The organism is Nostoc sp. DedQUE05 (assembly GCF_034530955.1).
Classification (GTDB): Bacteria; Cyanobacteriota; Cyanobacteriia; order Cyanobacteriales; family Nostocaceae; genus Nostoc.
This window is the reverse complement of record NZ_JAVRCB010000007.1, coordinates 115,343-173,013: the sequence shown is the minus strand read 5'-3', so window position 1 is coordinate 173,013 and position 57,671 is coordinate 115,343. Positions and strand designations below refer to the sequence as shown.

The following is a 57,671-nucleotide window of genomic DNA, read 5'->3' as shown; positions in this document are numbered from 1 at the left end:
ATATTGCTTTTTGGACTAAAAAGCCTCATCTTTCCAGTTAATACACTGAATAAATGAGGCTTTTAGCTAGCTTTTTATCAAAAACGTTACTGGAATCTGCGATCCTCTGATAGAAGGTGCAAAGTGGATTACAAAACACAACAGCAATCAAAAATACTGATTCAGTTGAGTTTCAGCTAATTAGCGGAATGCTCTGAGGGTAACAGACCGTTGTAACTGAGCTAAAGCGCGGTTGTAATCCAAAATTGCTGTAACTCGATTACCTTCAGCTTGTGTGAGGTCGTTTTCAGAGTTAATCACATCAGTTTGAGTACCTACACCAGCTTGGAATCGCAAACGCGCTAAACGTAGAGCTTCCCTGGCTTGTTCTAAAGCGGTATTAGCGGTTTGAACATTCTCCAAACTAGATTGCTGGGTAGAATAAGCTTGTTCTACCTGAAACCGAATTTGGTTGCGCTGTTCAGCAAATTGAGTTTCTGCGATCGCAATATTAGCTCTCTGTTGAGATGCTCTTGCTCTTGCTGCTCCGCCATCAAACAAACTTAGGGTTGCCCTAACTCCGAATGAATAACCATCAGTAACGCTGACATTATCATTGAACTGATCGAGCAGGTCGTAGCTGGCGACCAAACTAACTTGGGGGCCCAGTTCTGCAAGAGCCTGTCTACGCTGTTGCTCACTAGTATTGCGTTGTGCCAAAAACTGTTGCAGTTCCGGACGATTTTGATAAGCCAACACAATACTTTGTTCTAGGGTTGGGTTCCAAAGACCAGCTAATTGTACAGGGTCAGCGGCACTGATATTTATTCCTTGCGGCAAACTTATCCGAGTTGCTAATTGACGACGGGAAATCAACTGCTGGGATCTAGCATTAGTTAAATTTTGTTGGGCATTTGCTAAATTCACCTGCGATCGCAACACATCAAACCGCGTACCAACCCCAGCTCGCTCTAAAGCTTCTGCATCACGCAAACTAGCTTCAGAGTTCACCACAGCCGACTGACTAATGCGTACTTGTTCATCCGCTTGTTGCAAATTGTAGTAGTCAGTAGCAACATTCAAACGGATTGTCTCAGACTGAGTTTCTACAGCAAGCTCATAGTAACGTACCTGTTCTTCAGCCGCTCTGATGCTAGCTTGCACTCTCCCAGAACTATAAAGGTTATATGAAAGTTGTGCTTGACCAGAAAAAGATGTACTGGGTCGATCTTGGTTAGCGGCAAACGGTCCGCTTAATTCGTTCTGAAGTTGACCGCTAGAAGATTGACCACGAGTCAGATCCGTGCTAAGTCCCAGAGTGGGCAATAAAGCAGCTTGTGCCTCGCGTAGAACCGCTCGATTGCGTTCTAGCTCCAATAAGGACACCTGTAGATCGCGATTGTTACGCCGTGCCAACTCCAGAGCCTGTGCCAAAGTAATCGGCTGATTTCCTTGAAGTTGCACCTCCTCCGGTTTGGTGGGAAATTGCAGGGGATTTGAGTTAGGAATTAGGTTCTCTGGAACTTGCACCGACCCTGACGGCACAGGAGTTACGGTTCCTGGCACAGTAGAAGGTTGCACCGACCCTGACGGCACAGGAGTTACGGTTCCTGGCACAGTAGAAGGTTGCACTGAACCTCCTGGTGCAGGAGTTACAGTTCCTGGCGCAGTGATTGGCGTCGAACCTCCTGGTGCAGGAGTTACAGTTCCTGGCGCAGTGATTGGCGTCGAATCTGTCGGAATCGTGGTATTACTCTGAGCCAAGCGACCAATAGCATTTTGTTGTAAGCAGGTGCTTGAGGTTAGCAGCACAGTCAAGGAGTCAGTTTTGCTTTTGCTCAACTCTTGTGGACACCTCTGCGCTGACAACAGTTTTGCTGCTCCTGCACCTGTGGTTGAAGTTTGTAAAAATGTTTGCAACTGAGTAACAGTATTTTTCTTTTGAACCACTGGCTGCTGGAAAGAAGACAGGGACAAAATTTCTTTTTGGACAGATGGGGTTTTTGAAGTATAGTTGGGAACTAGTATCTTCTTTAATTTCTGCCCAGAAGCACTCGAATTACTCTGTTTTTGGTTCTTTTGAGCTTGGGAAGAATTAGAGGTAGGTGTCAAACTAAAAAATCTACCTTTATCTTTCTTAAGTAGTTGTTTTATTGGCACAACAGTATTTTCAGCCGTAAATACTGGAATACTGTTATTACTTAAAGGTTTCACACTAAGTTTAGTAAAACCCAAAGCAGGTACTAGGGTTGGAACACTAACATTTGCACTGTTAGGCAGTTGCCTATTTTTTATGGTATCCACAACCAAGCCTTGACCATAAGTAGAAGTCAAAACACTAGGAGAAGATGCCAGTTGTATCTTAGTTAGTTTCGCAGTACCAGCCCAAGCAGGCTGAGTTGTTAAAACTGCTGCCGTTACACCAGGTAAGAAGCTATAAAATAATTGCTGTCCTTTCACCGCATCCCTCACACGAAAATCAATCTAGCGGCAGAAAACCTTTCTTCACCACAGAATATAGCACGATACTAAACTTAGGAAAGAATATACTACGATACTAAATTTAGGGTTCGGAACTCTGTTTGTCTTCAAAACGTCTAACAATGCGAGAAAGTTCCGCCTTTTCATCGATATTAACGCGAGTAGGAGCACCGCTGATAATCCGTTCGTAGTTTCGGAAAGAATCTTTAATTTCGGGCCCATCAGCAGTAATATTATACTCACGAATGCCTTTATCATGCCAAGACCCGCGCATTTTGAATACGTTAATTGCCCGCGACATTTCTCCACGAATTTCTACGTACTGTAACATCAGAATTGTATCGGTAATCGTGGAAATGTGAGAGTCAGTAATCGAATGCGCTCCTAGAAATTGGTCGGTTGTGTTGGTAAAAAAACCAGTAATTTCTTCTTGTTTAGCATAACCTGTCACACCAATTACAAACTGCCGAAATGCATTATTCGTAACTCCTCTAGCTAGTGCTGATAAAGAATCAATGGCAATCCGAGCAGGTTTGAAAATAGCAATTTCTGATTTAATAATTTGTAAGTGGTCTTCTAAACCAGTTGATTCAGGATAGGTACAAATTATTTTGAGTAAACCTTGATCTTCTAATTCTTCAAAATCAATTCCCCAAGAGGAAGCATTACGAGATAGTTGGGCGCGTGACTCTTCATAAGCAAATAATATCGCCTGTTCTCCATTGAGACAGCCATCTTGAATAAATTTGCTTACTAACAGGGTTTTACCAGTACCTGTAGCTCCTGTCGCCAAAATAATTGAATCTTTAAAGAAACCCCCACCGCACATTTCATCTAAAGTTTTGACGCCAGAAGATACCCTGACATTAGAAGAACGTTGAGTCAAGCGCATTGCTCCGAGTGGGAAGATGTTAACTCCTTCATTAGTAATTGTGAAGGGATATTCGCCTTTCATGTGAGTTGTGCCGCGCAATTTGAGAATTTCAATTGTGCGGCGGCGGCGTTCTCCTTCTAAAGCGTTGCGAACAATTACTACATTATCGGAAACAAATTCTTCCACTCCAAAAGAGGCAACAGGCCCGTATTCTTCACTACGTTCAGTGGTGATTAGAGTGGTGACACTCAGTAGTTTGAGACGTGCTACCAAACGAAAAATTTCGCGTCGCACTACTCCCATCGCTTCATACTGCTGAAATACTGCTGTTATTGAGTCGATTGAAACTCGTTTAGCTTTATATTTGCGGATGGCATATTGCAAGCGTTCAATGAGTGCAGAAAGGTCAAAATTTCCCACGATATCTTGACCTTCTGGATCGGGAGATGCATCAAGAATAAACAACTTGCCTTCTTCAATTAAGCGGGGCAAGTTCCAACCAAAAATATTAGCATTTTTAATAATATCACTCGGTGATTCCTCAAAGGTTACAAATACTCCTGCTTCATCAAAGTAGGTGATACCGTTATAGAGAAACTGAAGAGAGAATAAGGTTTTGCCTGTGCCGGATGTACCACTAATCAAGGTAGTTCTACCAATTGGTAAACCACCATGACTAATATCGTCAAACCCTTCGATCATCGTCCGAATTTTTTCTACACCCCTAATTATCGGTGGTTGTTTTGGTTCTACTTGCTCTTTTTCACTCATTGCTCGATCACAAAAGGGGATTAAAACCTGTTTTTTTATTACTAAAATTTTGAATTAATTTTTTATGATGAAAAATTTACTCTTCAAAGTCTTCTTCACTCAGTTCTTCATAGAGCAAATCCAATCCAATCAACACTCTTTCTCTATCTGAAAGATCCCCAATAATTTTGCGAACGGGTGGAGGCAAAATTTTAGATAATGTTGGTGTGGCCAATATTTTATCTTCTTCCGCCAGTTGCGGGCTTTTCAGTACATCGATCACTTTTAAAGCATAAACCCCTTCAAACTCCTGTTCTAAAATCTCTTTAAGTGTTTTTAATGCCCGGACTGAATTAGGAGTATTACCTGCTACGTAAAGCTTGAGAACGTAGGTTTTTCTGGCTTTATTCATATACTTAATAACTAATCATTATCAGAGAAATACAATAAATATTTTTCTATGCATCGTTACTCACAGTTGTAGCTTGTTCCCAGTTGAACACAGAGCAATAAATTTCATTTATTTTATCTAGAAATCGAACTCCTATAGACTTCGCACAGGTGAGCCAAGATATCTATTAACGTTAGGCGGTAATCAAGTAAAGTTTCATTGCTCCTACCTTCTAATTTTAGCTGGTTAGAAAATTCTTCAATTATCTCCATGTGAATTTCGATTATTTGGGGCACAGGAATATTAGCATAAAATATAGTATTGATAAATTTATCAATTTTATCTTTGAGGGTTTTGTCTGTAGTAAAATAATCTATAAGAATTAGGCTATAATCTATTTTAAGCTGTCTTAATAATCCTTCTCTTTCTGCCGGAGTCATCTCCTGAAAATACTGCTGGCTTTTTTGCATCTGACTGGCAAATACATAAACGTACTGAAGAGTGTATGCCTTACTTGGATTTAGTAGCAGCCAATTTGGTAAATAGTTGATTGTTCCAGAGCTTGTTACAGCAACAGGTAAGTAGCAAAATTGAGCAATAATTGCGTCTATCAATTGCCACAGCCACTTACTCAAACCTTTTTGGTTGGCTAAGTCAACTGGATTATTTAAGCATTTGTTAATATTAGATAGCAGAATCAAGATCGGTAATAACATCTATTCTTGAATATATCTCCTCGATCGCCCTGACCAAGAAACGCGGGCTGATAAGTTTGGCTAACGCTTGTAGGGGAATACTGCGTGTGCAGTAAAGTGCTGATTTAACCCCAAAATAACGCTCTAGGCGAGCAGATAGTGCTAGGCACTCAACATTCTAGTGGAGCAACTAACTGATAGAACTTAGTAGGTCTTTGATGATGAGGTATCCGTCGGCATTGCAAGACACAGTAATTAACTCATGATTTACATACTTATGTATATAAATAGATAGATTTTTTTATTTTGCTCCTTGATAAGATACTTAAACGAACTTAAAGGATTGTCGCATTCCAAATCATTATAATTCCTCAAGGTTCTAAAGCGAATCTTTGGGGCCATAATTGTCTTAGCCGTCGCTATCGATGAGGAGTTTAAATACCAGTAAGACACTGGGGAGGCTGGCTAGTTGCTAAAAATTAGAAACGTCGCCTCTTGGAAAAATGCACTCGTTTGCAATTCCCGTGTCCGTTAGGGGAAATCCCGTTGTTTTAATGGCGTTGAAATAACCAGAGTTGCTTATATGAGTCTTCTTAGAGGATACGACTTCAGGCGAAAAGACCATCAACTGGCAGATGGAAATGCCGGAGGGTTCCACAGGAAGAATGACCCCCAAATCCCTATGTTAATGCTAGATTACCCGCTTTATAACTTTCAGGCAACCGTACCTAGCTGCCCCCAAACAAGTTCTCTGGCAGTGGTGTTGGAGATTTTTGAGCAAGAACAGTGCGATCGCTTGGTAGTAGTGAATCAACAGCAATGCCCCATCGGATTGCTGTATTCTGCCCGTTTAATCCCAAAATTATTAGCCCAAAGTGACGATAAAAATCTAAATTTACACCAATCGCTCTCTACCTGGGGTCAAGGTCTAATTGAGCCAATACAGACAATATCAGCTTCGGAGCGTGTAGAGCGATTAAGCTTGCGCTGGTGCGATTCACAAGTCGAAAAAGCCCAAAACTTAGATTGGGCGCTGATTGACTCCGAGGGTCGATATTTGGGGCTGCTAGATAGTTCGCGCCTGTTGCGATCGCTAGCTCAGGAACGTATGGCTGGCTTACAAAAGTCTAGCGAACATCGCCATGAATATGATGGTCGGCCAAACGAACCCAAGTCATTAGGACATCAGCCATTAGTACACTTGCTAGAAAGACTGCCTTGGCCTTTGATGTTGCAAACGGGTACTGGCGAGGTGGTAGCGCGAAATCCCGCCTGGTGGCAGCAATTAGGAACCTTAAAAGATCCAGAAGGGGTTAGGCAACAGGTGGAGGCAATACTTGCCCCTAAACGCTCCGAAATAGCAGAATATGCCACCCAACCAGCAATCAAGGTTCATCCCAATGGTAGGGAGAATGAGCATACTGATGAAGAAGAACTGATTCAGCAAGAAGCATCAGGTGATGCTGCATACAGCCGATGCTATTTAGATAGTCAAGTGGGTACTTGTACCTGCGTTGTCGAAATGCAAAATGGTCAAGAGCGAATCTGGCAGTTTGCCAAAATTCCCTTAGATAATCCTGAATTTAAAGTTATGAGTGCTGAAAAGGAAATTGCACTCAGCACTGATTTGTGGTTGGTTTTAGCTACTGATGTCACTGAACAGCAGCAACTTTGTAAAGAACTAGCAGCGAAGAATGCCGATTTAATTCAACTAAATCGGTTAAAAGACGAGTTTTTAGCTTGTATTAGTCATGAACTCAAAACTCCCCTAACTGCCGTTTTGGGATTATCGCGCTTGCTAGTGGATCAGCAGTTAGGAGAACTTAACGAGCGTCAAGCCCGTTATGCCGGACTGATTCATCAAAGCGGACGCCACCTGATGAGTGTGGTGAATGACATTTTAGATTTGACCCGGATGGAGACGGGACAAATGGATTTGACGCTGACTCCGGTGAAAATTCAGGCTGTGTGCGATCGCGCCCTATCGGAAGCCAAAGCTATCCACACTCAAACCACCAAAGCGACATCTGCCCCGCCACCTGCAAATGCCCGTTCATCTGCTCCTCAATTCTGTCTTTCCATTGAACTAGGTTTAGATCAGATGGTGGCAGACGAATTGCGCTTACGCCAGATGCTAGTACACCTACTTTCCAACGCTTTTAAATTCACCGAAATATCTGGCGAAATTGGGCTGCGGGTAAGTCGTTGGGAAGGATGGATTGCCTTTACAGTTTGGGATACAGGAATTGGTATTCCCGAACACCAGCAACACTTAATCTTTCAAAAATTCCAACAACTAGAAAACCCCCTCACCCGGCAATTTGAAGGCACTGGTTTGGGGCTAGTATTAACTCGCGCCTTGGCTCGCCTCCACGGAGGAGATGTCAGCTTCTTATCGCGTGAAGGTAAAGGTAGCCAGTTTACCCTACTTCTGCCACCCAGTCCCCCGAAAACAGGCTTTTCGGAACCAGATATGGGAATCAGAGAAGCCGAGGAGACACGATATCAACCGACACGGGAAAATCTCGCCGCCGCTCGTCAGCAAGTTAGTACGCCCATACAGCATCATCTTGCGAGTTCGCAACGGTTGGTCTTGGTAGTCGAAGCAGTAGCTCGATATATTGAAGACTTGACCGAACAACTCAAAGGTTTAGGATATCGGGTAGTGATTGCGCGATCGGGGACAGAAGCAGTCGAAAAAGCGCGGCGCTTGCAACCAATAGCGATATTTTTAAATCCGTTGCTACCCCTGCTATCAGGTTGGGATGTACTGACTTTACTAAAATCTGACGCTGCAACCCGTCATATATCTGTAATTGTGACCGCGACGGGAGCCGAAAAAGAGCAAGCATTTGCTAACCGAGCCGATGGTTTCTTAAGTTTGCCAGTAGAGCATCAGGTCTTAGCACCGGTTCTCGAAAAATTATGTACTGTACAAGTAATGCCGCAGATAGGGTCAAATAATAGTGCAATTATCCCAACTAAAACCCCACTGCGAATTCTCAGGTTGGTGAATCCCCAGTTAGAATCGGTCAATCCCCACCCCTCACTTCGAGAACACCGAGTGATTGAAGTAGATGATCTAGATCAGGCAGAACTTTTGGCGCGGGTATGGCAGTTTGATGTGATTTTGTTAGATGTCGAAAGTACCACTGCGCAAATTTATTTGCAACAACTAATTGGACATCCACGTTTAGCAGCGATACCACTGGTTACTTGCGATGTCGCAACTACTTTAATCGCTTCTAAAATACCAGGGCTATCTGTATTTCCTTACTTAACACCATTTGCGAAAGACAACAGCAGTCGCACCGAGAAAACAGATGCTTTACTATCAGTACTAGAAATTGCTTCTGGTATTTGCTGCCCTCCCAACATCTTAGTAGTGGATTTAACAATGCTGCGGGATTTCCCCCAGATAAGACGTAAGCCAGCTAAGGGTTATCGGACAGAAAAAAATTGCTCAATTAGTAGTGAAACTGCTGAACGGGGATCTGAATGGTTCCAAGCTTTAATTCAATACCTGCAAACAGCAGGCTTCAAAGCCGCAATGAGTCCTTGTTGGGCAGAAGTATTGCAACAGATTCGCCACGAAAGCGTTGACTTATTGCTAATTTGTTTAGGAGAAACCTCTATCCACAAAGATGTGCTCAAAGCACTGAAAACATTAGGAAATTCGCCTTTAAAGTTGCCACCAATTTTGGTACTAAATCAGCGATTAAATCGCTCACAAACCAGTTTCCAGGATGGGGTAGCCGATCGGGAAATTGACAAGCAGAAGAAAAATAGTGTGGAATCGATAGAAACTGTTGTTGGTGCGATCGCTACCCAAATATTACCGCGATCGATATCAATGGAAGACCTATTAAGCCAAATCAATCAAGCTTTAGCTGTCAATGGTTACAATAGCAAATGTTAATGGGGTTATTGATCGTTGGTTTTTTGTCATTAGTCATTTGTCCTTCGTCCTTTGTGAATAACCAATAACTAAGGACTAATGACTAATGACTAATGACTAATTATGATATATCTATTTTTTGATTCTTCATTTTCTTAAAAGGAACTCGAACCAAGTTATAAGCACCCTTGGTTGATAAATTCTTGTAATCATCTGGCTGTAAGTCCATTTGTAAAAACTTTTTCTGTTCGGCTAACAGTAGCACTGAGGAAGGTTTTAGTCCTTTAGCAGCCTGGTTTTTAATATGCTCTACAGCCTCTTGGGGAAATTTTAAATAATTTACGTGGATGTGGCTGTAAAATACCACACTAGGCTTTTTGAAGCCAAGCATGATCAATTCTTCGTTTGGTTGTTTTGCTTCTAGAATGACCGCAGACAATTCCCTTAAGGGTAATTGACGTTCCCGATCGATAAAAAACGAAGCAGGCGTTAAGACAAAAATTACAAACGCCACAAACGCGATTAAATTAATACTGATAATGTAGTTCCAGCGGCGACTCAATAATAAACCCGCGACCAAAACAGCAGAAACTAGCCAAATTATACCCGCGATTACTGGTAAACCAGATTTTTGAATTAGTTCGTGGAAGTTACTTATAGCTGGATCGGTACCTAGTATCTGGGTTATGTTGAGCAGTGCTGTTGCCAGAATTGATAAAAATACTACATTCACCCAACCACTTATTCGCAGCAAAGACGCGGAGATGGGCAAAGTGGGAGAGGGGGAAGGAATTGTTTGCCGTGTCTCTGTATCTGAAAAAAGGTCGCTCCACAGCAGGGCTACCAGGATTGCTGCTGCTGGCATTAAAGGTAATACGTAGCTAGGGAGTTTGGTAACAGCAATGCAAAAAAAGCTAAAGATGCTAGCAAACCAGAACCAGGCAAATAAACCAAATTGCTGAAAACGTTCAACAGATCGCCAATGCGATCGCTGCCAAAACTTTAGTTTGATTATAGAAGCTGGTAAATACACTGAGTATGGTGCAAAACCCAACAGCACGACTAAAAAGTAAAAATACCAAGGTGCTGAGTGACCATTAACTACTTCTGTAAAGCGTTCCAGGTTGTGATAACCAAAAAAGGAGTTAATGTAATTCCAACCATTGCGCCAAATTACTAAAGCATACCAGGGCACTGACAAAGCGAGAATTATCAGTATACCTACAAGAAGGTGCATTTCCCGCAACACCTCTCGCACTTTACCCACGTAAAGCAAAAAGGCGGCAACAATTAGCCCCGGCAAAACAATTCCCACTGGCCCTTTGGTCAAAATTGCACCAGCAATCAACACATAAAAAGCTAAGTACCACTTATTGGGGAATAGGGATTGGGGATTAGGGATTGGGGATTGGGAAAATTTCTCTTCACTCCTCAGTCCACTGCCCTCTGTTCCCAGTTTCCTAGTCCCCAGTCCCCAGTCCCCAGTCCCTTCCTTCCCTGCGTACCCTAGAAAGAAACATAACAAAGCCGATGCCATACATCCGGTGAGCAGCATATCAGAGACACCCGTTCTCGCCCAAATAATAGTTTCGGGATTGAGTGCCATCAACGCGGCTGCGATAAAAGATGTTAAGTAGCGACGAGTAGGACGTGAAACTTGCTCTAATTCGTCTTGTTTAGCCAGATACCACTGGATGGTGTAAAAAGCTAAACAAACTAAGCCGAATGCGGCGATCGCAGAAGGAAGGCGTACTGCCCATTCATTCACGCCAATCAGATGATATGCGATCGCCTGACACCAGTAAATTAAAGCAGGTTTATCGAAACGAGTGTCACCATTGAAAAATGGCGTAATCCAATCACCTGTAACGTACATCTGGCGGGAAGCTTCGGCAAAGAGCGGCTCTGTCTCATCAATTAAGCCAGTGTTGCCCAAATTCCACCCAAAAGCCACCCAACCAACCACTATCAACCACAAAATCGACACAGTTAGACTCAAGGCTGGATTTTTTGCTATTTTGTTGAACCACCGATCAACAGTGTGCTTAACACTCAATTTCATTCTCATTTAGTCAATAGTCAACAATCACTAATCAATAGTCGTTGGTTATCTATCTTTTGTTCTTCAGAGTTTTTAATTCAACAATTTTCCTCTATCCATTACTTAACACTTTACCAACTGTAGGGTAAGGATGTAAAAATAAAGGTTTGAGCATATTTATTAGACTTCTTGGCATTGTGGGAAAAGGGTAAGGGGAAAAGGTTCTGTATTATCCCCTTCCCCTTTAACCAAAACCTTTTCCCCCAAGAGTGCAAAAAGCACTTCTGCAATAAGTCTATTGACTCAGCACAAGTTGCCATTCTCTATTTTGGGAATTCCACTTAGGTAATTGAGTTTCGCCAATAATATAAGGGCCCCAGTAACGACGGGAACCATCTTGTGCAAAAGCAACTAAAACATCTCCCTTTTCCAGCTTTAAATTATTCTGAGGTAGGGATAGAACCAGTCCCTTCTCACTACCTTCTTCGGGAGCAAAATCCCAATGTGCCGGTACATCGTAGTGAGTTTGTTTTTTACTAGCTCCTTTTGCTACTGACTCTCGTGCCAGTAGAACCAGCCGCACAGGCTGATTAGTTTGATTGCTCATTCGCAAAGTACCTCGATCCTTGGCAATGCTTGTTGATTTATCACGCTTTGCCAAGACAGGGTAAGTATTCTCTTTATTGCTATGTTCTACTCGATTGGTTGGGGTAGGTACTGGAGTAGATAAGCTAGTGGAAAGACTTTTTTCAGGTACAACCGAAGTTGTATGCCACTCTTGAGTTTCTGTTGGCAGTTGTGAAGATGTATCTGGGTTTGTATCTGGGTTGGTGGACTCAAAGGATACGCTCAGTCCAAAGCATCCCACCAGAGCAACAAGCAGTCCCAAGCACAAAGCTGTAATACCGACGTTACGATACACTGAAGATTTCATATTGATAGTTATTTAGAAATAAATATTTTGTCTAGGCTTGACCAAATAGTAGCCTATTATCCCAAAAGGCAATCACACAAAATAGCCGAATATAGACTTTCCTCAAATTAGGAAGAGGAATGTATGATAAATATCATTTTGATTAGAAAATATTTGAAGGATATAATCTCTTTGATGTTTGAAAAACAAGAGATCCAGACATCCATTACTTTGGTTTTTGACCGTAAGTATGGATAAAAACAAGATAATTTTATACCTATTAAACCAATTCATTTCTATAAAAAAAATAAAAGTTTCCTGAAACCGTTAGCAGCCTCAACAAGGCGTCCTTTGCTAAACGTCAGTGCTTAAAGATCCTCCTTTCTAAATCTACGCAAGTTTATTCTCCTGTTGGGAGACCCTACGAGGAGCTTACTTTCATACATGAATACAAGTCAGCAAACGCGCTTAACGAACTAGCTTCCTTAAAAAAGGGGAATTTTGAATCATTTTCCCATTTTTTAAGGCTTGCTCGTGAGGAGCAAACTAAATATTTATTGTTTCCAAACATCCTCTAAGAAACTGTATTTCTGAAGAAGATGATAGAATAGTCAAATTTGAATAAACACTGCAATTCCAGTAGATATCTACAATAATAACAAACAAGCTGATGCTAAAACCAATATCCTTCTTACATTAATATAGATATATTTAAAGATATCTTGACTTTTCCCAAAAGTCCCTTTGATGCAAAACACTCGTCTCAATAACTTGTTCGATGGCATTGCTACGCGTTTTGGGCAATGGTTTTTAAATCCTTGGCGACGACTATCGTTGCTGATAATTAGTTTTTTGTTCGGTTTTTTTCTGGGAAACGCAGTTTCCACTACAGCTGGACAACGGGCAGAGTTAGACATTGTAGCAGCTGGTTTTTTAGTACTGTTAACGGAAATTACCAGCAGAATATTTTATAGTCGCAGCTTTTTGGATCGGCGATCGCTCTTGATAGACTCACTAAATCTCCTGAAAGTTGGTTTCATCTACAGCCTGTTTCTCGAAGCTTTTAAGCTGGGATCGTAGTCAGATGGAGAATTTATGAATTTGTGGCTGAGTGTTTTGGCAACCAATGGGCTGGGGGAAACTTGGAAGCAGGAAGCAAGAGAAGCAGCACTGGCAGATCGGTTAAGGGCTAAAGCTTTTGGGATCGCGCCGGAAAATGTTGATGAAATGATCGAAAGGCGATCGCATTTACTAAAATCTGTCTTTCCAGCTTTTAGCGAATTCTGTCAAGCGACTCTCCAAGTACAACCCCAGGAAATGTTACAGGTATTGTGGGACTTGTGGCTACCTTTGGGGATCAAACTAGCATCGCAGCGCCAACAGTTGGGACACCCCCTGATTCAAGGAATATTGGGAGGACAAGGCACTGGTAAAACTACAATGTCCAAAATTCTCATTTTGATTCTAGCTCATTTGGGATACAGGACTGTGAGTTTATCTTTGGATGACTTGTATAAAACTTACAGCGATCGCTTGCTTTTGACACAGCAAGATCCCCGCTTAATTTGGCGCGGCCCACCAGGAACTCACGATATAGACTTAGGCTTAAATGTACTAGATCAAATCCGTGAGTTGCAAAGCCCGGTGATGCTTCCCCGCTTTGATAAATCTGCTTTTGGAGGTGCTGGCGATCGCACTAATCCAGAAATGGTGGCGGATGTAGATATTGTACTATTTGAGGGTTGGTTTGTGGGTGTGCGACCAATCAATCCTGATTTATTTGATACTGCGCCACCGCCAATTGTCACAGATGAAGATAGAGCATTTGCCCGTGAGATGAATCTTCGCCTCCACGATTATTTACCACTGTGGGAGCGATTGGACAGTTTAATTGTGCTGTATCCCATCGATTATCGGTGTTCTTTGGAGTGGCGCAAACAGGCAGAACAACAAATGATTGCTGCGGGTAAATCGGGTATGAGCAATGCACAGATAGAGCAATTTGTCAATTATTTTTGGCGATCGCTGCACCCGGAATTATTCATCACGCCGTTGTTAAGAGATGCAACAGTGGTTGATATGGTGATTGAGATTCATCCCGATCGTAGCTTTGGTCAAGTGTATGGCGATCGCACTTAGGGCGTTAGTTCTCAAGCAAATCAGCTAAAAACATTATAATTTGCTTAAAGCATGATTTATCCCTTGCTTGCCATTCATCCCAAGCTAGTCTCATACTAATTCGTAATTCGTAATTCGTAATTCGTAATTAGATAACTTATAAAAAGCTTTCTCGATAAATTTAACAACTTGGGATATCTCCAGCTTGAAAAATCTGTTCGGCGGTTAAATTCAATTCTGGGAAAGTAGGCGAGACGATGCGATCTGTACCTCTAAATTGAGTAACTTGGTATTCACCATCGATTAATTGATAAATAGACATAGTAGGCTGTTTGGGGTTGCCAGTGAACTTTTTAGCGCCTAAACCGAGATAATCTACAACCCAATATTCAGGAATTCCAATACCTTCATACTTACCTTGTTTTGTGTAATAGTCATCATCCCAATTGGTACTAACTACCTCAACTACCAAAGGAATTGATGCCGGATATGATACAGTTGATTCTTTTTTCCATAGCGGCTCATTTACTAAATTAAGACGATTTAATATCAACACATCTGGGGAATAAGCAGAAACCAAATTAACAGGTTTTATCAGCACAGTTTTGGGAATTATATAAGGTAAATTTAATCGATCAAATTCTACAGTTAGTTTTCTAGCGATAAAACCAACAACATCTTCATGTTCGCCAGTTGGTTGAGGCATTTCAACAATTGCACCATTATGTAATTCGTATCTTCCGCCTTCAGGACGCCAAGCTGCAAAATCTTCAAAGCTTACTAGTTTGGGTATGGCTGGAATCATAAATTTTACCTTAATTTTTACCTTGGCTTATATGTTGTTTTAATCATCAATGCTTTTAAAGTTGACAAATTGCTTTTAAAACTTGTAGTAACTGACTTGAACGTTCTCTTTCCATTAAATTTAATTCTGGTAACAGATAATAAATAGGGGGATTTCCTTGTTCGAGATAGACAAACTGATAACTTCTACCATTAGTCGTTAATCCCCAAACTGATTTTTGATTCTCTAAATTTTTATAAGCATAAGTAAGTAGCTGAGACAAACCTGTTGATATATCAACTTGACAGTTTTTAGATTCAATCAACAGTACCCAAAAATATGTTTGAGGTTTTGTAGTTTTAGCTTTATTAACAGCTAAGATATCAAACCTTCCTTTAATTTTTATATCTTCATCTTCAACTTCAATATCAGCAATATTCTCTTCCAAAACAATCTCGATCGGATAGCGATAAAAACCAGCTAATCTTAGTAAAGGCGCAACTGCAAGAAACTTTACCTGACCTTCAGAAACTTTACCGGCTGTCAGGTAGCGTCGAAAGTCATTTCTAATTTGCAGAAGTTCTTGTTGTTCAACTTCGAGGAGAGGTTCCAAAGATAAGTAGTTAGAAAATGAGTCACTGTACTGTTCTTGAAAGCCAAACAGACGCTGAACTTCTTCTAAAGATAAATTACGAGCGTTGAGAATTGTCATATATTTTTGGTTAATTCAGGTGCAACTCAATCCAAATTCTCTATATAAAATCTATTTTAACCCCTGGTTGATTACATAGAATACAAACAATTGGTAGGGTAACACAGCTGTGATACCCTACCGTGAAGCAAATTCAATCTAGCTGGAATTCTACAGAGTAAATGGTTTGCGATTACGATCTATCAGACGATCCCATTGCATAGTTAAAGTGCTTCCCATTTTTTCCTGTTGTTTTCCCCACACTGATAATAAGTCTAGACAAGAGTGATCTATATAAGCCAAGTCTTGCATATAAACATGCAATTCACTTCCTGGAGGCACAAGTTCTAAAATATTCGCTAATTTTGGTAGCCTCACAAATGTTGCCGCACCTTGTAAATAAATGTCTATTCGCTGATTATCTTCGTGTTTAATAACTTGGATATTCAGCACCGACATTTTATGAATTAATAACATCCCTGTCAACAGAATACCAATTAAAACACCTGTGATTAGGTCAGTAACAACAATCCCTATTAAAGTGGCAAAAAATATCACCAGAGGAAAACGTCCATACTTTTTTAACTGGCGAATATGTTCTACTTCGATTAGTTTGTAACCAGTAACAACTAGAATTGCTGCCAAACTAGAAATGGGAATTATTTTGAGCAAGGTTGGGGCTGCAATTACTAAAATTAACAGCCATAAACCGTGAAGCATTGTTGATAATCTAGTTTTAGCACCAGCTTCTACGTTTACAGAACTGCGGGCTATCACTCCTGTCATCGGCAAAGCACCCAAGAACCCACATATAACGTTGCCAATTCCTTGGGCTGTTAATTCGCGATCGAAATCGGTTCTTGTCCCGGTATGCAATCGATCTACTGCTACGGCTGAAAGCAAACTTTCTGTACTAGCAATGAATGCGATCGCGATCGCATCTAGCAAAACTGGTGCCTGAATTAAGCGTGGTAAGCTGGCAAATGTTGGTAATTGAATTGCTTGTGCCAGATTTCCAGGTACATCAACATACTGAATCGGGAATCTATACACTGTAGCTATGAAAGTGGCAATGACAACGCCGACAAGCGCGCCAGGTATCAACTTTAAACTATTGGGTTTAAATTTTTCCCACAGCAGAAGACTGATAATAGTTGTTACACCTATGAGTGCTGCAAGGTGATGAACGCTACCATCAATAGAAAAGAAAGCTTTGTAAATCGTGTTGGGAATCGAAATTAAATTCTCAATGCCGTGTATACGCGGTTGGTCGTCTAACATCACATGAAATTGGGAAGCGAAGATTAATATCCCAATACCTGCAAGCATTCCATAGATGACAGCCGGTGACATGGCGCGAAACAACTGACCAAGTTTAAATATACCAGCGAGTAATTGGATTAAACCCGCTAGCAGCAGAATTGGCCCAACCATTTCAATGCCATATTGTTGAACTACTTCTGCAACAACCACCGCCAGTCCAGCAGCCGGGCCACTAACTAGCAAAGGTGAACCGGAAACCGCACCAACAATAATTCCGCCTACTATTCCTGTAACTATGCCGCGAGATGGCGGAAGTCCCGAAGCGATCGCAATACCCATGCAAAGAGGAAGGGCGACAAGAAACACCACAAATGATGCCGATACTTCACTAGTCAATGAGGATTTGTCTATGATTGCTTTCAAATTTCTCATTTGCTTCTCCTCTAATGAAAAGTTTTTAATTTTTGGCTGCCAAGGTGAACTGTTACAATGCAGCCGAAACTAGACTTGCATTGAATAGTTCAAACCTATTCACTGAGTTTTAATTGCAACAAAATTGTACTGGCATACTCAGCCCTGAAATAGCAAGCACAAAATCATTAGGTTAAATTGACTTACGGTTATAGTTACTATTTACATTTCTTAATGATTACAAGTCCATGATAACAATACTGTTATCTGATTGATGTTACATAACTTTTTTATTGGATTTGTAGCAAAGTATTAAGTTAAATTAAACAATGGATTAGAATTACCTGAAAAAAAGGTATATTAGAACACATTTTATTAAGTTTGATTTTCTCTTAAGGATTTTAACTCCAACTGCTACCTATCCCAAAAATCAGCTTTACAAGTATATTGATTATCATTCTCTGGATTTTGAGAAATTATTTTTGAAAGTCTCTTAGCGCTTGATGGGATTCATCCAAGCTTCTAATCGGCTAAATGCTTGGGAAGAAAGTAGCGTCAAACATAAATAAACCACTGCTACACCTGCGTAAATTTCAAAAGCGCGATAGTTATCAGCAACAATTAGCTGTCCTTTACGTAGTAATTCTTCAAACCCAATCACAGAAACTAAGCTAGTATCTTTCAATAAACTGATAAACTCATTGCCCAAAGGTGGAATCATCCGCTGGAAAGCTTGGGGAAAAATTACATAACTCATAGTTTGCACAGAACTCAAACCTAATGATTTTGCTGCTTCTGCTTGTCCTGGTTCAATTGATTGAATTCCAGCACGAACAACTTCGGCAATGTATGCAGCGCTATTCAAACTTAAGGCAATTACCCCAGCAGTTAGACGATCGAAAGAAAATGTCCAACCAAGTTCTTGTAAAATTGCTGGTAAACCAAAGTAAATCATAAAAATTTGCACCAGCAAAGGCGTTCCTCGAAAAAAATCTACATACGCCCTCGCCAACCAACGCACAGGTGCAATATGAGAAAGGCGAACAATACCAATTAAGCAACCGCCAATTAAACCAAATACTACCGAAAGTATTGTTAATTGCAACGTTACCAATGCACCCTGCAATAGACTTGGAAAAGCCTGCAAAATCACCCTAATTGAAGTTAATATTTTAGATGCGCCAGCGTTAGTTTGATTCTCAAATGGTGATTTAGCTGGTAGTGATGGTGGTTCAACTTTAAACCATTTCTGGTAAATTTGAGAGTAAGTGCCATTTTTCAGCACTCTATCCAAGCCATCATTTATCAATGTCAAATTTGGCGAGTTTTTAGCTGTAGCAATTCCATAAAACTCTTCCGTCAGCAATTTCTGTACTACTTTAATTCCCTGAAGATTGCCTGTATTAATTGCATATAAAGTTACAGGTGCATCATTAATTACCGCATCTACATTACTGTTGAGCAATTCTTGCAAAGCTACGGGTGCAGAATCAAAACTGCGAATTTGTACCCCAGGAATACTTTTAGCCTTTGCAGCCCCGGTTGTGCCAATTTGTACTGCAATTTTTTTATTTTTGAGACTGTCAAAACCAGTAATATTTTGATTGTCTGCGCGAATTGCGATCGCTAACCCAGCCTTAAAATAAGGACGGGAAAAAGAAACCGTTTTTGCCCTCTCCTCAGTAATCGTAATCGAACTAATAGCCGCATCTACGGTTTTAGCTTGCAAAGCGGGGATAATGCCATCAAAAGGCAGACTTTGAAAATTCACTTTAAAGTTAGGAGAAGAAGCAATCGCATTCATCAAATCAATGGAAAACCCCTGCAACTCGCCACCTTTTCCTTGAAACTCAAAAGGTGGAAACGCCGGTTCTGTAGCAACCCGCAAAGTTTTCCCCGCGCTAGAGTTCACAGCACAGCTAATCAGTAATAAACAACTAAAACCTACGAAGACACATAAATACAGCCAACGCATAAAACCAACTTTAGCCATATTATTTTCTCTCCTTCTGTGCCTTTGCGATTTCTTAAAATATTACAATCAACTGTAGAGCAGCTTGACACAAGTAATGGATAATACCATCCCTGCGATTATTTTTGAGAATATCGAAAAAAACTTTGGTTCCCTAAAAGTCCTCAAAGGAATCACCGGCGAAATCAACCGGGGAGAAGTTGTTGCAGTTATCGGTTCCTCCGGCTGTGGTAAAAGTACCCTACTACGCTGTTTCAACCGCCTAGAAACCATAGACAACGGGCGTTTAATCATTAATGGAATTAACTTATCCCGGCCCACTGTCAACTATAGCCAACTGCGGCAACTACGAACACAAGTAGGCATGGTTTTTCAACAGTTCAACCTGTTTCCCCATCTCAGCGTCTTAGAAAATATGACACTCGCACCGCGTAAAGTCTTGGGTAAAACACCAAAAGAAAGCGCGCAACTAGCGAGATTATATTTAGAAAAAGTTGGCTTATCTGACAAAGCCTCTGCTTATCCCGAACAACTTTCTGGCGGACAAAAGCAACGAGTAGCGATCGCTCGTAGTTTATGTATGAATCCCCAAATCATGCTATTTGACGAACCCACCAGCGCCCTAGATCCCGAACTCGTCGGTGAAGTTCTGCAAGTGATGCAACAATTAGCCACAGAAGGGATGACAATGGTAGTTGTCACCCATGAAATGCAATTTGCCAAAGAAGTAGCCCATCAAGTGATATTTTTAGATAAAGGTATTGTCACAGAACAAGGCCCAGCCTATGAAGTGCTAACCAATCCCCAAAGCGATCGCCTACGTATTTTCCTAAGTCGCCTTCAAATAATTCGTAATTCGTAATTTGTAATTCGTAATTAAAAACTTCTTTTAAACTCCTCACTCATCACTAGACTTCTTGGCATTTATCGGGGTAAAGGCGAAGGGGAAAAGGGTAAAGAAACTCAAAATCCTTTCCCTTTAACCTTTACCCTTTTCCCTATTTTGCAAAAATATATTTTTGCAAGAGGTCTACTCTTTAAAGGTACTCACGCAAAAAATCAAAGGGATCGTCTTCCCAACAAGGTTCAGGTATTAACCAAAATAAACTACCGCTGATGTCGGCTTCAATTTCATCACCGTCGTCTCTATCAAATAGTTCTATCAAAGCTGTCCAATCACGTTCTCTGAGAGATGTTATCGATGGGGCATATAGCTGGAGATTATTTGAGTAATTCACGCGCAAAGTTGTGCTTGAGTGTCGTAAAAAGTTAGTATAAAAGTTTATAAATAATCGGATTCTAGCTTTGACAATCGCAGTTATACCAATTCAAAATTTTAAATCATTTGTCCTTTTTTTAATCACCAATGACCAATGACCAATGACAGCCAACTCCAAAAATATTTCACAAATGATTTAGGACTACTATACTGTCATAAGTGTCTCATAATTTAAATAGGACTGCTATAGTATTTATTACATATTACAAGCGGAATTTACTCAGATAGGAAAAACCCTTGAGGCTGAGATTCTACTAATTCCACGCCAAAAACTTCTGCAAAAGATTGTGCTATGTAAAAACGCACTTCTTGGCAGGTGATACCTGGAATCCATTCGGCTAAACTGCCTACAGGTTTGTCAGAAATACCACAGGGTACAATGCGCTCAAAGCCTGTCATGTCTGGACAAACATTTAACGCAAAGCCGTGCATAGTAATCCAACGGCTGACTTTAATACCAATAGCCGCAACTTTTCGCCCTTGCAACCAAACGCCAGTAAAAGCCGGAATTCTTTCTCCTTGCAATCCATAAATTGCCAATACGCGAATTATTACTTCTTCGAGTTGGCGTAAGTACCAATGGAGGTCTTTCCGATAACGTTGCAGATTTAAAATTGCATAGCCCACCAGTTGACCGGGACAATGGTAAGTAACTTCGCCGCCTCGTTCAACTCGATGCACATCATACTGACCTTTGTCAATATCAAATTTGAGAAAGTCTGAGTTGCTTCCTTGTCCCAAAGTGTAGACAGGTGGATGTTCTAGCAAAATTAACACGTCATCTAGACTTGGGTCATGAATGCGATCGCTTAGAAGCGATCGCTGCCATCCATGAGCTTCTAAGTAAGGCATTAATCCTTGATTATACAGCAAGCAAATGTTTTTTTGCGATCTAGTACTATGGATCATCCCAAAATTCAACCGTATAAAGAACTAAATATATTTCAAGTTACCTAATGAGAATCAAAAATTGTCAAGCTTTGCAAAGGATTTTAAAGGAAAGTCAAGGGAAGATGCATTAGAAAAAACAAAGTGCTAGCTTGAATATTAACCTCAATAGGTTTTAGGAGGAATTCTCTGCAATAAGCATTATGCCAAGACAATAAGGAAGAATGTACTGGCTGATGACTTTAATATCATTGTTTGCATTTCAAACAGAATCAAACTTCCACAGAACCTTGTATTCTTGAACAACAGCAAGCAAACCTCAATCCAACACAGAAGGAGCAAATATCAACAGTTCTGTAAGCATTCCTTTAAAGGAAAAGGTAGTCATAGGAGCTACAATTAGATTTTCTCAACTCTTGAGTGCTAATTGGATATACAATAAGACATCAGCGCAGAGATGAGGAGGTAAATCAAGGGTATACTTGACAATTCCTTAGATGCAGCAACCTGAGAGATAGCTTAACAGCAGTAGATACAATATAGTTCACAATTTGTTTTGGCGGGAGTAATAAACCTTACCGCAATTTCTTTTCATACAAAGCAAATTCACACATCTAAAATATTCAGCGGGAGAGTATTACATGAAGCTTGTCATCCACGGCAAAAATATTGAAATCACCGATGCGATTCGTGAGTATGTACATCAAAAAATTGAAAAAGCAGTTAGTCACTTTCAAAGCATTACAAATGAAGTAGATGTGCATCTTAGCGTCGCCCGGAATCCCCGAATTAATCCAAGACAAGCGGCTGAAGTAACTATTTATGCTAATGGTAGCGTTATTCGTGCCGAGGAAAGCAGCGAGAGCCTATATGCCAGCATTGACTTAGTTGCAGATAAAATTGCGCGTCAACTGCGGAAATATAAAGAACGGCGTCAAGACCACAAAACTCATGCTCAACCAACAGAAGTGGTTATTCCAGAGTCGATAGTAACAGATTTAATTGGCGATCGCACCGCCGAATTGCCCAACGAAGTCGTCCGCACCAAATATTTTTCTATGCCGCCGATGACTGTTACAGAAGCTCTAGAACAACTGCAACTCGTGGGACACGACTTTTATATGTTCCATAATTCTGAAACTGGAGAGATTAATGTAATTTACGAACGTAACCACGGCGGTTATGGTGTCATCCATCCCCGCAATGGTAACGGACAGACAAACGGCAAAAATGGCAAGGCAAGCCATACTAATATAGTCATGCCGGAAAAGTCGCATTCTAGTAAATAGGCACTGGGGAATAGTGGAGATGAGGTGAGCAGGGGAGAAATTGCAGTAGGTCTTTCCCCTCTCTACCTCTGCCTCTTCCAATGTCCATTTCATCATTTCGCAAACTTTTGCCAAGTTTTCAGATATTTAGAAAAGATTTTCACTTTAAAATAGCAAACTTATCCATAACTTTCTAGATGATGTCTGCACAAGCTAGATAGTAAAGATTGACAGTTTCTCTAGCTTGGAAGTAGACATCAGACTTTTGTGTTGTACTGCGCAAAACATAGCCACATCTGCTTCACTTTGCATCCATAGTACCGAAGGAATTTTTTATCGAACATAATTCAGGAGTCAGGAGCAAAGCCAAAGAAGCTCCGCCACCGGTAGAATATAGCCCATCACATGACAACTCATACTTTTTATTTATCCAACCCTATTTTTAAGTTAGATACAAAATTTGAGAAAGTTGTGAGCAAATATTTCAATTAAACAGTTTTTTCATCTATTAAAAATAAATTTTAAAAATTGAGTATTCAGAATAGGTTAAACTGCATATATAAGCTGACAGAATATTAGTACCATTTTGCAACCAATCTTAATGAAAAGGTTAAGAGCAAGTGGGTTTTGTTGGCATATATTGAATGACATTAAGGAGGTAAATATCATGCAAAAAGAATATATGGAGATTTTAGAATCATTAATTAATCAACTGACATTATCCGCAATATTAGAAATGTTAGAACGAATATGTCACAAAAAAGCGGAAAATCTGAGAACTCATTGGCAAGATGAGACTTCAGCAAAGCTTTGGGATAAAGCCGCGAGACAAATAGAACAGATAAATGTTGATGTCTGATTGAAGAATAATTCAAAATTCAGGAGTCAAGTTTATACCCTTATTGCATAACTCTGCTATCAATTGGGAGTGAAAAATCACGAGACCATTCATTCCAAGAGCCAAAATAATTTCTAGCAGAAATTCCTGCCTCTTCAAGGGCTATTAATGTATTCGCAGCCCTTGAACCCTTAAAGCAGTAAATGTACACAATTGACTTTGAAGTAATACCTACTGACTGACAAATTTCTCGGATTTCATCTGGCGATCGGAACGTAGGGATTTCTGATTCAGAATTCATCAGATGATGCCATTCTAACCATACAGAGTTAGGGATTCTACCTTTGCGGGGACAAAAATCAGGATGGTAAGGAGAAGAACTCAACCCAAGCCATTCGTTGCGATCGCGCACATCTAATTTAATAATTGCTGGATTCTCAATTGCTTGCAACATCTCTGTGGTAGTCACCATTATGTCAGCATTGGGATGCAATCTAAATATGCTGCTTTCACGCTTCGGTACTTCATCGGTAGTAGGTAATCCTGCCTTGAGCCATGCTTTATATCCTCTATGTAAAATAGATACTTGAGCGCAACCCAAATATTTCAGTAAGAAAGCTGCTCGACAAGATTGACCATAACCTTTATTTAAAGCATCTTCATAAACAATTAAATGTTCTGCACCAGATATTCCTACCCGGCTCATGATTTTTGCAAAAAACTCTTGCAATTCCTTCAATCCTGCTGGGGAGGAATTCTCTAAAAGATAGGTGAAAAAATCTCTAATATTTATGGCTTGATAAATATGAGAAATATCATAATCTTCTTGAGTTCGCGTATCGATAATCACAGTCTGTGATGATTTTTCTGCTAACAGTGACGTGACTTCTTGAGGAGAAATGAGGAGTTTTTTATTCACGCTTTCATGCTTCTGTTATTGTACCATTAGGCATTATCGCCTTTGGTAGATTTGCATTTTGAAGTGCAAATTACAGAAGAATAAATGTTGAATGTTACGAGAGAACTTGCATTGCATAATTTTCAGTCACAATGTCCACAATTAGCGTTAAATGTTCATTACGCCCTACTTGCAGCAACCTTCTAAGTAGTTCAGTTTCTAAACCGTGATATTGGTAGCGATCGCTAACTAACATTGCAAACTCAGCTTCATTTGTGCCAAGAAAAATTTTGGCAAAGGTATTGTTTCCAGTAAAGCTTGCAGGTATGAAAAACTTGACTTCTAATTTGTCGCTTTACATTTTTCGTGAAAATCACTCAAAGCCAGTTCTGCAATGGCTCAAACCGAGCAAATTCCGACTCTAGCTGCCATTGAATCCGCGCGCGATCGTTCTTCTGCAAAAAAGCACTGCACCCTTGAGAAACAGAGGTTTCACCAGGGCTATCGCTTGCACAAGCTGGAACCATTGCCTTAAACTCAGGCGACTTCCAGAGACTATTTCCCGGAGCGAAACTATATTCTAAGCTATTGCGAGCCAGTCGCTTGAGGTCTTTATATCCCAGTCCATATCTCGTTGCCGCTAACAAATATTCATGACTCAAATCAATCCGGGAAATGCCTTCATCATCTGAAGCAAGGGTCATTGGTACTCCAGCCTTCCAATACTCCCTAAAAGGATGTTCATCTCCCTGGACATTCAAAATGACTTCATTACTGGTCAGGCAGATTTCGACCAATACGCCGAGTCGCCGCATTTGCTCCATCAACTCGAAGGGACGCTCCTCAAAAAGAATATCCACGCCATGTCCGATGCGAGATGCCTGTGCCACTTCTACAGCTTGCCGAATATGAAAACGTAAATCCTCAGTCGGAACCAAACCGAAAGTTAACTCTCCTGCATGGAGTGCGACCTTAACATTGGGAAATTGACGTTTGAAAAATTGCAGCATTTGCATTTGCAGGGTGTAGTCGCGCAGTGCAATCGGGTTGTCTTCTGGGGCGACAAGATTGATGCCAACTACCCGCGAATCCGATGAAGCTAGTGCAAAGGCATAAGCTAACTGAGCAAACACTTCAACAGGCGACTTTGTTCTTGTCGTTTGCTGCAAATAGCGCACCGTCACTGCACATCCAGGCTGTGCTGATGGAGTGCCGCAACCGAGTGTTTTCGAGACTTCGCCCTCCAACTGTGCAAATTCCTGGCTACCCAGTGTCACTAGCTTGGTTAATCCTCGTTTGAGCAATTGACGGTGCATCTCTTGCAAATCTTTATTCCAACCAACTTCACGCCCTAGCTGTCGAACCTCACTCCCCTGAAAGGTAAGCATTAACTCTAGATAATTAATATGCTGCGAAGCTGCCCGATTTGCTACTGACGCGACCATATCATCCCGACGGCTCATAGAGTCTGATATTGTCCCAAAACCACTAAAAGCTTCAAAAAATTGGTCGTGTCCTGATTTACCACTAAATTGGAAGTTGCGAGTAGACCAACGATTTATTAAGGAATCATAAATAGATGTTCGGTTTAACAATTCTGAAGCTGGAAAATAGCTACTGTCCTGACCGCAAGCTTTAGGCTCAACTAAAGTTCCTACCTTTGGATTCACACAATACCCATCGGTGGCAGCCCACTCCAGATAGTGTTCTGCGTACACAGCCCCGCTTAAATGACTGTGGATATCTCCTCCCTTCGGCATTCGCTGTACAAATGCTCGTAAAGCGCCTGACTGGGCGCGATGGGCTTCAAACCAACTAGCAGCTTGAGCTTCACTCCGAGTCGAGGATTGCTGCGAATTAGATGGGACTTGGGCTGCTACACTGAAGATAAAACAGCTAGAACTCGTTAATACTCCTAAAAATAAATAATATAAGGGCGCTCGTCTATGCATATAGATTTATTTTTTTGTAAAACATGGCCAGTATGAGTGTAGTGATCATGCTGTTTAAAACCATCAACTATCAATCTTTATAAGCCAAATAAACTATAACCTAAGATAGATACGTATTAATTAATTTTATTTAGTTAAATCAGAACTTATCATTTTTTAACATTAGTATTGCCAGCACAATCCGCCGCAAAATCTTCAACTAAGAACTAGTCCATGCGATTGCTTGTCTGCATCACGCACTTACGTTCGTAGTTCCTCGTCTCTACAAGACGCGGCGCGTAGCTTGCTTCTCCGTAGGAGTAAGCAATGATAGTTATTCTCTCAGTGCAAAATAAAAACTGGGATGCATTCCTTAATAACTCTATTGCATCTGGAGATTCATTCAGACTTAATAATGGTATTAACTGATAAGTTCTAGATGAAAATGAATGTAAACTAAATAACTCAGCAATTTTTATCTAGCTTAACGAAAATCTAAACAGCGTCTAGCACAACTAAGCTAAAAATAGTTTTCAGTAACAATACCGCTCGTAAATGTAATCATGTCTCAACCAACTATAGAATCAATCCTACAAGAAAACCGCCTTTTTCATCCTAGTTCAGAATTCTCGCAGAACGCCCATATCAAAAGTCTGGATGACTATCAGCGTCTCTACGATAAAGCCAAAGCCGATCCGCAGCAATTTTGGGCAGATTTAGCTGGAAAAGAATTAGAATGGTTCCAAAAATGGGACACAGTATTAGATTGGCAACCACCTTTTGCTAAGTGGTTCGTTGGCGGTAAGATGAATATTTCTTACAACTGCCTTGACAGACATCTCACTACCTGGCGCAAAAATAAAGCCGCATTGATTTGGGAAGGAGAACCAGGTGATTCCCGTACCCTTACCTACGCCCAACTGCACCGAGAAGTTTGCCAGTTTGCCAATGTATTGAAGCAACTAGGCGTACAAAAAGGCGATCGCGTTGGTATTTATATGCCAATGATTCCCGAAGCTGCGATCGCCATGTTAGCCTGTGCCCGAATCGGCGCACCCCACAGCGTAGTATTTGGTGGTTTTAGTGCCGAAGCTTTGCGCGATCGCTTAATCGATGCAAAAGCTAAACTGGTAATTACGGCTGATGGTGGTTGGCGCAAAGATGCGATCGTTCCTCTCAAGGCACAGGTAGATAAAGCCTTGGCTGATGGTGCTGTTCCCAGCGTTGAAAATGTCCTCGTTGTCAAGCGCACCGGACAAGAAACTTATATGCAGTTGGGTGGACGCGACCATTGGTGGCATGATTTGCAAAAAGGTGTATCAGCAGATTGTCCCGCCGAACCGATGGACAGTGAAGATATGCTGTTTGTCCTCTACACTTCTGGCAGCACCGGCAAACCGAAGGGTGTAGTGCATACAACTGCTGGTTATAATCTGTATACCCATATCACCACCAAGTGGATCTTTGACCTGCAAGACACAGATGTATACTGGTGTACCGCAGATGTCGGTTGGATTACGGGACATAGCTACATTGTCTACGGCCCGCTTTCCAACGGTGCAACCACAGTGATGTATGAAGGTGCGCCCCGGACTTCTAATCCTGGCTGTTTTTGGGATGTAATTGAAAAATACGGCGTTAATGTTTTTTATACTGCACCTACGGCAATTCGGGCATTTATTAAGATGGGAGAACAACATCCCAACGCGCGAAACTTGTCTTCGTTGCGTTTGCTGGGAACCGTCGGCGAACCGATTAACCCCGAAGCTTGGATGTGGTATCACAAAGTTATAGGTGGAGAACGTTGTCCAATAGTTGATACTTGGTGGCAAACGGAAACCGGCGGTATCATGATTACACCGCTACCAGGAGCAATTCCCACTAAACCCGGTTCAGCAACCCTCCCCTTCCCTGGAATTATTGCAGATATCGTGGATCTAGAAGGAAACACCGTACCCAATAAGGAAGGTGGTTATTTGGCGGTGCGCCATCCCTGGCCAGGAATGATGCGGACAGTTTACGGCGATCCAGAACGCTTCCGCCGCACCTATTGGGAACACATTCCACCTAAAGATGGGAACTATACTTACTTTGCTGGTGATGGCGCAAGACTTGATGAAGACGGCTACTTCTGGGTAATGGGTCGTGTCGATGACGTGTTGAATGTCTCAGGGCATCGACTCGGTACAATGGAAGTAGAATCAGCCTTAGTTTCGCATCCAGCAGTTGCAGAAGCGGCGGTAGTAGGTAAACCCGATGAACTTAAGGGTGAAGAAGTAGTGGCTTTTGTGACTTTAGAAGGCACTTATCAGGGAAGTGAAGAACTGAGTAAAGAACTCAAGCAGCACGTTGTCAAAGAAATCGGTGCGATCGCACGTCCCGGAGAAATTCGCTTTACAGACGCTTTGCCTAAAACGCGATCGGGTAAAATTATGCGGCGCTTGCTGCGGAATCTAGCCGCCGGACAAGAGGTATCTGGAGATACTTCGACATTGGAAGATCGGGGTGTGTTGGATAAGTTACGAGAAGGTGTGTAAATAATTCCAAATTAGCTTAATAAGGGCGCATATATATATGCGCCCTTATCGTCTCTCTTGTGATGCATTACGCGCTAACGCAGGCCAATTTATCATAAAGATTAGAACATTATTGAGGCATTCAGGGCGATGAAGGTGAAGTGCAAATCCAAATCAGCATTTGTTCAACCTGTTGGCTGCATGATGCTGAGTATTATCAGTGTAATGGGGATATCACCATTAGTGTTAGCGGTTCCTGGACAAGTTTCTTTGCATTCGCCAGAACAGTTTGCACAGAGACAACCACAAAAAATCGCCCAATCTTCAGGTACAGATACACCAGAGCGATCGCAACTCCTGCAACAAGCCAATGGTTTATTTAGTCAGGGAGACTTAACAGGTGCAGAGGAAAATTTACGCAAATTAATTAAAAAATTCCCAGAAGATGCTTTCGGACACTTTCAACTGGGAAATGTACTTTTTCGGCAAAAGAAACCGGAAGATGCAATTAGTTCTTATCGAGAAGCCATTCGCCTTAAGCCAAAATACGCTCTAGCTTACAATGCGATCGGTGTTGTTTACGCAAGCCAAGGTCGCTGGCAAGAAGCCATTACTGAATATAAAAAAGCTCTGGAAATTAATCCTAATTATGGCGAAGGGCTGACTAATTTTGCAATAGCATTGTGGCAAACAAATAAAAAAGACGAGGCGCTATCTTCTTTAGAAAAAGCTTTAAATATTTTCAAAGAACAGAATAGAGGTGAAAAAGTTAACCAAGTAGAACGAATTTTAAAAGAGATCAAAACTGCTGATGAGCCTAGTGTTTCCTGAGAACCATATTATTCAGTGGATAAAAGTTAAGAAGAGTTCCTGCGATCGGCTTTAAAGATGCTTTGCTAGAAATGCGATCGGGTATTATGCATCTATTACTGCGGAATTTTGCATTTGGTTTGTAATGATTGTGGGGTGGGCTATCCCACCCTCTAAAAAGTATCGAAACAGAATATTGTATTGTAATGAATGAAATATTTCTGTTAGCCAGAGAAACTGTAAGAGTGATTTTTCACATGGGAGATACACAAGGGTAATCTGGGAACGTTCGGAAAATACTGCATGGGCAGGCATAGGATGGATTTTTGATATACCAACTCATGTAATACCATACGATTTACGAGCAATAGGTTCTCATTTTCTATTGTCTATAGTTAAGCCGAATGCGAATGATTATGAGGATATAGAGAATATCCGCAGTAATCGTAATAGCTTTTTTCATATAGAAAGATTGACTTTTGTTATATAAATGGCATCTAACTTAGTCATATGTCTATTCAAAAATAGCAAAATAGCAATCTACAATAAAAATCAGACAAACCTTCGTTAAAGCCTATGACTTCCTTATCGGCATTAACTTTACCCGATCACACTCAGTTACCAGACTCAGATGGTACATTCGTGAAAAATCTTCAAGAGCATCCGCAAAGCATTTTAATTACAGATTCAATTAAACCTGTTTTAGAGAAACTTCATCCCGACAGTCAATATTGTATTGGACAAGATTCTGGTATCTACTGGCGATTAACAGATCCTCCTGAGAAAGGGGCTGAAGCACCAGACTGGTTTTATGTACCCAATGTACCACCGATACTTAACGGTAAAATGCGCCGTTCTTATGTGTTGTGGAAGGAGTATGTTGCGCCCTTAATTGTGATTGAATTTGTCTCTGGAGATGGTTCAGAAGAACGAGATAACACACCGCCATCTCAAGGTGAAGGTGGAAATGTTGGTAAGTTTTGGGTTTATGAGCAGGCAATTCGAGTGCCTTATTATGGAATTTATGAAGTAGCAAAAGCTCAAGTAGAAGTTTACCACCTACTTGATAATACTTATCAACTGATGCAACCCAATGAACGAGGACATTACCCAATTGCTCCTATGGGTGTAGAGTTAGGAATCTGGCAAGGATTTTATCAAAATGCAGATTTACCTTGGTTGCGGTGGTGGGATATACAAGGAAATTTACTGCTAACGGGTGAGGAACGTGCTGTGGTTGAGCGACAAAACGCTGAAACTGAACGACAAAAGCGGCTCTTAATTACAGAGAAGTTGCGATCGCTATCTGCTGAACAACTCAATGCTTTAGGAATTGATCCAGAAATGTTAGATTAGGAAATATTCTCATCTACTAATATTACATCTTCATATATTTCTGGCATCGCACAACGAAAATCAACGCTAGCTAAATGCACTTCTCCCTCTTGTTCATAAGGGTAAAGTACCCACTGTCTTTGTTCGTTGCGACGGAAGCATTCTACACTCATTCTGTCTGGTGAAATTAGCACATATTCTTGTAACGATTCTAAGTGTCGGTAACTAGCAAATTTCTTCCCTCTGTCATAGCCTTCGGTTGATTCAGAAAGCACTTCGATAATTAAGGAAGGATAGCACTTAAAATATTCAAATTCTTTATCTCGTGTATCGCAAGTCACCATCACATCGGGATAAAAATAGCGATTTATGACCTCAATTTGTGCTTTCATGTCTAACATATAGACACGGCAACCACTACCCCGGAGATGGTTTCGCAGTAGGGAAAACAAGTTTCCTACTACAGTTACATGAGCATCACTTGCTCCTGCCATTGCGTAGACTTGCCCATCAATATACTCGTGTTTGATTTCACTTACTTTCTCGCCTTCTAAATATTCTTCTGGGGAGATATAGTACTCACTTTGGCTAATGACCATTTTAGTACCTTAGTAGTTTTATCAAACATTTTAACCGATAGAACACAAATCTAATGAGCAACAGCGCCACCACTTGGCTTCACCTTTTTGAGGAATAAAATAGCAATCCCACTGAGTAATAATGCAATACCAATAAAGTAGAAACAATCGTTAAAAGCCATTACAAATGCTTCCCGGCGGACTATATTGGATATAGATGCGATCGCCTGATTTTGGGCTGTACTTAAATCTGCTCCTTTACTGACAAAATACTGCGTCATTTGGTCAATTCGTTGTTGAATTTCTGGATTATATAAAGATACTCCATCACCCAATCTATTCGAGTGAAATTGCTCTCTGTTTGCTAATAAAGTCGCTAAAGAAGCAATTCCAATAGAACCGCCTAGATTCCGCATCATATTAAATAAACCACTTGCCGAACCTGCTTCTTTCGGACTCAAACCAGCAGTAGCAATAGAACTAAGCGGCACCATAATTAGGGGTTGTCCCATTGCACGCACAAATTGCGACCAGCGTAATTGATCTAACCCTGTTTCATTAGTCATTCCAGAGTTCATAAATGCACTGATGGAAAACAAAGTCACACCAAAAGCTACCATGAAACGCACGTCAAGGCGTTGCATCAATTTTGGTATGAAGGGAATAATAAACAGTTGAGGAATACCGGCCCAAATTAATACTTCACCAATTTGCAGAGCATTGTATTGTTGAATTTGAGCGAGATACAATGGTAAAATATAAATTGAACCATACAATCCTACTCCCAACGACACATTAACAATACTGGCTAAACCAAAGTTCCGCCTAAGTACAAGCCGTAAATCAATAAATGGTTGTTTACGAGTTAATTCTATAAAGAAAAATATCGCCAAAAAAATTACTGCAATTACACTTAAGCGCACAATCAACCCTGAACCAAACCAATCTTTACGGCTACCTTCTTCTAAAACAACTTGCAGGGAACCTAAGCCAATAGCCATTGCAATAATTCCCCACCAGTCACCTTGTTTCAGTAAATTAATTTGGGGTTTTTCTTGCTTAATTCCGTACCAAACACCAGCCAGCATTAATGCTCCTGGAATTACATTGATATAAAAGTTGTATTCCCAACCAAAATTTTCGGTTAACCAACCTCCTAATGTCGGCCCAATTGAGGGTGCAAAAACTGCACTAAACCCAAATGCAGCCAGTCCGACTGATTGTTTTGATTGGGGTAAAGTTGTTAAGACAACTGTCATAGCAGTGGGAATTAAAACTCCTCCGCTAAAACCTTGCAAGGCGCGAAAGAAAATCATGGAATTAAGATCCCACGACCAAGCACAGCATATAGAAAAGAAAATAAATAGTGCAGTATTTACTAATAAATAACGTTGCAGAGAAAATACTCGTGACAACCATCCTGTTAGAGGGATTACCACAATTTCTGCTACAAGATACGCGGTAGAAATCCAAGAACCTTCTTCGAGAGTTGCTCCTAAACTTGCTTGAATATCTTGCAGCGAAGCATTAGTTATTTGAATATCCAATACCGCCATAAATGCACCAAGCATACTGGCTAATACACCAATCCAGATTCTTAACGGTACACGCTCTGGTGGTAAAGCAGGATTTTGCCCTTGCTGACGAATTACACCTGTATTAGCCATAAGTTTGTTCCAGTTTCAAGGTTAAGTAGCAAAAAACTTTATTATTGAATCTTATAGCAATATGTTCTTTGCCTCTGCGCGAGCTTGAATCAGCAACGCTAAAAATTAAAAAAGAATTGCTATAGAAAGTCTCGTTAACATAAATCTAAATTTAACTGAGGTTATTTATCTTAAACTTCTTGAGTCCTAATAATCCCCTTTTGCTCATAAATTGGACGCATTATTTTTCTTAAAGCAGGTAACTGTCTGCTAAAAATAATTGACCCTAAAATACAAGCTATCCCATCAATCATTAAAGTGTTAGGAGCGCCAATACGACTTGCTAAAAAACCTCCTAATAAATTACCTACCGGAATCATTCCCAAAAATGACATTGTGTATAAGCTCATCAATCGCCCGCGTTTATCGTCTTCAACAATGGTTTGTAAAAATGTGTTGCTAGCAGCAATCTGAAGAATTGTTCCTAAGCCAACAAATAACATTGTAAATAAAGAGAGTGGTAAAAATCTAGATAAAGAAAAGGCAATTAAACCAGTTCCTAAAATTGCTGGAGCTAGAGCAATCAATTTCCCAATTCCTAAGATTGTTTGGCGCGTAGCTAGATAAATACCACCAGTTAAGGCTCCAACTCCAGATGCCGCCATCAAAAACCCTAAACTTTCTGCACCACCTTTGAGAACTTGTTCGGCAATAACGGGGACGAGAATAGTGTTTTGCAGTCCCATCAGGCTGACTAAAGCTGATAGCAATAAGATGGAGCGAATGGGTGGGAAGCTAAAGGCATATACAAATCCCTCTTTGACTTTTTGCAAGGGATTACCATCAGTTACCGAATTTTTCCAAGGTTTAACTTTCATCGCCAATAAACCGGCGATTACAGCAACGTAGCTCAAACCATCAATCAAAAAACAATAGCCAGTTCCAACGCCAGCAATTAATAAACCCCCGATCGCAGGGCCAATTAATCTAGCTCCGTTGAACATCGTGGAATTAATCGCGATCGCATTGGCTAAATCTTCTCTGCGTTCAACTAATTCTGGCACAAAAGCTTGACGGGCTGGCGCATCTAAGGCATTAATAAATCCTTGAAACAAGCTCAAGGCGATGATGTGCCATACCTCAATCACTCCAGTTAGCGCCAGCACTGCTAATGTCAACGATTGAATCATCGCCAAGACTTGCGTACCAATTAAGGTACGATACCGAGAAAAGCGATCTACAAATACTCCACCAAAGGGAGCTAAAAAAAAGTTAGGAATTTGACTAGAAAATCCCACAACTCCCAGCATGAATGGGGATTTTGTCAAGTCATAAACTAGCCAAATTGTGGCAAGTTGCGTCATCCACGTCCCAATTAGGGAAATACCTTGCCCAGCAAAAAACAGTTGGTAGTTTCTTGACCTTAATGCAGGTAGTAGCGGTTTTTTCATCTCAGGCTTGTTTTATACCAATCTGCTTTCATAGATATCATTTCACCCGATCTCTATACGCCTCTCTTTAGATGTAGGAGAATGTCATAGGCAGAAAGAGGTTTTTCATTTTGTTTACAGGTAATTTCGTATTTAATGATGTCTGGTTGATTACTTACTAAACCCCAAGAACCCCACCCCGCCAAAGCTACACTTTGTCTCCCCTCCCCGCTTGCGGGGAGGGGCTGGGGGTGGGGTTCTTTTATTATGGGTAATTTGGGAAACATGATATTACTTGACTTCCACCGCAACTTCCGCAGACATCCCAGGAGTAATCCGCGATTCATATCCTTGAATGCTCTTTTGGTCGAAAACTACTTTTACTGGAATGCGTTGGACGACTTTAGTAAAGTTACCTGTAGCATTATCCGGTGGCAATAAGGCAAACTGAGCGCCGGAAGCTGGCGAAATACTGTCAACACGACCGATAAAGGTGTGATGAGGGAAACTATCTAGCTTGATCTCTACTGGCTCTCCTGGGCGCATCTTTTCTAATTGAGTTTCTTTGAAATTCGCAACTACCCAATAGCTGTTATCCACGATCGCCATTAATGGTGTTCCTGCTGCAACGCGGTTGCCAACTTCCACGTTTTTTCTACCTACCCGTCCAGCACTGGGGGCGGTAACATTTACATAGGATAGTTGCAATTGTGCATCTTTGAGCGATGCTTCTGATTGCGCGATCGCTGCTTTTGCCGCTTCGTATTGACTGCGTTTGACTGTGGTATCTTGTCCGCCTGCGGTAGCTTGTTGCAATCCTCCCTTAGATGCTGCCAATTTAGCTTGGGCGTTGGTGACATTTTCTTGCGCCTGTGCTAGTTGAGACTGGGCTTTGGCAACACCAACTCTCGCAGAGGCTAACCTGGCTTGAGCTTGTTGTACTCCCTGAAGAGCAGCATTCCTTTGTGCTGTAGCCACGTTAAAAGCGGCCTTGGATGCGTCTAGCTGCTGGCGAGCGATCGCACCTGATTGATACAACTGGTTGTAACGATTGTAATCTGCTTGGGCATTTTCCAAATTCGCATTTGTTTGCGCTACCTGCGCTTGGGCGGCAGGAATTCCTGCTTCGGCTAGTCTGACTTCAGCTTGCGCTGCTGGTATCCCAGCTTGAGCTTCTTGGACTGCTGCTTGAGCTGTAGAAATTGCTGCTACTGCACCACTGACATCTCCTTGCGCTTGAGTTGTCTTACCAGTGGTGGTTTGTGAACTCAAAGCAATATTTGCTTGAGCAGCTTGCGCTTGACCACGAGCATTTTCGAGGGCGGCTTGTGCCTGTTGCACCTTACTTTCATAGTCCCGTGGATCTAACTTCACCAACAATTGTCCCGGTTGCACCAGTTGGTTGTCATTCACCAGCACTTCACTTACAGTTCCGGGAATGCGACTACTAACTTGGTGAATATTTCCCGCGACGGTGGCGTTGTCTGTTTCCTGGTGGGTAGAGGCGTATTGCCAGTAGTGAAGACCAAAAGTACCTGCGGCGATCGCACCTACGCCTAATCCTGCCAAAATTAAACCAGTCGGTCTTTTCCGCTTCGGTTTTGCTGGAACTTCTTTCTCCGTCTCAGGAGTTACAACAGGTGCTTCTGCTGTTGTGGATGTCTCTGTAGTAACAGTTTCTAAAGTCTCTAAATCGGGAATCACTTCTTTTTCTAAAGTTGGGGTTTTGTGTCCGTTGCGTCCGTTTAAAGTATTAGCACCCATGATTCTTACCTCGTTTGCCCGTTCAATAACTTGATTAATAGTCGTTTATTTAGAATGCGTAGTTTTCCCGGAAAAAAATCCTTATTCCTTAGTATGCGTAATATTATCTCAAAACATATCTTTACACTGCCTCCCCCGGTCGGGTGATTATAAAATCATCTTTAAGACAGGTTAGCGATCGCTCGATTCAAGATTTGGGAAAACAGTTCGCGATCGGCAAAGGAAATACCATCCATTGCTTCATCACGCACGGCTGCGGCGATTGGCGGTAAAACAGCTTCTAGTTCCTTTCCTGCATCCGTGAGCCAGATTCGCCAGATGCGCCGGTCTTGAGTGTCGCGTTCGCGACGCACCAAACCGCGTTCTTCCATCCGATCTAGTACGCCTGTTAAAGTGCCTCCCACTTGTTTGAGTTTGTCTCCAATACTAGAAGTAGGTAGACCATCTTCTTGCCAAAGACAGCACAACACCAACCAGTGAAATGGCGTCAATCCAAAGGGTTCTAGCCTCTCAGTAAACTTGCGACTCAGCAATTGCGAGACTAATTTGATTCTGTAGCCCAAATTATATGGTGCCAGATTTTGCTGCCACGACTCTAAGGTTGGGGAGTGATTAGATGTAGAAACCATTTAGCAAAATACTTAGTGTGCGTACTATTATTCTAACTAAACTAATTTCTTTTAGCAATAATTACTTTACATCTATCTTAGGGAAGAACTTGAATCAACTGGTACTCTTTTACTGTACCAAGAATGCGGTAAAACCGAGGTAATTTAGGGGACTAGTCAGCATAGATCCAAGCATAGCTCAAAACTGGTATTTGCGAAATAGAGGCTACTTGTTGGATATGAATGGGAAGATATAGGACTCATATTTGATTGCGTGAAAAAACTCAGTACACCTTTATTCCTTCTTCCCAGTCCCCAGTCCCCAGCTTAATCCAGACAGTTCGGCTTTCATGACCTTTCGTTCTGAGTAAAAAACAGAGCGTTGCTAGAATTATTGACTTTATAAATAACCGCTCAGTACTTGAAGATTGTACAATCATAAAAATTGAAAAAAGCTTTTGATTTTCCTAATTAACATAATTTCTTCAGACATAGACGCGTACAATGCTAATTTCACTATTACAAAAATTTTTAACAACACCTATTACTCAAAAAAGCCGACATCAATCTAGATTGACTGTTATTTTTTGGTACAGTCTCAGTCTAACTTTTGCTGTTGGTTATATTTTGATGGGGCTGCGACAAGCTTTCACCAGCAAATATATAGTGAGCGACGATGCACGAGAATATATTTCTTGGATTTATCGTTACTTTAACCCAGATTTATTTCCTGGGGATTTAATTGCTGATTATTTTCAGTCGGTGACACCAATTGGATATGGTATTGTTTATAAAATAATTGCAGCTTTAAATATAGATCCAATTTTATTTGGCAAAATTTTTCCATTAGTACTGGGACTAATTACAACTAGCTATTGCTTTGTAGTTGCTATGGAGATATTACCAGTACCAATGGTGGGATTTCTCGCCTCTTTACTTTTAAATCAAAGCCTTTGCCTTCATGATGACCTATTTTCTGCTACACCTAGAGATTTTATTTATCCCCTGGTTTTAGCTTTTATATATTATTTAATACGCTCTTCAGTATTTGGTATATTAATTGTATTTGCGCTTCAATGTTTAATATACCCTATCATAGGTTTTATCAATTTATTAATTTTACTTTTGAGACTATTTCGCTGGCATAATGGGCAGATAACTATTTCTCATAATCGAAAAGATTTTATTTTATTTGTAGCAGCCACTATAACTGCTGGCATCCTAATTTTACCTTATACTATTCAATCATCACAATTTGGCCCGACAATTACTGCTGCTGTTGCGAGAACTATGCCAGAGTACTGGGATGGAGGAAGATTCAGGTATTTTACTCATAATATTATTAGTTATTGGTTTGATGGTAGAGATAGCGGTTTTTTTGCTTTAATTGCACCTCCTCAACTATTATTTGGTTTATTATTACCAATTATCCTGAAATTCCAGTATCACTTTCTCCTAACTAAACAAGTAAAGGATGAAGTCAAACTATTACTACAGGTAGTAATAGCTAGTTTAATCATGTTTTTTACTGCCCATGCCTTAGCTTTTAAACTGCACTGGCCTAGCCGCTACACCCATCATACTTTGAAGATAGTACTTGCTCTTGCAGCAGCAATCTTTATTACCATAATTTTAGATGCTGCATTGCGATGGTCGAGACAAAATGGCAGACAAATTTTAATTTTAGGGACTATTACGATCCTTGGCGCAGGACTGGTTTTGTACCCTAGTAGCTTAAAAGTTTTTCCCAAAACCCCTTATTTAGCAGGTCAAGCCCCAACATTATATAACTTTTTGCAAAAGCAACCGCAAAATATTGTCATAGCTTCTACTTCCCAAGAAGCAGATAACATACCTATCTTTGCTCAAAGAACAATTTTGGTGGGTAAAGAATATGCATTACCAATTCATACAAAATATTACGCTCAATTTCGCCAGCGGATGATTGACCTGATTAATGCTCAATATACTGATGATATTAATCAGGTTAAAGACTTTATTCAAAAATACCACATAACTTTTTGGTTATTAGAACGTTCTGCGTTCCTTTCAGAATATATAACTAAAAACACTTGGCTACAACAATATCAGCCAGCGGCACAACAAGCAAACGCAAATTTACAAAAGGCTCTACCTGTTTTAGCAACATTAATTAACTCTTGTGCAGTTCTTGAGACTGATAATTTAGTTCTTCTGAAAACAGAATGTATCAAAGCAGTAAGTAGGTAGACATAATTAAATATAAAATAAACTCCTAGTTTGTAGTGAGCGATTTATCGCTCAGAGCAAGGATTATCAGGACTAAAGTCCTTACTACAAACTTGACATTTATTTATGCCTAGATACTTAGCAAAGACTTGAATATAATGTCTTAGAGGTTGTTTGAAAAGTGGTTGGCTGTGATTTTAGGCACTTATTGATCCCCCCAACCCCCCTTAAAAAGGGGGGCAAAACCTTTCAAAGTCCCCCAATTTATCGGGGGATTTAGGGGGATCTAGAACGTTTTGCTACCAAGAAGAGGACTTTTCAAAAATCCTCTTAGGGAAGAACTTGAATCAACTGATACTCTTTGACAGTGCCGATAATGCGGTGAGGTCGAGATAATTGAGAAGACTGGTTAGCATAGATCCAAGCATAGCTCAAAGCTGGTACTTGGGAAATAGAGACTACTGGTTGCGGGCGAGTAGGAAGATAGAAATTAAGCAGTACTTTCGTTTTAGCGTCCATCTCCACATAGTACGTAGGATGAGATTGGAGAATTGGAGCGATCGCACTTTGTTGTAAAAAAGTTTTTAAACCAGAGTTATAATCACTTAACAGACCTATGCTACCTATCGTCGCCAAGGCCAGCCAACAGGGAATTAACCAACCTGCAATCCAATAACGCGCTGTAAGAAACTTTTTGTCAAAGTGGTAACGAGCAATCCACACCACAGGTAAAATTAACCAACCCAAGCCCATAGCCAAGCCAATACTTGCATACTTGCGGATATCATAACTACCCCAGCTAAAAATGCCAATACTCGCTATAACAAGTAAAATACCTAATCCACCCAAGCCATAACTGAGGTTTCGGGGAAGATTCTTTTTTGCAAAAAGGTTCAATATCTTTTTTTTACTTTTTTGAAGAGGGAAGTGTGGGGGAATTCCTGTCTGGTAAATATTGCCTAGCCAGTTTAAACCTACAGATGCAAACAAAGCGATGAACGGATAAAGGCAAAGACTATAGTGAGATAAACGAGTGCTAAAAATACTAATTTCTATAAATAAAACAAGTGGAAAGCCAACTAATATTAACTGGTAACGAGGAATGGGATGACGGAGAGTTAAAAACAAACCTACAAGTCCGAACAAAGCCCAAGGAAATGCTTTTACAGGAATATTCCAGAAATAGAATAGTAGCCCATTAGAGTCCCGCTCTTCAGAACTTAGTTGTACAACAAACTTGAGTAATTCCTCAAAACTATTATTTCCGTAGTGCAGCCAGCTTAACCACAGCCAAACACAGGTAGGTATTAAACCTACGAAAAAACCTAAATATAAAATTGGGTTAGTAAGATGACGATGACGGCGATTTTCCCAAATTAAATAAGGTAATAAAGCTATAATTGGCAAAAAAATCATAAAGCTTCTAACTAAGAAGCCTAAACCTAAACTTAAACCAGCTAGAAAACTCCACCAGTAGCGATATTTGGGATATAATTCCGTTTTGATTAAAGACAAAATAGCTAAAAGCACCAAGAGAACCATCGGTACATCAGGTGTACTTAAACGAGAGTATTGTAGCCAGAGAAATTCCACACTTAAAATTGCAGCAGCTAGCCAACCTAATTTTTTGCATAGCATAATTTTGCCAATTTCATACACAAGGCACAAGCTAAAAATACCAGCAATCATACTAGGAAGACGCGCACTAGTATCACTGATACCAAACAACTTGTAGAAACTGGCAATTAACCAATAAGGCCCAGGAGTTTTATGATGTGCTGTTTCCCAAGGAGCTATCCAATTACCAGAATCAAACATCAGACGCGCACGTGATGCGTAAAGTGCTTCATCATGTGCCATCAGGCTATTATGTCCAGAAGTAAATAGTAATAAGGGCAGTATCCAAACTAACAAACTAAAATAGGGTAATGATGCGATTAGGCGGATTTGTCGCCAAATATGCTGTAAGAAGTGTAGTTTATATAACATTAAATTGATAAAAATTGAATGCTGCTATTTAGGTATCCTGCTGTTATTAAAATATGTTACATAGTGTTTGTGAAAAAGTATCTGAAATTGCCGCAAATTTCGGAAACAGTACTCCAAAACAGAGATTTATGCAGTTAAGACCGAATCAGCGCCTGAAATTAGATGACACAGACGATAAACTGTTCTACACCTATCCTCGCTTCGTCACCCATGTCGATGAAGGATTTATTCAACAGCTAACGGATTTATATCGCGATCGCCTCAAACCCAACACCCGCATTTTTGATATGATGAGCAGTTGGGTGTCTCATCTACCAGAAGAGATGCACTTTGACCATGTGGAAGGACACGGACTCAACGCTGAGGAATTAGCACGAAATCCCCGCTTAAATCATTACTTTGTGCAAAATCTTAACGAAAATCCGCAGCTACCTTTACCAGATGAAGATTTTGATGCTGTTCTCAATTGCGTATCTGTGCAATATGTGCAATATCCAGAAGCAGTATTTTCCGAGATTTACCGCATCTTGAAACCCGGCGGTGTCGCAATTATCAGCTTTTCTAACCGGATGTTTTTTGAAAAGGCTATTCAAGCTTGGCGGGAGGCTTTAGAGGCACAGCGAGTAGAATTAGTCAAAGCTTACTTCGCATCAGTTCCAGGATTTACAACCGCAGAAGTTATAGCTCATAAATCAACATTACCGAATATCTTACAGTGGTTGGGTGCAGCTGGAGGAGATCCGTTTTATGCCGTCATAGCTTACCGCAGTTAAGCCAAATATTCACTAGTGCAAGAGGGTTTGTAGTAAGCATTTTAGTGCTTAGAAAATAAGGACTAAAGTCCTTACTACGAACTTATTTACCTGCTCAAAATTAAAATAGTTTTATATATAGATAAATTGTGTAGATGAATTATTGGTTAATGAAATCAGAACCAGAAGCCTATAGTATTGCTGACCTTCAACAGCAGAAAGAGACTATCTGGGACGGCGTTCGCAATTATCAAGCTCGCAACTTCTTGCGCCAAATGGATGAAGGAGACTTAGCTTTTTTCTATCACTCCGGCACTAATCCTCCTGGTATTGCTGGGTTAATGCGTGTAGTGAAAAAAGATATTGCTGACCCGACCCAGTTTGAGCCAGAAAGTCAATACTACGACCAGAAATCAAGTTCCGAATCACCTCGCTGGCAAACAGTTGTAGTGGAATTTGTTGAGACTTTTTCTAACCCCATCTTGCTATCAATACTCAAAGATAAGTTTAGCGCCGAAGAGTTAATGTTGGTGAAACAAGGAAATCGGTTATCAGTGATGCCCGTCCCTGAAGCAGTCGCTTTGAAGATTCTGGCGATGAAAAACTCCTAGTTAAAATAATTCGTAATTCGTAATGACGCTCCTGCGTCGCTAACGCTGCGCAAACGTAATTCATAATTCGTAAAATATTTTGAAGGAAAGTTGATTAACTGAACATAATGTGATTTTTTCTTGCCGACTTACTTCACACCCATTGCACGGGATCTAATTGATAATAACGTTGCAATTGTTCATAAAGTGCCGGATGCTTGGATAACAATTGGTGTGGTTTCTCAAAGAATGTTTCAGTCGCTACGGCAAAAAATTCTGCGGGATTTGTTGCGCCATAGCTATCCATTACCGTCTTTGCACCTTGTAGAACATCATTACAAAGTTGTTGATATGCTTCTGTCATTACCTTTGCCCAAATAGCATAGTCTGAGTTGTTTTGCAGTATTGGAACTCCTTCAGCTTTACCATCTTCTTGATCTAATTGATGGGCGAATTCATGAAGCACAACATTACGTCCATCTCTCCAGTTATTAATGTCTTGTTTCACCTGTTCCCAAGACACTACTACTTGGTCATTTGTCCACGATTCACCCAGTCTGGCCACACGCCTTTCCTCAACAACATATTTTCCGACGGAATTCGTTTCCTGAACAAAATAAGCGTTGGGATACACCAGAATTGAACGAAGTCTGGGAAAGTACTGCCCACGTTCATTTAGTAGGAGTAAACAGGCAACAGCAGCAAGAGTTAATTTCATTTCCTCTGTCACCTGTAATCCTCTACAGCCAATAAATTGCTTTTCTGCTAAGAATACTTGAATATGTCCCTGAAGTCGTCTGAGTTCATCGGGAGAAAGACAGAGATAAATGGGAAGATTATTCTCAATAATGGCATTCCACAGTGGAGGAAAAGGACGATGTTTGAGACGGTTTCTTCGTCTTTTGACTAAAATCGGATTGATTAAAATCCCAGCGATAATCAGTCCAATGATGAGAAAGACAACTATTGTTTGAATCATTGACTTTTGAACAGGTTACATATTGAAATCACCGTTAAGTAGAAAAATTAGATGAAATATAGCGTTTATCTGCTTTTGTGAGGTATGAGAACCCCACCCCCAACCCCCTCCCCGCAAGCAAGGAGCGGGCTATGATGTACATCGATTAGGAAATGCTATAGTTGTTCCTGTTGTGTTCCTATTTATTTGCCGTTGCCAGTACTCTAACTATCTCTTGCCACTTTTTTAAAATACATAGGCGATGTCATAATAATTTTAAAAAGCTATATTTCCTGCCACTCATCACCGCTATTGAATCAGAATTATGCAAGATTGAACCTTAGTGGAAAGGCTTGTTTGAAGTCCTTGCTCAACTTTGACAATCAGTTTGTCAAAAGCCTCTTGATTTGCTGTCAGTTGTTCTTGAAGAACTTTCTCTAACTCCGGCTTTATTTGATCGCATATATCCTCAATTTTTTTGTCGCTCAAAAAATTAGAACGAATCCAACTAGGTACATCTACATTTGTCTTAATTACTTCTTGAACACCCTTACGATTTAGCTCCATTCCTGCTGCCATCAACGAAGCCCCATATACTAGTGCAATCGGCCAGGTTAAATGCCCAGTTAGGATGAGAGTGATGATGCTTGCCACAGCGCCTCCACCAATTACTATATTGACGATAAATGCTACTGTCTCAGCCAGAATAGCATCTCCAATTTGTAATTCTGGGTTAACAAAAGTTGGGTCAATACTATCCTGGAACCTTAAGCTGCTTCTAGGTATCTGAAACTTTCGACAGATTGGATCGGTTTGTGCGGCTAAATCAGGTTGGATTTTATTGCTAAACCAAGAAGCGCATTGATGATTAATTATCTGCACAGCGCGATCGCTTTTGAGCCACTGTTCTGCCCGACCGATCAAAGCTGTTTCCAAATCGGCTAAAGTCCGTATTTTGTTTTTTTGCCAATCTTTTAAACTTGGTTTAACTGCGTTGACAATCAAGCCATCCGCCAAAGGCTTAGTTAGTGATTCGATTAACTCTGGAATATGCCTTTCAATCAAACCTTTAAGCTGGTTCGAGGTAAATAGTTTGTTCACTTCTTGCTTAAAAGCAGCAGCACGCAGATCCCATCGCCCTACTCGTGCTAAACCCATAGCAATGCACCTTTCTGGCTCTGGATCGGGGCGAAGCAGCGTTTCTGGTTCGGGAAACATTTGCTGACAAAGAACATGCGTGAACTTCATTCGAGATGCACCGCCAGTCATCAGCACAAGTTTGGGCACGATTCCAAGTTTTTCCAGCTTTTCTTTTGCCTCGGTTAAAGAATCGCGAAATGATTTAATCCAACTATGATTTTCCAGTTCAGGTAAGGGTTGATTTAAAATTTCCTCGATCATCAATTTATTCACTTGAGGAATAAAATAAATCTGTTCGTTGATTGACTCGAACCCACGCGCAAAGGATGCAGGATCGCTGTATAGCTGTTCATTAGAAAAGTAATCTTCTTTAGCTTTGCGGCAAGCAAGTTCACAACGAGCTTGGTGATGGGGATATTCCTGAAATACTTTTTCCAGTAATGCTTTTTGTTCGTGGTTGGCGAGAGTCCGGGCAAAAATAGCTTTGTCAATTAGGGATGCTCCCAATGTATTACTCCCGAAATCTATCGGGATTTCTTCTAAACTTTTAACCAGAGTAAAATCTGTGGTTGAAGAACCAATATCGACAATTAGCACCGATGCCAGAAGTTTGTCATACTCCAACTTCCCGGCTTCCTTGGCTTGCATGAAAGCAGCCCGCGATTCGGGTACAACATTTAGTTGGGGAATGCCAGCTTCTTGAAGCAGCTTTTGGTATTCGGTGCGATCGCTAATTGTCCATCCTGAAGGGCAACCAATGTAAAAATAGCTACTTTCCCCACCTGCAAGTTGTTTGCTTTCTTTCAAAAGGCGGTAGTAGGTTGCCACAAAAGTGCTAATTGTTTCTCGATATTTGGGATCGTTGTTGGGTTTTTGCTTGAAAGAGATTGTCAGTTGAGTAACGCCAGCTTGAATTAATGCTTGTTCCCCGACAAGATAACCGAGTTTGGGATGCCAGCCAAGGGCTGTAATTTGGTTCTTCTTGTTATTTATCTCCAGCATTTGGGGAGGTTCGATGCTTTCCACGATCGCTTTCGCTACAGCCGTTTCACCGTGTCCCAAATCAAAACCGATTGTTTCTAAAATTTCCATACCCTTATTGTCTATTATTCTCTAGCAGAGGAATATGCTGGTTCAATTACCCTACCGCGTCTAATCAAGCGATCGCCTTTTAACAAAGCCGGCGTTAGAGTCACGTGTTCTTTGGTATCGGGGTCGATACTTGGCTCAAAGTCAAAATATTCGCGATCGCTATTCGATCGGTAAATTTGAGCGTTAATTCCCTGAGACATTAAAATCTGTGGCAGAAGTTTCGCCAGTTCATAAGCCATTTGAGGTTTATCAAGTTTGGATGCGCCCATTAGTCTTTGGAGAAAATTCAATAGCTCTGGCAGTTCTTCTATTGCTAAGTCGCCTTCATGTTTATTTGATTCTCCTACTCTAGCTACTGCTAGGTCGATAGTGTTGAGAGCATCGCCAAGGTGATCTAGAAATACTTTGCTATCAACCCGGAGAATCGGTTGAGGTAATTCCAATACTCCTTCGGATATAGAATCATTTTGCTGGTTGTTTAATTCGAGTTGAAGTACAATTTCTAGTCCGATAAGTAGAGATGTTAATAAGATAGCCATCCAAGCACCTGGGGTAGTTTTAGTTAAAGAAAACAACGAACCTAAGATGCCTATATAAATTAGTCCCTTTAGCAGTTTTAGGATGAATCTGCTGCTAAACAACTTTGGCCCTATATTAGTAATTTGCCTTTGTTCTGTTGGAGCAACTTGAAGATAGTTAGCCGCAGCCAGAGTGGCGATAGACTGCCGTAGCGTATCCAAGAAAAAGGAAGCCAGACGAACTTGAGCCAAATTAAGCTTTTCAATGTAAATTCTTTCGAGATTATCGAGTCGGTTTTGAACCAGTTTAACTATTTGCTCAATGCCGATTGTGTTATCAATATCTATCTGGAGTTGGTTGCGTTCTTCGCTAAAAAGTGAAGTAATTGTTTTCATTGCGTTGACTAAGACTTTAACGTTATTAATTAGGAGTGAAATGAATACTCATTTTTTCATTTCACCTTGTAATCAGATAATGACGAAATAATTCATAATTACTAATTATGAATTAGGTTGATTGCAAATTACCCCATCAAAAGGAGGAGCAGAATGTTTATCTGCGTCATTGCAGACTACGGTACAGGAGATCCGGCATTTACAGAAGTCACACAACGTCTGCTGATGGCTTTTCCCGATGCCCAAATTCATTTGCTTTCGGTTCCAGCATTCAGTACCTTGGCAACGGGATTCTGGATTGCCCAACTAGGACTTAACCCTGGGCCTAGCGATCGCCTAATTTATCACAACTGTGCGCCTCGTCAGGACGATCCTGAAGCTCGTCGAGATAATGAAGGTGAAGGTCTAACTTATGCCCTTCTATCCAATGGTGTAAAAGTAGTGGGTGTGAATGCAGGCTACACCCTCTCCTTTATCAAAGACCATACAAAGGAGTTGCGAGTGGTCAACGTTTCCCGTGGTGGTTCGCAGTTTCGCTCACGAGATGTATTTCCTCCGGCTGCGGCTGCGATTATGAATGAAGATTTTAGCATTCTGGGAGATAGCCTCAAGAGTGAGCAAATTCCAGATGTTCCATCAGATCGCATTGCCTGGATTGATGGCTACGGCAACATTAAAACAACTATTGGGGCGCATACGCTTAACTTGGAGCCTCAAAGCAAGATCGTAATCCGAATTGGAGATGTGGTTAGTGATGCGGTATATTCTGATGGCAGTTTCAAGGTATCTGAAGGAACTTTAGCCTTTGCTCCTGGTAGTTCCGGTTGGTCAAGAGGCGATTCAGGGGAACCATTGCGCTTTTTAGAGCTATTTTTGCGAGGAGGGAGTGCTTGGGAACGCTTTGGCCGTCCTCGTGTGAATCAGCAAGTAACTCGAATTGCCTGAAATCGGGTAATTGGCCTCTGTTACTGTCAGTAGACCGAAAAGTTTTCCAGAACCCTTACCAGCTGTTAATTAGAGTTTAGGAACACAATTTGCCGGAATCCTGTTAGAGTCTGCTTTTCAAGGAACGAGCGTTGTTGGTGGTTTAAGGATGCAGTACAAGCATAGGCGTAGCTCGTCGTAGACATCGCTCGCGATCGTCAACAGCAAAACCTCGTCTGAAACCCTGATTCTTTCGTCAACTTACAAAACTTTTCGATCTACTGACATTTAGTTTTAGCGTCAGTCTTAGCGTGTTATTATTTGCTTCGAGATTCCTAGCTGTTTGTTCTGATAAAATATAGTGCTTGTTTTTGTTATCCCACTCAAAAGTGCACAAGTTTCCAATTCCTGGGAGCGTGTTACACAATTATTTGAAAGATGTATTAAATCAGTTTGCAATCAAACCTCACCTAACTTTCACGTTATTGTTGTTTGTAACGAAAAGCCCAAAATAGAATTTACTCATCCTCATATTACATACATCACAGTTGATTTTTCACTTGCAAACGAGCCTACCCCTGTAGCCAAAGGAGACACAGATAAAGGGCGTAAAATCTTAAAAGGATTGATGTATGCTCGTCAATTCTATCCCACTCACACTATGACAGTTGATGCCGACGATTGTGTGAGTAGAAATTTAGCCAAATTTGTTCAACAACACCCTGATTCTAATGGATGGTTTATAAATAAAGGTTATAAATATCAAGAAGGCAGTGATTATATATATATCAAGAGAAGCAATTTTTATAAAATGTGTGGAACTTGTAATATTATTCGATATGATTTGAATGATTTGCCAGAAACAGCAGAATATAATCGTGGCTACGGATACTATAAATATTATATAGATCACGCTAAAGTCAGAGATATTTTAAAGAGCAAAGCAAAAGCTATTAAATCATTACCATTTCCAGGTGCAGTTTATATTTTGGAAACAGGAGAAAATCTTTTTAACAATTCAAAAAGATTAAGATTTAGTATTTTTAATCGGAAATTGTTAAATCAATCATTAAAAGATGAATTTGGATTATACAAATTACAGCAATCCAGAGAGATTTTTCAACTATCGGAATTTTAAATTGTTTTTGGAAAAATCTCATCTCATAAATAGTCTTATATGGTGTGTTAGCAAAGTGTAACGCACCAAAAGCTTGAAATTGTGCCGTAGTGGCATGGCAAGGCTAAAATGTTGCAAAAAATTGTAGGTTGGGTAGAGGCTTTGCCAAAGCCAACATCCTGATATATGTTGGGTTGCGCTCCGCTCCACCCAACCTACGTCTAATGCATTATTTTAACGTGAGTTCGATGAACCTCTCCCTCCCACGGGGAAAGGGAGGAGCAACGAGAAATTAAGGTTTTGGCTCCCCTCTCCGACACGGAGAGGGCTTGTCGAACTCACATTATTTTAAGCTTGCCACGTCAGTAGCTTGCTTCCCTGTAAGGGTACGCCAAGGCATGACTTCTCTACCAGAGGCTGCGCCAACGCTTAGAGCAAGTACTCAAGCATCGGGAACCTCCGCAACGCACTGGCCCCTACGTGTATTTTAAAATCAAATATTAGTCCTATATAATGGAGTCTTTTGCGAGGCTGATAGGCTACAGTGCCACTATGCCAAAATTTAAATCAAAATCTCAGCAATCTAAAAAATCAAAAAAGCAGGCTAAAAAGGAAACTTCTACCCTTAGTCTCAAAGAACAGTTAGCCCAGAAGCGCAAATCTGCCCAAGTACGTAAAGAACTCACTAGCTTACTCACCACCGCCATTTTTGGCGGTGTCTTCGTTGGCATTCTACTTTTTTTCGTAGCTGGAATTAAAGCAGCAGTCCCTGGCGTGTTAGGGATAATAGTCATGTCCCTTTCCTACAAATATCCACGCCAAGCCCTATATGCCTTCATCATTTACATACCTGTGGGAGGTACTGTCACCTACTACTTGGGCAATAGTCCCATACTCCAATTAGCTAAAGATGCCTTTTACGTTCCAGCGCTAATTGGACTTTGGCAGACTTGTCGTAGACAGGGGCTACCGATAATTATTCCCAAAGGCATTAAAATCCCACTTTATATTGTTTTGGCTTGCAGTCTGCTAACACTGTTGTTTGTTAATGGTGGACAGCAATTTAACCCGCCTAGTGCAGGACTATTAGAAAAAGCACCCCCAGAAATACCATTAGGTATGGGAATTCTGGGACTAAAAGTATTTTTAGGCTATGTCCCTCTGATTGGTTGTGCCTACTATCTAATTCGCGATAAGCGGGATTTTCTATTTTTATTGCGCCTCCAAATTGTCCTTACACTGATTTGCTGCGCGCTGGGGTTTATTCAATATTTTTTGCTACTAACTGGTGTCTGTCAAGGCACTAGAGGTCTTGAAGGAGATGCCTTATTTAGAGCGACACTCGAAGCCCGATGTTATTTTGGTGGAGCGCTAGTATATAGTCCCGAAGAAGGAGTTATTCGCCTACCAGGGACATTTGTAGCTCCTTGGCAGTGGGCTTGGTTCTTAATTTCTAGCACCTTTTTTACCTTTGCCACCGGCTTCACCGATCCCTCGCCAATATGGCGGATCATCGGTTTAGCTTCTATAGTGGGAGTCTTTATCGATGCTGTAATCTCTGGGCAGAGAATCGCCTTAGCTTTAGTACCAATCTGTTTCGGGATTTTGCTATTGCTTACCGGACAACTTGGCAACCTGAAACGATTTATCCCCATAGGCGTGGGACTTGCCTTCATTCTGGGAATTGCGATGGTGAGTAACCCTGCTGTCGTACAAGAGAGAACCGAGAGTTTTATCAGTCGTTGGAACGCTTCACCACCTCAAGATTTCATCATCCAGCAATTTGAAGAAAATTGGAAAAACGTAGACGGGCCATTGGGAAGCGGCTTAGGACGAGCAACAAACTCTGCCCGTGTGATGGGCCAAACTAAGCTTGTGGAAACTTACTACCCCAAAGTACTTTATGAAGTAGGAATTTTTGGATTACTATCGTTTCTGGGTTTGGTAACAAGTTTAACAATTTTGGGCTTTAAAACCTATCGCTCCATAAAGAACCGTAATTTCCGTAGTTCCGGAGCAGCTTTGTGGGTGTTTATATTGTTTATTAGCACCAACACTTACTACTATCCTCTGGATGTCGATCCTGTTGCGGCCTATTATTGGTTTTTTGCGGGAGTTCTTTTTAAGTTACCAGAACTGGAGAAACAAGATAAGGAAGAAGCCAACCCCGATCAAAAAAAGAAGAAAAAACGTCTAAAAACAATTTAAATGAAATAAAAATGGCCAAAGATATGATTGGAGGTCAAAAATACCTCAGTATTTCAAACCTACCTCGAAATTCTCGCCATACACTTATTTTTCGATGATACTTATTGATGGGTAAGTAATTTCGTAGTCAGGGAGAGGAATGAAAGTGAGGTTTTCCAAAATCCGTGAAAATACAGTATGTAAATTAAAGCAATAGCCACTTACTGAATTTCATGAAAATTAATTTCTACAAGGCTATTATATAGGTAGTAAAATTACTTAATAAAATTTATGAATAATTGGCCATTAGTTACTGTAGTTATTGCAACCTACGGACGAGAAGAAGCACTACGCGATAGCATTGTGGATGTCTTAAAACAGGATTATCCAAATTTTGAAGTTTTAATTGTAGACCAAACTCCAAAACACCAACCAGAAATTCAAGCCTACCTAGAAGAGATGGCAAAGGCAGGTAAAATTAAATGGTTGCGCTTAGATTGGGCAAGTTTGCCAGGGGCGCGGAATTATGCTGTCCGGCGGGCATCTGGTGAAATAATATTGTTTATTGATGATGATGTTCAGTTAACCCCTGGATTGTTAGCAGCCCATGCGAAAAATTATGTGCAAAATCCAGAGGTGGGGGCTGTAGCAGGTCGGGTTTTTGACAGAATGAAATTAGGTGATTCTAGAGGAGATTTAGAGATTGAATATTTGCCTCCCGAAGCTATGGACCCAGGAATTGCTTGGTATCATATTGATTTAGTACATACCATCAAACCCCAACAAGTGCTGACAGCGAGGGGTTGTAATATGTCATTTCGCCGCGAAATTTTTACCAAGTATGGATTGAGGTTTGATGAGAGGTTTCGCGGTAGTGCAGTGCGCGAAGAGTCAGATTTTTGTTTGCGGGTAAGACAGACGGGGTATAAGATTTGGTACGACCCAGAAGCCCATTTGGTGCATTTAGGCGAAGAAACAGGTGGTTGTCACGATATTAGTATGCGATCGCTAAAATATCAACTCACCTTTTACCACAATCATTTTTTACTGGGGCTGAAAAACCTGACTGCGACTCAAGCTTTGCGTTTATATGGTCGTTTATTTGACTGTCACGTTCTCGGACGCCCACCTTGTCACAAAAGCGGTTCCCCCATCAAAATTGCCACTCGCGGTATTTTCTACATTTTGGGTTTTTTCAAAGCCTTGGGTACTGTCATCCAATCATTATGGAACGATGGTCAAATTTACAGTCGATTGGATAAACAAGTTTAGTTATTAGTCATTTGTCATTTGTCATTGGTCATTAGTGAATAACAAAGAATAAATGAAAAATGAGAATTTTAGTTGCTAGTCATACTTATATCGTAGACCTCAACTGTGAAAAATTACGCGCTTTATCTCAACTAGAATCTGACATTGAAGTGACAGTTGTAGTCCCAAAACGCTGGAAACCAGGCGGTGTACAAAACAGAATTATTGAAACTGAATACCGTGATGAAGGCAGATTTAAAATAGTTCCAGTTTCTAATTTTAGTCAAAATCATCAGGGACTTCTTACTTTTGGCGCTGATTTGATATCTTTATTAAAACAATTCCGCCCGCAAATCATCCAAGTAGAACAAGGTTCTAGAGCCTTGGCTTATACTCAAATGATTGCCTTAAATCAGCTATTAGGACTCAAGTCTAAAAATATATTTTTTACTTGGTGGAATCTTCCTTATGAACTGAAACTACCAATTTCTCTATTAGAAAAATATAACCTTAACCACAGCCACGGGATTATTTCTGGCAATCAGGATGGAGCAGAAATTTTGCGGCAACGGGGATATACAGGTGCAATTAAAGTCATGCCACAACTGGGTGTAGATGAAAGTTTATTTACTCCTAAAGTTCAACCAGAGTTAGCAGCTAAGTTGGGTATTGAAAAAGAAGATTTTATAGTAGGTTTTGTAGGTCGTTTTGTGCAAGAAAAGGGTTTATTAACGCTTTTGCAAGCTTTAGCTAATTTGAAAAATAAACCTTGGAAATTACTATTATTGGGACGAGGAGAGTTGCAAAGTGAATTAATGAAAATTGCGGTAGAAAACAATATTAAAGATAGATTAATTTTGATAGAAAGTGTTCCTCATCATGAGGTTGCAAGTTATATCAATTTAATGAGTACTTTAGTATTACCTTCAGAAACAACTTACAAGTTTAAAACCTTAACTTCTGCTGGCTGGAAAGAGCAATTTGGTCATGTGCTAATTGAAGCAATGGCTTGCCAAGTTCCTGTAATTGGTTCTGATTCTGGTGAAATTCCCTATGTAATTGGCGATGCTGGCTTAGTATTTCCTGAAGGTGATATTCAAGCTCTTGCTAATTGCTTAGTTCAATTAATGGATAAACCAGATTTTGCTCATACTCTCGGTGAAATGGGTTATAAAAAAGCAATGATTCAATATACAAATAAAGCTTTGGCTAAACAGCAATTAGAGTTTTATCAAGAGTTAGTCATTAGTCATTAGTCATTGGTCATTAGTGAATAATAAAGGGCAAAATTCAAATGACAAATGACAAATGACAAATGACAAATGACAAATGACAAAAAAATGAAAGTGTTACAAATTGTTCCCTCAATTTCTCTAATTTACGGTGGCCCTAGTCAAATGGTACTTGGATTAGCTCCAGCGTTAGTAAAAGAGGGAGTGGAAGTTACAATTCTCACAACTGATAGTAATGGTGATAATGGTCAAACACCTCTGGATGTCCCTTTAAATCGCCCAATTAAACAAGATGGCTATGAAATAATTTACTTTCGTTGCGCGCCGTTTCGTCGCTACAAATTTTCCCTCGATTTATTAAACTGGCTAAAACGTCACGCTCATGAGTTTGACATAGCACATATTCACGCTCTATTCTCGCCAATAATTAGTGCTGCTGCTCTTGTGTGTCGTCAGCAAAAGCTACCTTATATTTTCCGTCCTTTGGGTACTCTCGATCCGGCTGATTTACAGAAGAAAAAGCAATTAAAACAGCTTTATGCCGCAATTATAGAACGTCAAAATTTAGCTAGTGCGGCAGCAATTCATTTTACCAGCGACCAAGAAGCTAAAATATCAGAACGATTTGGAGTATCTACGCCAGATTTGGTGATTCCCTTGGGTGTGATTCCCCGTCAATCTTCTATTCAAAATGTATATAGTCAGTTAGAAATACCAAAGGATGTACCATTGGTGCTGTTTATGTCACGAATTGACCCGAAAAAAGGGTTAAATTTGTTGATTCCGGCGCTAGAGAAGCTGTTAGCGGTTGGTTATAAATTTCATTTTGTCTTAGCTGGGACAAATCCTCAAGATCCAGATTACGAACAAAAGATAATATCCCAAATTCAAAATTCACCATTGCGATCGCACACTACAATTACAGGCTTTGTCTCTGGTGAACTCAAAGTTAGTTTACTACAATCTGCTGATTTATTTGTCTTACCTTCCTACTACGAAAATTTTGGGATTGCTGTAGCTGAAGCGATGGTTGCAGGTGTACCCGTAGTCATTTCTGACCAAGTGCATATTTGTCAACAGATACGTGATAGCGAGTCGGGTTGGGTAGGCGCAACAGATGTGCAAGCACTGGTAGGGTTACTACAAGAGGCTTTGGAAAATCCCGCAGAACGCCAACGACGGGGATTAAATGCCCAAAAATATGCATTGGAAAATTTTAGCTGGGATGCGATCGCAAAGCAAACAATCCAAGCCTACCAGACAATTCTGGCAAACAAATGAATTTAACCCAATGCAGATAACAAAAGTTTTTGCCAAATAGGTGCTAGAACTGCTTTGACAACAATATCCGCAATCACAAAATCAATCCTAATTAACTAGGACTTATCCATTGATAAGAAATTTTTACAGTATGAATTTTCAAATAACTCAGGTGATACCAAGTTTCACATCTCGCCCAAACCATAATTTGCAAAATTTGAATTCTCGCAAGTTAATAGAAAAGCTATTAGATATAGGATACAAACGCATATTGTTATCTGGGGCAATGTTGGATCAATTTAACGATGGCATATACCTATGGATAGATGATGATGTCGATATGTTGTTAGACTGTTACTTGTATCTAGAGCAAATTATCTTGCTAAAAAAGCCATATAAGCACTTCTCATCACTTGGTGATGGATTATTAACTATTAGTTCAGAATCTAATACGGAGATAACGAAAGTCATATTAGAGTATTGCCCAGGTTTAGATGTAACTAATTTAGTTACACATACTATAACTGTGGCTGCTGATGAATATGTGTGGTGGTGGAGAAGTATCGTTTATGAAATACTAAATCTTGTGTATTCTGGCAAACAAATAAATTTAACCCAATGCAGATAACAAAAGTTTTTGCCAAATAGGTGCTATAACCGCTTTGACAACGATATCCGCAATCACAAAACCAATCCCAATCAACATATAAGTTTTCGGAAAGGGAGACTTTGGAACTTCGCTTCTGATGCGAGTTATTAGATTTAATCCTAATGCAGCTAAAGCTACTCCAGTAGCGATAAACCCGATTATTCGCAAAATTGACCACGGATACCATCCTAAAATAGCTGCTAGCCAGGGTTTAGCACTAACTTTTACTAATTCTGCAACATAAAAATTCATGTAGTTCAGCATCCAAGTGCCGAATATCAATGCCGCACTGCTTAAGGTGACAACGCAGAGAAGACAAAAAATTCCGTAGTGCAATAAATGGTTTGGTAAAAATAAACGGATTGTTCCTTCTATACCTTCTCCCGTGCGAATCCAGTGGAACATCTCTGTAGTGTATGACTGTCCGCGGAGAATGACTTTTGCTGCTGTTTGTGGCGCGATTGTTGTTGCTATAATCACGGCAATACTCTGCAAAACTCCCCACAATAACATCCACCAAAAAGCACTTTTATATTCTTGACGACGTACTTTTAAAAAGAAAATGGGATAGGGGACAGCAGCACCTAAAATTGGCATCAACCAAGGAACTTCAAAAACAAAACTCGCAGTTGTGCTGAGGATAACACCAATCACTAAAAAGGTTAGTATCATCATAAGTTATTCAAAAATAAGAAATATTTTGTAGTCTTTATTCTCAATACTTGCGTTATAAAATTAATTTTTAACAGTTTATAAATTTTTTAAAATCTTGTATCTATGCTAAAAAAGTTTCTCGTAATTCTGCAATAATGTGGAAATATTGCAACTAAATAAGCCTAGACTACAATAGCTTGTGTCATCTATCGCCTTGATATTATGCAATCCTCTATGTAAAGAAAAATCTATAGGGAAGACATATTAATTAAATGCATATATATTAACTTTAGTCAATAGAATTATTGGCATTTGTCCGGGAAAAGGGTAAAGAAACTTAAAATCCTTTCCCTTTAACCTTTACCCTTTCCCCTAAGAGTGCAAAAATATATTTTTGCAAGAGGTCTAATAGTTTTTACCTCTCTTTCTTCCGTTATCCGAGAGCGCTGACAACCTAAAATTTTGTTTCAAACTGCTAAAGTCCGATTGGGAAATAGGGGTTTTATGTCATGATGGCATACTAGAATATATATGCCTTTCTAACTACAGGGAATCTCTCATGGCTCTCCGTCTAGGTGACACAGTACCCAACTTTACGCAAGCCTCAACACACGGCGACATCGATTTTTACCAATGGGCAGGTGACAGCTGGGTTGTGCTGTTCTCTCACCCTGCTGATTTTACACCTGTTTGTACAACAGAACTTGGCACAGTTGCCAAGCTCAAACCAGAATTTGATAAGCGCAATGTCAAAGCGATCGCACTCAGCGTTGATGACGTAGAATCCCATAAAGGCTGGGTGGGAGACATTGAAGAAACTCAAAGCACCACTCTGAACTACCCGATTTTGGCGGATGCAGATCGCAAGGTTGCCGATCTGTACGACATGATCCACCCCAATGCTAATGCGGCTGTGACAGTGCGATCGGTTTTCGTGATTGACCCCAATAAGAAACTCCGCCTGAGTTTCACCTATCCTCCCAGCACAGGACGCAATTTTGATGAACTTTTGCGGGTAATTGATTCTCTGCAATTGACTGATAATTACAGCGTGGCAACACCAGCTGACTGGAAAGATGGAGAGGATGTTGTAATTGTCCCTTCACTGAAAGATCCAGAAGTACTCAAACAGAAATTCCCCAAAGGTTATGAAGAAATCAAACCCTATCTGCGGATGACTCCTCAGCCTAACAAGTAAATCTGAAAATGATTTCTGATAAAAAGCAAGGGCGCAAAGATATAATTTTGCGTCTTTGTTTTTTGCGTGAGAATATAGTCAGTAGGCTAGGCATCCGAACCTGGAGGAAATCCCGATGTTCTCATCTCCTTTGGTTTTGCAAATTCCGTCATCAATGCAAATGACAGACGAACAATTTTTTGAATTCTGTCAGGTGAATCGTGACTTACGCATTGAGCGCAATAAATTTGGAGAATTGGTAATTATGCCTCCTACTGGTTCAGAGACAGGAAATCGAGAAGGTAACATATTTGGGCAATTGTGGGTTTGGTCAGAACAAGATGGTACAGGTATAACTTTTAGCTCTAGTACTGGGTTTAAGCTATCAACAGGTGCAGAACGCTCTCCAGATGCTTCCTGGATTAAACTAGAACGCTGGAATGCTCTGTCTCCAGAACAGCAGCGAAAGTTTGCTCCCATTTGTCCAGATTTTGTAGTCGAACTCAAATCTCCTAGCGACAACCTCC

46 protein-coding genes (1 of these 46 cut by a window edge) are annotated in these 57,671 nt (G+C 40.6%); 21 read left to right on the top strand and 25 right to left on the bottom strand.

The features are described 5' to 3' along the window. Window positions 1-180: 180 nt before the first annotated feature. The 4 genes from RMZ42_RS07495 to RMZ42_RS07480 all read right to left on the bottom strand — a co-directional run bounded on the left by RMZ42_RS07495 (window position 181) and on the right by RMZ42_RS07480 (window position 5,191). Complete coding sequence (locus RMZ42_RS07495; RefSeq protein ID WP_322670818.1) at window positions 181-2,439, bottom strand: TolC family protein; 2,259 nt, start codon at window positions 2,437-2,439, stop codon at window positions 181-183. A 103-nt stretch (window positions 2,440-2,542) separates the two neighbouring features. Continuing rightward, window positions 2,543-4,105, bottom strand: a complete 1,563-nt coding sequence (kaiC, locus tag RMZ42_RS07490) for a circadian clock protein KaiC (RefSeq protein WP_322670817.1) — start codon at window positions 4,103-4,105, stop codon at window positions 2,543-2,545. Window positions 4,106-4,181: 76 nt separating this feature from the next. After that, window positions 4,182-4,496, bottom strand: coding sequence for a circadian clock protein KaiB (gene kaiB, locus RMZ42_RS07485; protein ID WP_322670816.1), 315 nt, complete (start codon window positions 4,494-4,496; stop codon window positions 4,182-4,184). A 113-nt stretch (window positions 4,497-4,609) separates the two neighbouring features. Then, window positions 4,610-5,191, bottom strand: coding sequence for a KaiA family protein (locus RMZ42_RS07480; RefSeq protein WP_322670815.1), 582 nt, complete (start codon window positions 5,189-5,191; stop codon window positions 4,610-4,612). 562 nt (window positions 5,192-5,753) lie between these two features. On the opposite strand from RMZ42_RS07480, the gene RMZ42_RS07475 reads away from it, so the two are divergent. Beyond that, the gene (locus RMZ42_RS07475; protein ID WP_416211800.1) at window positions 5,754-9,089 is read left to right on the top strand and encodes an ATP-binding protein; all 3,336 of its coding nucleotides are present in this window, start codon (window positions 5,754-5,756) and stop codon (window positions 9,087-9,089) included. Window positions 9,090-9,189: 100 nt separating this feature from the next. Here RMZ42_RS07475 and RMZ42_RS07470 read toward each other — a convergent pair whose 3' ends face one another. Both RMZ42_RS07470 and RMZ42_RS07465 read right to left on the bottom strand, forming a co-directional pair. Next, the gene (locus RMZ42_RS07470) at window positions 9,190-11,136 is read right to left on the bottom strand and encodes a glycosyltransferase family 39 protein (RefSeq protein WP_322670814.1); all 1,947 of its coding nucleotides are present in this window, start codon (window positions 11,134-11,136) and stop codon (window positions 9,190-9,192) included. Window positions 11,137-11,404: 268 nt separating this feature from the next. Next, window positions 11,405-12,043, bottom strand: a complete 639-nt coding sequence (locus RMZ42_RS07465; RefSeq protein ID WP_322670813.1) for a hypothetical protein — start codon at window positions 12,041-12,043, stop codon at window positions 11,405-11,407. Window positions 12,044-12,769: 726 nt separating this feature from the next. Here RMZ42_RS07465 and RMZ42_RS07460 point away from each other — a divergent pair. Next, window positions 12,770-13,102 (top strand): DUF565 domain-containing protein, encoded by a 333-nt coding sequence (locus RMZ42_RS07460; protein WP_322670812.1) that lies wholly within the window; start codon window positions 12,770-12,772, stop codon window positions 13,100-13,102. Window positions 13,103-13,117: 15 nt separating this feature from the next. Further along, a complete protein-coding gene (locus RMZ42_RS07455; protein WP_322670811.1) occupies window positions 13,118-14,161 on the top strand; it encodes a glycerate kinase in 1,044 nt (347 codons plus the stop codon). 160 nt (window positions 14,162-14,321) lie between these two features. On the opposite strand, the gene RMZ42_RS07450 is transcribed toward RMZ42_RS07455, so the two are convergent. The 4 genes from RMZ42_RS07450 to RMZ42_RS07435 form a co-directional block, all read right to left on the bottom strand. Then, a complete protein-coding gene (locus tag RMZ42_RS07450; RefSeq protein ID WP_322670810.1) occupies window positions 14,322-14,945 on the bottom strand; it encodes a Uma2 family endonuclease in 624 nt (207 codons plus the stop codon). Window positions 14,946-15,000: 55 nt separating this feature from the next. Next, window positions 15,001-15,636 carry a restriction endonuclease subunit R gene (locus RMZ42_RS07445; protein WP_322670809.1) on the bottom strand — a complete coding sequence of 212 codons (636 nt, stop codon included), beginning with the start codon at window positions 15,634-15,636 and terminating at the stop codon, window positions 15,001-15,003. Window positions 15,637-15,786: 150 nt separating this feature from the next. Then, window positions 15,787-17,310 carry a SulP family inorganic anion transporter gene (locus tag RMZ42_RS07440; protein ID WP_322670808.1) on the bottom strand — a complete coding sequence of 508 codons (1,524 nt, stop codon included), beginning with the start codon at window positions 17,308-17,310 and terminating at the stop codon, window positions 15,787-15,789. Between the two features lie 472 nt (window positions 17,311-17,782). Then, a complete protein-coding gene (locus RMZ42_RS07435) occupies window positions 17,783-19,282 on the bottom strand; it encodes an ABC transporter permease subunit (protein WP_322670807.1) in 1,500 nt (499 codons plus the stop codon). 76 nt (window positions 19,283-19,358) lie between these two features. Here RMZ42_RS07435 and RMZ42_RS07430 point away from each other — a divergent pair, with 76 nt between their 5' ends. After that, window positions 19,359-20,123 carry an amino acid ABC transporter ATP-binding protein gene (locus tag RMZ42_RS07430; RefSeq protein ID WP_322670806.1) on the top strand — a complete coding sequence of 255 codons (765 nt, stop codon included), beginning with the start codon at window positions 19,359-19,361 and terminating at the stop codon, window positions 20,121-20,123. Window positions 20,124-20,298: 175 nt separating this feature from the next. Here RMZ42_RS07430 and RMZ42_RS07425 read toward each other — a convergent pair whose 3' ends face one another. Together RMZ42_RS07425 and lipB are read right to left on the bottom strand one after the other, a co-directional pair. After that, the gene (locus RMZ42_RS07425; protein WP_322670805.1) at window positions 20,299-20,499 is read right to left on the bottom strand and encodes a hypothetical protein; all 201 of its coding nucleotides are present in this window, start codon (window positions 20,497-20,499) and stop codon (window positions 20,299-20,301) included. 257 nt (window positions 20,500-20,756) lie between these two features. Next, a complete protein-coding gene (lipB, locus tag RMZ42_RS07420; RefSeq protein ID WP_322670804.1) occupies window positions 20,757-21,449 on the bottom strand; it encodes a lipoyl(octanoyl) transferase LipB in 693 nt (230 codons plus the stop codon). A gap of 620 nt (window positions 21,450-22,069) precedes the next feature. Here lipB and hpf point away from each other — a divergent pair. Further along, window positions 22,070-22,717 carry a ribosome hibernation-promoting factor, HPF/YfiA family gene (gene hpf / locus RMZ42_RS07415; protein WP_322670803.1) on the top strand — a complete coding sequence of 216 codons (648 nt, stop codon included), beginning with the start codon at window positions 22,070-22,072 and terminating at the stop codon, window positions 22,715-22,717. A 646-nt stretch (window positions 22,718-23,363) separates the two neighbouring features. After that, window positions 23,364-23,555: a hypothetical protein gene (locus RMZ42_RS07410; protein ID WP_292860261.1), complete on the top strand. Its 192-nt coding sequence runs from the start codon at window positions 23,364-23,366 to the stop codon at window positions 23,553-23,555. Window positions 23,556-23,595: 40 nt separating this feature from the next. Here the strand turns inward: RMZ42_RS07410 and RMZ42_RS07405 are convergent, their stop codons facing one another. The 3 genes from RMZ42_RS07405 to RMZ42_RS07395 all read right to left on the bottom strand — a co-directional run bounded on the left by RMZ42_RS07405 (window position 23,596) and on the right by RMZ42_RS07395 (window position 26,384). Continuing rightward, window positions 23,596-24,453 carry a sulfurtransferase gene (locus RMZ42_RS07405; RefSeq protein WP_322670802.1) on the bottom strand — a complete coding sequence of 286 codons (858 nt, stop codon included), beginning with the start codon at window positions 24,451-24,453 and terminating at the stop codon, window positions 23,596-23,598. 94 nt (window positions 24,454-24,547) lie between these two features. Beyond that, on the bottom strand, window positions 24,548-24,688 hold the full coding sequence (locus RMZ42_RS07400; RefSeq protein ID WP_322670801.1) for a hypothetical protein: 141 nt from the start codon (window positions 24,686-24,688) through the stop codon (window positions 24,548-24,550). A gap of 121 nt (window positions 24,689-24,809) precedes the next feature. Further along, window positions 24,810-26,384 (bottom strand): adenosine deaminase, encoded by a 1,575-nt coding sequence (locus tag RMZ42_RS07395; RefSeq protein ID WP_322670800.1) that lies wholly within the window; start codon window positions 26,382-26,384, stop codon window positions 24,810-24,812. A gap of 542 nt (window positions 26,385-26,926) precedes the next feature. Here RMZ42_RS07395 and acs point away from each other — a divergent pair. The 3 genes from acs to RMZ42_RS07380 all read left to right on the top strand — a co-directional run bounded on the left by acs (window position 26,927) and on the right by RMZ42_RS07380 (window position 31,045). Continuing rightward, window positions 26,927-28,900, top strand: coding sequence for an acetate--CoA ligase (gene acs, locus RMZ42_RS07390; RefSeq protein ID WP_322670799.1), 1,974 nt, complete (start codon window positions 26,927-26,929; stop codon window positions 28,898-28,900). A 129-nt stretch (window positions 28,901-29,029) separates the two neighbouring features. Next, window positions 29,030-29,710 (top strand): tetratricopeptide repeat protein, encoded by a 681-nt coding sequence (locus RMZ42_RS07385; protein ID WP_322670798.1) that lies wholly within the window; start codon window positions 29,030-29,032, stop codon window positions 29,708-29,710. Between the two features lie 555 nt (window positions 29,711-30,265). Next, complete coding sequence (locus RMZ42_RS07380) at window positions 30,266-31,045, top strand: Uma2 family endonuclease (RefSeq protein WP_322670797.1); 780 nt, start codon at window positions 30,266-30,268, stop codon at window positions 31,043-31,045. Here the strand turns inward: RMZ42_RS07380 and RMZ42_RS07375 are convergent. From RMZ42_RS07375 to RMZ42_RS07355, 5 genes are all read right to left on the bottom strand, one after another. Next, on the bottom strand, window positions 31,042-31,623 hold the full coding sequence (locus tag RMZ42_RS07375; protein ID WP_322670796.1) for a Uma2 family endonuclease: 582 nt from the start codon (window positions 31,621-31,623) through the stop codon (window positions 31,042-31,044). The two genes, RMZ42_RS07380 and RMZ42_RS07375, sit on opposite strands and share 4 nt — an antisense overlap. Before the next feature lie 50 nt (window positions 31,624-31,673). After that, window positions 31,674-33,269, bottom strand: a complete 1,596-nt coding sequence (locus tag RMZ42_RS07370; RefSeq protein WP_322670795.1) for a DHA2 family efflux MFS transporter permease subunit — start codon at window positions 33,267-33,269, stop codon at window positions 31,674-31,676. A gap of 170 nt (window positions 33,270-33,439) precedes the next feature. Next, window positions 33,440-34,699 carry an MFS transporter gene (locus RMZ42_RS07365; RefSeq protein WP_322670794.1) on the bottom strand — a complete coding sequence of 420 codons (1,260 nt, stop codon included), beginning with the start codon at window positions 34,697-34,699 and terminating at the stop codon, window positions 33,440-33,442. Window positions 34,700-34,969: 270 nt separating this feature from the next. Next, window positions 34,970-36,442, bottom strand: a complete 1,473-nt coding sequence (locus RMZ42_RS07360; RefSeq protein ID WP_322670793.1) for an HlyD family efflux transporter periplasmic adaptor subunit — start codon at window positions 36,440-36,442, stop codon at window positions 34,970-34,972. A gap of 161 nt (window positions 36,443-36,603) precedes the next feature. Then, window positions 36,604-37,071 carry a MarR family winged helix-turn-helix transcriptional regulator gene (locus tag RMZ42_RS07355; protein ID WP_094348154.1) on the bottom strand — a complete coding sequence of 156 codons (468 nt, stop codon included), beginning with the start codon at window positions 37,069-37,071 and terminating at the stop codon, window positions 36,604-36,606. Window positions 37,072-37,554: 483 nt separating this feature from the next. On the opposite strand from RMZ42_RS07355, the gene RMZ42_RS07350 reads away from it, so the two are divergent. Then, the gene (locus tag RMZ42_RS07350) at window positions 37,555-39,279 is read left to right on the top strand and encodes a hypothetical protein (protein WP_322670792.1); all 1,725 of its coding nucleotides are present in this window, start codon (window positions 37,555-37,557) and stop codon (window positions 39,277-39,279) included. A gap of 309 nt (window positions 39,280-39,588) precedes the next feature. Here the strand turns inward: RMZ42_RS07350 and RMZ42_RS07345 are convergent, their stop codons facing one another. Beyond that, window positions 39,589-41,247, bottom strand: a complete 1,659-nt coding sequence (locus RMZ42_RS07345) for a glycosyltransferase family 39 protein (RefSeq protein ID WP_322670791.1) — start codon at window positions 41,245-41,247, stop codon at window positions 39,589-39,591. Window positions 41,248-41,375: 128 nt separating this feature from the next. Between RMZ42_RS07345 and RMZ42_RS07340 the strand changes: the two genes are divergently transcribed. Together RMZ42_RS07340 and RMZ42_RS07335 are read left to right on the top strand one after the other, a co-directional pair. Beyond that, window positions 41,376-42,020, top strand: a complete 645-nt coding sequence (locus RMZ42_RS07340; protein ID WP_322670790.1) for a class I SAM-dependent methyltransferase — start codon at window positions 41,376-41,378, stop codon at window positions 42,018-42,020. 134 nt (window positions 42,021-42,154) lie between these two features. Continuing rightward, a complete protein-coding gene (locus tag RMZ42_RS07335; protein WP_322670789.1) occupies window positions 42,155-42,610 on the top strand; it encodes an EVE domain-containing protein in 456 nt (151 codons plus the stop codon). Window positions 42,611-42,743: 133 nt separating this feature from the next. Here RMZ42_RS07335 and RMZ42_RS07330 read toward each other — a convergent pair whose 3' ends face one another. The 3 genes from RMZ42_RS07330 to RMZ42_RS07320 form a co-directional block, all read right to left on the bottom strand. Then, window positions 42,744-43,568 (bottom strand): M90 family metallopeptidase, encoded by an 825-nt coding sequence (locus RMZ42_RS07330; RefSeq protein WP_322670788.1) that lies wholly within the window; start codon window positions 43,566-43,568, stop codon window positions 42,744-42,746. Window positions 43,569-43,856: 288 nt separating this feature from the next. Continuing rightward, window positions 43,857-45,779, bottom strand: a complete 1,923-nt coding sequence (locus tag RMZ42_RS07325; RefSeq protein ID WP_322670787.1) for a plasmid segregation protein ParM — start codon at window positions 45,777-45,779, stop codon at window positions 43,857-43,859. A 14-nt stretch (window positions 45,780-45,793) separates the two neighbouring features. After that, window positions 45,794-46,693 carry a hypothetical protein gene (locus RMZ42_RS07320; RefSeq protein ID WP_322670786.1) on the bottom strand — a complete coding sequence of 300 codons (900 nt, stop codon included), beginning with the start codon at window positions 46,691-46,693 and terminating at the stop codon, window positions 45,794-45,796. 153 nt (window positions 46,694-46,846) lie between these two features. On the opposite strand from RMZ42_RS07320, the gene RMZ42_RS07315 reads away from it, so the two are divergent. From RMZ42_RS07315 to RMZ42_RS07285, 7 genes are all read left to right on the top strand, one after another. Then, complete coding sequence (locus RMZ42_RS07315) at window positions 46,847-47,638, top strand: hypothetical protein (RefSeq protein WP_322670785.1); 792 nt, start codon at window positions 46,847-46,849, stop codon at window positions 47,636-47,638. Window positions 47,639-47,978: 340 nt separating this feature from the next. After that, window positions 47,979-48,755 (top strand): glycosyltransferase family A protein, encoded by a 777-nt coding sequence (locus RMZ42_RS07310; protein WP_322670784.1) that lies wholly within the window; start codon window positions 47,979-47,981, stop codon window positions 48,753-48,755. A gap of 531 nt (window positions 48,756-49,286) precedes the next feature. Beyond that, a complete protein-coding gene (gene hpsL / locus RMZ42_RS07305; RefSeq protein ID WP_322670783.1) occupies window positions 49,287-50,942 on the top strand; it encodes a hormogonium polysaccharide biosynthesis protein HpsL in 1,656 nt (551 codons plus the stop codon). A 270-nt stretch (window positions 50,943-51,212) separates the two neighbouring features. Continuing rightward, a complete protein-coding gene (gene hpsN, locus RMZ42_RS07300; protein ID WP_322670782.1) occupies window positions 51,213-52,193 on the top strand; it encodes a hormogonium polysaccharide biosynthesis glycosyltransferase HpsN in 981 nt (326 codons plus the stop codon). 59 nt (window positions 52,194-52,252) lie between these two features. Further along, window positions 52,253-53,428, top strand: coding sequence for a hormogonium polysaccharide biosynthesis glycosyltransferase HpsO (gene hpsO / locus RMZ42_RS07295; RefSeq protein ID WP_322670781.1), 1,176 nt, complete (start codon window positions 52,253-52,255; stop codon window positions 53,426-53,428). Window positions 53,429-53,512: 84 nt separating this feature from the next. Further along, window positions 53,513-54,685 carry a hormogonium polysaccharide biosynthesis glycosyltransferase HpsP gene (gene hpsP, locus RMZ42_RS07290; RefSeq protein ID WP_322670841.1) on the top strand — a complete coding sequence of 391 codons (1,173 nt, stop codon included), beginning with the start codon at window positions 53,513-53,515 and terminating at the stop codon, window positions 54,683-54,685. Between the two features lie 130 nt (window positions 54,686-54,815). Next, the gene (locus RMZ42_RS07285; RefSeq protein WP_322670780.1) at window positions 54,816-55,292 is read left to right on the top strand and encodes a hypothetical protein; all 477 of its coding nucleotides are present in this window, start codon (window positions 54,816-54,818) and stop codon (window positions 55,290-55,292) included. Here the strand turns inward: RMZ42_RS07285 and RMZ42_RS07280 are convergent. Next, window positions 55,275-55,988: a hypothetical protein gene (locus tag RMZ42_RS07280; RefSeq protein ID WP_322670779.1), complete on the bottom strand. Its 714-nt coding sequence runs from the start codon at window positions 55,986-55,988 to the stop codon at window positions 55,275-55,277. The two genes, RMZ42_RS07285 and RMZ42_RS07280, sit on opposite strands and share 18 nt — an antisense overlap. 538 nt (window positions 55,989-56,526) lie before the next feature. On the opposite strand from RMZ42_RS07280, the gene RMZ42_RS07275 reads away from it, so the two are divergent. After that, a complete protein-coding gene (locus RMZ42_RS07275) occupies window positions 56,527-57,165 on the top strand; it encodes a peroxiredoxin (protein ID WP_094348143.1) in 639 nt (212 codons plus the stop codon). Window positions 57,166-57,280: 115 nt separating this feature from the next. Further along, window positions 57,281-57,671 carry the 5' portion of a Uma2 family endonuclease gene (locus RMZ42_RS07270; protein ID WP_322670778.1) on the top strand. Its footprint extends 194 nt past the window's final position, so 391 of the gene's 585 nt are visible here — the first part of the coding sequence; its start codon is at window positions 57,281-57,283; its stop codon lies beyond the right edge, outside the window.

Coding starts and splice junctions, on each gene's coding strand:
- kaiC (WP_322670817.1), bottom strand. CDS start 4,105: ATGAGTGAAAAAGAGCAAGTAGAACCAAAACAACCACCGATAATTAGG.
- kaiB (WP_322670816.1), bottom strand. CDS start 4,496: ATGAATAAAGCCAGAAAAACCTACGTTCTCAAGCTTTACGTAGCAGGT.
- RMZ42_RS07480 (WP_322670815.1), bottom strand. CDS start 5,191: ATGTTATTACCGATCTTGATTCTGCTATCTAATATTAACAAATGCTTA.
- RMZ42_RS07475 (WP_416211800.1), top strand. CDS start 5,754: ATGAGTCTTCTTAGAGGATACGACTTCAGGCGAAAAGACCATCAACTG.
- RMZ42_RS07470 (WP_322670814.1), bottom strand. CDS start 11,136: ATGAGAATGAAATTGAGTGTTAAGCACACTGTTGATCGGTGGTTCAAC.
- RMZ42_RS07465 (WP_322670813.1), bottom strand. CDS start 12,043: ATGAAATCTTCAGTGTATCGTAACGTCGGTATTACAGCTTTGTGCTTG.
- RMZ42_RS07460 (WP_322670812.1), top strand. CDS start 12,770: ATGCAAAACACTCGTCTCAATAACTTGTTCGATGGCATTGCTACGCGT.
- RMZ42_RS07455 (WP_322670811.1), top strand. CDS start 13,118: ATGAATTTGTGGCTGAGTGTTTTGGCAACCAATGGGCTGGGGGAAACT.
- RMZ42_RS07450 (WP_322670810.1), bottom strand. CDS start 14,945: ATGATTCCAGCCATACCCAAACTAGTAAGCTTTGAAGATTTTGCAGCT.
- RMZ42_RS07445 (WP_322670809.1), bottom strand. CDS start 15,636: ATGACAATTCTCAACGCTCGTAATTTATCTTTAGAAGAAGTTCAGCGT.
- RMZ42_RS07440 (WP_322670808.1), bottom strand. CDS start 17,310: ATGAGAAATTTGAAAGCAATCATAGACAAATCCTCATTGACTAGTGAA.
- RMZ42_RS07435 (WP_322670807.1), bottom strand. CDS start 19,282: ATGGCTAAAGTTGGTTTTATGCGTTGGCTGTATTTATGTGTCTTCGTA.
- RMZ42_RS07430 (WP_322670806.1), top strand. CDS start 19,359: ATGGATAATACCATCCCTGCGATTATTTTTGAGAATATCGAAAAAAAC.
- lipB (WP_322670804.1), bottom strand. CDS start 21,449: ATGATCCATAGTACTAGATCGCAAAAAAACATTTGCTTGCTGTATAAT.
- hpf (WP_322670803.1), top strand. CDS start 22,070: ATGAAGCTTGTCATCCACGGCAAAAATATTGAAATCACCGATGCGATT.
- RMZ42_RS07410 (WP_292860261.1), top strand. CDS start 23,364: ATGCAAAAAGAATATATGGAGATTTTAGAATCATTAATTAATCAACTG.
- RMZ42_RS07400 (WP_322670801.1), bottom strand. CDS start 24,688: ATGTTAGTTAGCGATCGCTACCAATATCACGGTTTAGAAACTGAACTA.
- RMZ42_RS07395 (WP_322670800.1), bottom strand. CDS start 26,384: ATGCATAGACGAGCGCCCTTATATTATTTATTTTTAGGAGTATTAACG.
- acs (WP_322670799.1), top strand. CDS start 26,927: ATGTCTCAACCAACTATAGAATCAATCCTACAAGAAAACCGCCTTTTT.
- RMZ42_RS07385 (WP_322670798.1), top strand. CDS start 29,030: ATGAAGGTGAAGTGCAAATCCAAATCAGCATTTGTTCAACCTGTTGGC.
- RMZ42_RS07380 (WP_322670797.1), top strand. CDS start 30,266: ATGACTTCCTTATCGGCATTAACTTTACCCGATCACACTCAGTTACCA.
- RMZ42_RS07375 (WP_322670796.1), bottom strand. CDS start 31,623: ATGGTCATTAGCCAAAGTGAGTACTATATCTCCCCAGAAGAATATTTA.
- RMZ42_RS07370 (WP_322670795.1), bottom strand. CDS start 33,269: ATGGCTAATACAGGTGTAATTCGTCAGCAAGGGCAAAATCCTGCTTTA.
- RMZ42_RS07365 (WP_322670794.1), bottom strand. CDS start 34,699: ATGAAAAAACCGCTACTACCTGCATTAAGGTCAAGAAACTACCAACTG.
- RMZ42_RS07360 (WP_322670793.1), bottom strand. CDS start 36,442: ATGGGTGCTAATACTTTAAACGGACGCAACGGACACAAAACCCCAACT.
- RMZ42_RS07355 (WP_094348154.1), bottom strand. CDS start 37,071: ATGGTTTCTACATCTAATCACTCCCCAACCTTAGAGTCGTGGCAGCAA.
- RMZ42_RS07350 (WP_322670792.1), top strand. CDS start 37,555: ATGCTAATTTCACTATTACAAAAATTTTTAACAACACCTATTACTCAA.
- RMZ42_RS07345 (WP_322670791.1), bottom strand. CDS start 41,247: ATGTTATATAAACTACACTTCTTACAGCATATTTGGCGACAAATCCGC.
- RMZ42_RS07340 (WP_322670790.1), top strand. CDS start 41,376: ATGCAGTTAAGACCGAATCAGCGCCTGAAATTAGATGACACAGACGAT.
- RMZ42_RS07335 (WP_322670789.1), top strand. CDS start 42,155: ATGAATTATTGGTTAATGAAATCAGAACCAGAAGCCTATAGTATTGCT.
- RMZ42_RS07330 (WP_322670788.1), bottom strand. CDS start 43,568: ATGATTCAAACAATAGTTGTCTTTCTCATCATTGGACTGATTATCGCT.
- RMZ42_RS07325 (WP_322670787.1), bottom strand. CDS start 45,779: ATGGAAATTTTAGAAACAATCGGTTTTGATTTGGGACACGGTGAAACG.
- RMZ42_RS07320 (WP_322670786.1), bottom strand. CDS start 46,693: ATGAAAACAATTACTTCACTTTTTAGCGAAGAACGCAACCAACTCCAG.
- RMZ42_RS07315 (WP_322670785.1), top strand. CDS start 46,847: ATGTTTATCTGCGTCATTGCAGACTACGGTACAGGAGATCCGGCATTT.
- hpsL (WP_322670783.1), top strand. CDS start 49,287: ATGCCAAAATTTAAATCAAAATCTCAGCAATCTAAAAAATCAAAAAAG.
- hpsN (WP_322670782.1), top strand. CDS start 51,213: ATGAATAATTGGCCATTAGTTACTGTAGTTATTGCAACCTACGGACGA.
- hpsO (WP_322670781.1), top strand. CDS start 52,253: ATGAGAATTTTAGTTGCTAGTCATACTTATATCGTAGACCTCAACTGT.
- hpsP (WP_322670841.1), top strand. CDS start 53,513: ATGAAAGTGTTACAAATTGTTCCCTCAATTTCTCTAATTTACGGTGGC.
- RMZ42_RS07285 (WP_322670780.1), top strand. CDS start 54,816: ATGAATTTTCAAATAACTCAGGTGATACCAAGTTTCACATCTCGCCCA.
- RMZ42_RS07280 (WP_322670779.1), bottom strand. CDS start 55,988: ATGATGATACTAACCTTTTTAGTGATTGGTGTTATCCTCAGCACAACT.
- RMZ42_RS07275 (WP_094348143.1), top strand. CDS start 56,527: ATGGCTCTCCGTCTAGGTGACACAGTACCCAACTTTACGCAAGCCTCA.